This window comes from Chromobacterium sp. ATCC 53434, assembly GCF_002848345.1.
Taxonomy (GTDB): domain Bacteria; phylum Pseudomonadota; class Gammaproteobacteria; order Burkholderiales; family Chromobacteriaceae; genus Chromobacterium.
In genome coordinates, this window is sequence record NZ_CP025429.1 from 4,351,203 (window position 1) to 4,407,080 (window position 55,878).

The 55,878-nt window shown below is 67.1% G+C and carries 54 protein-coding genes (1 of these 54 cut by a window edge); 31 read left to right on the top strand and 23 right to left on the bottom strand.

What is annotated here, in order from left to right; translation table 11 throughout:
- Window positions 1-259: 259 nt before the first annotated feature.
- From CXB49_RS19365 to CXB49_RS19395, 7 genes are all read left to right on the top strand, one after another.
- Window positions 260-1,999 (top strand): ABC transporter permease subunit, encoded by a 1,740-nt coding sequence (locus CXB49_RS19365; protein WP_101709881.1) that lies wholly within the window; start codon window positions 260-262, stop codon window positions 1,997-1,999.
- An 11-nt stretch (window positions 2,000-2,010) separates the two neighbouring features.
- Window positions 2,011-3,324, top strand: a complete 1,314-nt coding sequence (locus CXB49_RS19370; protein ID WP_101709882.1) for an AAA-associated domain-containing protein — start codon at window positions 2,011-2,013, stop codon at window positions 3,322-3,324.
- 78 nt (window positions 3,325-3,402) lie between these two features.
- Entirely contained in the window at window positions 3,403-3,831 is a 429-nt protein-coding gene (locus tag CXB49_RS19375; protein WP_101709883.1) for a DUF721 domain-containing protein, read from the top strand.
- 79 nt (window positions 3,832-3,910) lie between these two features.
- Entirely contained in the window at window positions 3,911-4,795 is an 885-nt protein-coding gene (locus CXB49_RS19380) for a phytanoyl-CoA dioxygenase family protein (RefSeq protein WP_101709884.1), read from the top strand.
- Between the two features lie 68 nt (window positions 4,796-4,863).
- On the top strand, window positions 4,864-6,498 hold the full coding sequence (locus tag CXB49_RS19385) for an acid phosphatase (RefSeq protein ID WP_101710777.1): 1,635 nt from the start codon (window positions 4,864-4,866) through the stop codon (window positions 6,496-6,498).
- A 65-nt stretch (window positions 6,499-6,563) separates the two neighbouring features.
- Window positions 6,564-6,974, top strand: a complete 411-nt coding sequence (locus CXB49_RS19390; RefSeq protein ID WP_101709885.1) for a lysozyme inhibitor LprI family protein — start codon at window positions 6,564-6,566, stop codon at window positions 6,972-6,974.
- Between the two features lie 137 nt (window positions 6,975-7,111).
- Window positions 7,112-8,371: a glutamate-5-semialdehyde dehydrogenase gene (locus tag CXB49_RS19395; RefSeq protein WP_101709886.1), complete on the top strand. Its 1,260-nt coding sequence runs from the start codon at window positions 7,112-7,114 to the stop codon at window positions 8,369-8,371.
- Window positions 8,372-8,456: 85 nt separating this feature from the next.
- On the opposite strand, the gene CXB49_RS19400 is transcribed toward CXB49_RS19395, so the two are convergent.
- Window positions 8,457-9,395: a retropepsin-like aspartic protease gene (locus CXB49_RS19400; protein WP_101709887.1), complete on the bottom strand. Its 939-nt coding sequence runs from the start codon at window positions 9,393-9,395 to the stop codon at window positions 8,457-8,459.
- 203 nt (window positions 9,396-9,598) lie between these two features.
- Between CXB49_RS19400 and CXB49_RS19405 the strand changes: the two genes are divergently transcribed.
- The 6 genes from CXB49_RS19405 (at window position 9,599) to CXB49_RS19430 (ending at window position 16,053) form a co-directional block, all read left to right on the top strand.
- Window positions 9,599-10,075, top strand: coding sequence for a WbuC family cupin fold metalloprotein (locus CXB49_RS19405; protein WP_101709888.1), 477 nt, complete (start codon window positions 9,599-9,601; stop codon window positions 10,073-10,075).
- A 91-nt stretch (window positions 10,076-10,166) separates the two neighbouring features.
- Window positions 10,167-10,523, top strand: coding sequence for a hypothetical protein (locus CXB49_RS19410; RefSeq protein ID WP_101709889.1), 357 nt, complete (start codon window positions 10,167-10,169; stop codon window positions 10,521-10,523).
- A gap of 265 nt (window positions 10,524-10,788) precedes the next feature.
- Window positions 10,789-12,189, top strand: coding sequence for a DUF2252 domain-containing protein (locus CXB49_RS19415; protein WP_101709890.1), 1,401 nt, complete (start codon window positions 10,789-10,791; stop codon window positions 12,187-12,189).
- A 149-nt stretch (window positions 12,190-12,338) separates the two neighbouring features.
- Window positions 12,339-13,949 (top strand): methyl-accepting chemotaxis protein, encoded by a 1,611-nt coding sequence (locus CXB49_RS19420; RefSeq protein ID WP_101709891.1) that lies wholly within the window; start codon window positions 12,339-12,341, stop codon window positions 13,947-13,949.
- Between the two features lie 122 nt (window positions 13,950-14,071).
- Window positions 14,072-15,418: a glutamine synthetase family protein gene (locus CXB49_RS19425; protein ID WP_101709892.1), complete on the top strand. Its 1,347-nt coding sequence runs from the start codon at window positions 14,072-14,074 to the stop codon at window positions 15,416-15,418.
- A 158-nt stretch (window positions 15,419-15,576) separates the two neighbouring features.
- Window positions 15,577-16,053, top strand: coding sequence for a universal stress protein (locus tag CXB49_RS19430; protein WP_158300955.1), 477 nt, complete (start codon window positions 15,577-15,579; stop codon window positions 16,051-16,053).
- Window positions 16,054-16,074: 21 nt separating this feature from the next.
- Here CXB49_RS19430 and CXB49_RS19435 read toward each other — a convergent pair whose 3' ends face one another.
- Window positions 16,075-16,821: a TlyA family RNA methyltransferase gene (locus CXB49_RS19435; RefSeq protein WP_101709894.1), complete on the bottom strand. Its 747-nt coding sequence runs from the start codon at window positions 16,819-16,821 to the stop codon at window positions 16,075-16,077.
- 373 nt (window positions 16,822-17,194) lie between these two features.
- On the opposite strand from CXB49_RS19435, the gene CXB49_RS19440 reads away from it, so the two are divergent.
- The 7 genes from CXB49_RS19440 (at window position 17,195) to CXB49_RS19470 (ending at window position 24,505) form a co-directional block, all read left to right on the top strand.
- The gene (locus CXB49_RS19440) at window positions 17,195-18,727 is read left to right on the top strand and encodes a BCCT family transporter (RefSeq protein WP_101709895.1); all 1,533 of its coding nucleotides are present in this window, start codon (window positions 17,195-17,197) and stop codon (window positions 18,725-18,727) included.
- A gap of 62 nt (window positions 18,728-18,789) precedes the next feature.
- Window positions 18,790-19,419: a YceH family protein gene (locus tag CXB49_RS19445; RefSeq protein ID WP_101710778.1), complete on the top strand. Its 630-nt coding sequence runs from the start codon at window positions 18,790-18,792 to the stop codon at window positions 19,417-19,419.
- 73 nt (window positions 19,420-19,492) lie between these two features.
- Window positions 19,493-20,023, top strand: a complete 531-nt coding sequence (locus CXB49_RS19450; RefSeq protein ID WP_101709896.1) for a YfaZ family outer membrane protein — start codon at window positions 19,493-19,495, stop codon at window positions 20,021-20,023.
- A gap of 221 nt (window positions 20,024-20,244) precedes the next feature.
- A complete protein-coding gene (locus CXB49_RS19455; RefSeq protein ID WP_158300956.1) occupies window positions 20,245-21,411 on the top strand; it encodes a hypothetical protein in 1,167 nt (388 codons plus the stop codon).
- The gene (locus CXB49_RS19460) at window positions 21,408-22,469 is read left to right on the top strand and encodes a hypothetical protein (protein ID WP_199406721.1); all 1,062 of its coding nucleotides are present in this window, start codon (window positions 21,408-21,410) and stop codon (window positions 22,467-22,469) included. The genes CXB49_RS19455 and CXB49_RS19460 overlap by 4 nt, the downstream gene beginning before the upstream one ends.
- A 43-nt stretch (window positions 22,470-22,512) precedes the next feature.
- Entirely contained in the window at window positions 22,513-23,154 is a 642-nt protein-coding gene (locus CXB49_RS19465) for a hypothetical protein (RefSeq protein ID WP_158300957.1), read from the top strand.
- 25 nt (window positions 23,155-23,179) lie between these two features.
- Window positions 23,180-24,505, top strand: a complete 1,326-nt coding sequence (locus tag CXB49_RS19470) for a CsgG/HfaB family protein (RefSeq protein ID WP_158300958.1) — start codon at window positions 23,180-23,182, stop codon at window positions 24,503-24,505.
- A 328-nt stretch (window positions 24,506-24,833) separates the two neighbouring features.
- Here CXB49_RS19470 and CXB49_RS19475 read toward each other — a convergent pair whose 3' ends face one another.
- The 6 genes from CXB49_RS19475 to CXB49_RS19500 all read right to left on the bottom strand — a co-directional run bounded on the left by CXB49_RS19475 (window position 24,834) and on the right by CXB49_RS19500 (window position 32,606).
- A complete protein-coding gene (locus CXB49_RS19475; protein ID WP_233492864.1) occupies window positions 24,834-26,858 on the bottom strand; it encodes a M13 family metallopeptidase in 2,025 nt (674 codons plus the stop codon).
- 443 nt (window positions 26,859-27,301) lie between these two features.
- Complete coding sequence (locus CXB49_RS19480) at window positions 27,302-29,335, bottom strand: prolyl oligopeptidase family protein (RefSeq protein WP_101709901.1); 2,034 nt, start codon at window positions 29,333-29,335, stop codon at window positions 27,302-27,304.
- Window positions 29,336-29,403: 68 nt separating this feature from the next.
- The gene (locus CXB49_RS19485; protein ID WP_101709902.1) at window positions 29,404-30,171 is read right to left on the bottom strand and encodes an alpha/beta hydrolase; all 768 of its coding nucleotides are present in this window, start codon (window positions 30,169-30,171) and stop codon (window positions 29,404-29,406) included.
- An 11-nt stretch (window positions 30,172-30,182) separates the two neighbouring features.
- Window positions 30,183-30,905: an ABC transporter substrate-binding protein gene (locus CXB49_RS19490; protein WP_158300959.1), complete on the bottom strand. Its 723-nt coding sequence runs from the start codon at window positions 30,903-30,905 to the stop codon at window positions 30,183-30,185.
- A gap of 53 nt (window positions 30,906-30,958) precedes the next feature.
- Window positions 30,959-31,987, bottom strand: a complete 1,029-nt coding sequence (ltaE, locus tag CXB49_RS19495) for a low-specificity L-threonine aldolase (protein ID WP_101709904.1) — start codon at window positions 31,985-31,987, stop codon at window positions 30,959-30,961.
- A gap of 13 nt (window positions 31,988-32,000) precedes the next feature.
- Window positions 32,001-32,606 (bottom strand): TetR/AcrR family transcriptional regulator, encoded by a 606-nt coding sequence (locus CXB49_RS19500; RefSeq protein ID WP_199406722.1) that lies wholly within the window; start codon window positions 32,604-32,606, stop codon window positions 32,001-32,003.
- Between the two features lie 103 nt (window positions 32,607-32,709).
- Here CXB49_RS19500 and CXB49_RS19505 point away from each other — a divergent pair, with 103 nt between their 5' ends.
- Window positions 32,710-33,045: a darcynin family protein gene (locus CXB49_RS19505; RefSeq protein ID WP_101709906.1), complete on the top strand. Its 336-nt coding sequence runs from the start codon at window positions 32,710-32,712 to the stop codon at window positions 33,043-33,045.
- A gap of 132 nt (window positions 33,046-33,177) precedes the next feature.
- On the opposite strand, the gene CXB49_RS19510 is transcribed toward CXB49_RS19505, so the two are convergent.
- Complete coding sequence (locus tag CXB49_RS19510; protein WP_101709907.1) at window positions 33,178-33,402, bottom strand: hypothetical protein; 225 nt, start codon at window positions 33,400-33,402, stop codon at window positions 33,178-33,180.
- A 276-nt stretch (window positions 33,403-33,678) separates the two neighbouring features.
- Between CXB49_RS19510 and CXB49_RS19515 the strand changes: the two genes are divergently transcribed.
- Window positions 33,679-34,455 (top strand): ThiF family adenylyltransferase, encoded by a 777-nt coding sequence (locus tag CXB49_RS19515; RefSeq protein WP_101709908.1) that lies wholly within the window; start codon window positions 33,679-33,681, stop codon window positions 34,453-34,455.
- A gap of 7 nt (window positions 34,456-34,462) precedes the next feature.
- Here the strand turns inward: CXB49_RS19515 and CXB49_RS19520 are convergent, their stop codons facing one another.
- Together CXB49_RS19520 and CXB49_RS19525 are read right to left on the bottom strand one after the other, a co-directional pair.
- Window positions 34,463-34,855 carry a VOC family protein gene (locus CXB49_RS19520; protein WP_101709909.1) on the bottom strand — a complete coding sequence of 131 codons (393 nt, stop codon included), beginning with the start codon at window positions 34,853-34,855 and terminating at the stop codon, window positions 34,463-34,465.
- A gap of 97 nt (window positions 34,856-34,952) precedes the next feature.
- Window positions 34,953-35,714 (bottom strand): CDP-diacylglycerol diphosphatase, encoded by a 762-nt coding sequence (locus CXB49_RS19525; protein ID WP_101710780.1) that lies wholly within the window; start codon window positions 35,712-35,714, stop codon window positions 34,953-34,955.
- Window positions 35,715-36,064: 350 nt separating this feature from the next.
- On the opposite strand from CXB49_RS19525, the gene CXB49_RS19530 reads away from it, so the two are divergent.
- From CXB49_RS19530 to CXB49_RS19550, 5 genes are read left to right on the top strand one after another with little or no spacing between them, the layout of a single operon-like run.
- Complete coding sequence (locus CXB49_RS19530) at window positions 36,065-37,294, top strand: MdfA family multidrug efflux MFS transporter (RefSeq protein WP_101709910.1); 1,230 nt, start codon at window positions 36,065-36,067, stop codon at window positions 37,292-37,294.
- Window positions 37,295-37,323: 29 nt separating this feature from the next.
- Entirely contained in the window at window positions 37,324-38,454 is a 1,131-nt protein-coding gene (locus tag CXB49_RS19535; RefSeq protein ID WP_101709911.1) for an acyl-protein synthase, read from the top strand.
- On the top strand, window positions 38,455-40,860 hold the full coding sequence (locus tag CXB49_RS19540; RefSeq protein WP_101709912.1) for an acyl-CoA reductase: 2,406 nt from the start codon (window positions 38,455-38,457) through the stop codon (window positions 40,858-40,860).
- Window positions 40,861-40,901: 41 nt separating this feature from the next.
- Entirely contained in the window at window positions 40,902-42,164 is a 1,263-nt protein-coding gene (locus tag CXB49_RS19545) for a phenylacetate--CoA ligase family protein (RefSeq protein ID WP_101710781.1), read from the top strand.
- A complete protein-coding gene (locus CXB49_RS19550) occupies window positions 42,161-43,066 on the top strand; it encodes a GNAT family N-acetyltransferase (RefSeq protein WP_101709913.1) in 906 nt (301 codons plus the stop codon). Before CXB49_RS19545 ends, CXB49_RS19550 begins: the two co-directional genes overlap by 4 nt.
- On the opposite strand, the gene CXB49_RS19555 is transcribed toward CXB49_RS19550, so the two are convergent.
- From CXB49_RS19555 to CXB49_RS19600, 10 genes are all read right to left on the bottom strand, one after another.
- Window positions 43,063-43,413: a YbjQ family protein gene (locus tag CXB49_RS19555; protein WP_101709914.1), complete on the bottom strand. Its 351-nt coding sequence runs from the start codon at window positions 43,411-43,413 to the stop codon at window positions 43,063-43,065. The two genes, CXB49_RS19550 and CXB49_RS19555, sit on opposite strands and share 4 nt — an antisense overlap.
- Before the next feature lie 74 nt (window positions 43,414-43,487).
- Window positions 43,488-44,216, bottom strand: coding sequence for a 2-phosphosulfolactate phosphatase (locus CXB49_RS19560; protein WP_158300960.1), 729 nt, complete (start codon window positions 44,214-44,216; stop codon window positions 43,488-43,490).
- A gap of 201 nt (window positions 44,217-44,417) precedes the next feature.
- Entirely contained in the window at window positions 44,418-44,840 is a 423-nt protein-coding gene (locus CXB49_RS19565) for a DUF3224 domain-containing protein (RefSeq protein WP_101709916.1), read from the bottom strand.
- A gap of 87 nt (window positions 44,841-44,927) precedes the next feature.
- Window positions 44,928-45,917 carry a murein tripeptide/oligopeptide ABC transporter ATP binding protein OppF gene (gene oppF / locus CXB49_RS19570; protein ID WP_101709917.1) on the bottom strand — a complete coding sequence of 330 codons (990 nt, stop codon included), beginning with the start codon at window positions 45,915-45,917 and terminating at the stop codon, window positions 44,928-44,930.
- Entirely contained in the window at window positions 45,910-46,911 is a 1,002-nt protein-coding gene (locus CXB49_RS19575; RefSeq protein ID WP_101709918.1) for an oligopeptide/dipeptide ABC transporter ATP-binding protein, read from the bottom strand. The genes oppF and CXB49_RS19575 overlap by 8 nt, the downstream gene beginning before the upstream one ends.
- A gap of 26 nt (window positions 46,912-46,937) precedes the next feature.
- Window positions 46,938-47,852, bottom strand: coding sequence for an ABC transporter permease subunit (locus CXB49_RS19580; protein WP_101709919.1), 915 nt, complete (start codon window positions 47,850-47,852; stop codon window positions 46,938-46,940).
- Between the two features lie 13 nt (window positions 47,853-47,865).
- Window positions 47,866-48,786, bottom strand: coding sequence for an oligopeptide ABC transporter permease OppB (gene oppB / locus CXB49_RS19585; RefSeq protein WP_101709920.1), 921 nt, complete (start codon window positions 48,784-48,786; stop codon window positions 47,866-47,868).
- A 121-nt stretch (window positions 48,787-48,907) separates the two neighbouring features.
- Window positions 48,908-50,521, bottom strand: a complete 1,614-nt coding sequence (locus tag CXB49_RS19590; RefSeq protein WP_101709921.1) for a peptide ABC transporter substrate-binding protein — start codon at window positions 50,519-50,521, stop codon at window positions 48,908-48,910.
- 426 nt (window positions 50,522-50,947) lie between these two features.
- The gene (gene pyrC, locus CXB49_RS19595) at window positions 50,948-51,982 is read right to left on the bottom strand and encodes a dihydroorotase (protein ID WP_101709922.1); all 1,035 of its coding nucleotides are present in this window, start codon (window positions 51,980-51,982) and stop codon (window positions 50,948-50,950) included.
- A gap of 63 nt (window positions 51,983-52,045) precedes the next feature.
- On the bottom strand, window positions 52,046-52,276 hold the full coding sequence (locus CXB49_RS19600; RefSeq protein ID WP_043571791.1) for a sulfurtransferase TusA family protein: 231 nt from the start codon (window positions 52,274-52,276) through the stop codon (window positions 52,046-52,048).
- A 124-nt stretch (window positions 52,277-52,400) separates the two neighbouring features.
- Here CXB49_RS19600 and CXB49_RS19605 point away from each other — a divergent pair, with 124 nt between their 5' ends.
- The 4 genes from CXB49_RS19605 (at window position 52,401) to CXB49_RS19620 (ending at window position 55,334) form a co-directional block, all read left to right on the top strand.
- Entirely contained in the window at window positions 52,401-53,165 is a 765-nt protein-coding gene (locus CXB49_RS19605; protein WP_101709923.1) for an NRDE family protein, read from the top strand.
- Window positions 53,166-53,176: 11 nt separating this feature from the next.
- Window positions 53,177-53,689, top strand: a complete 513-nt coding sequence (locus tag CXB49_RS23750) for a CNP1-like family protein (protein ID WP_158300961.1) — start codon at window positions 53,177-53,179, stop codon at window positions 53,687-53,689.
- A gap of 69 nt (window positions 53,690-53,758) precedes the next feature.
- On the top strand, window positions 53,759-54,358 hold the full coding sequence (locus CXB49_RS19615; protein WP_101709925.1) for a hypothetical protein: 600 nt from the start codon (window positions 53,759-53,761) through the stop codon (window positions 54,356-54,358).
- Between the two features lie 100 nt (window positions 54,359-54,458).
- A complete protein-coding gene (locus tag CXB49_RS19620; RefSeq protein ID WP_101709926.1) occupies window positions 54,459-55,334 on the top strand; it encodes a permease in 876 nt (291 codons plus the stop codon).
- Here CXB49_RS19620 and moaC read toward each other — a convergent pair whose 3' ends face one another.
- Complete coding sequence (moaC, locus tag CXB49_RS19625; RefSeq protein WP_101709927.1) at window positions 55,335-55,811, bottom strand: cyclic pyranopterin monophosphate synthase MoaC; 477 nt, start codon at window positions 55,809-55,811, stop codon at window positions 55,335-55,337.
- 37 nt (window positions 55,812-55,848) lie between these two features.
- A protein-coding gene (locus tag CXB49_RS19630; protein ID WP_101709928.1) for a hypothetical protein crosses the window boundary here: on the bottom strand, window positions 55,849-55,878 show its end. The gene runs 153 nt beyond the window's last position; only the last 30 of its 183 coding nucleotides appear in the window; its start codon lies off the right edge, out of view; it ends in the stop codon at window positions 55,849-55,851.

Below are 55,878 nucleotides of genomic sequence, written 5' to 3' on the forward strand. Positions count from 1 at the left end.
GCCAGCCTGCTTCGCATCAGTACATTTCGTCACAAAATAGCCGCGCGGCTGTCGTGTTTTTAACATTCGTTTTACGGCATCTCTGGTAGCATGCATGCCCTGAACCGGACCGGTCGCCGGCAACGGCAAACGGCGCCCGGACGCCCCGGAAAAATGCCGGCCCCGCCCGCGAACGCTCCGGTCCGCGGCCAGACGCGGCCATAATACAAGCGGGACGCCCGACACCCGCAGCCCACACCCGTCACACCGGAGAGGCCTGATGAACACCGCCGTCCGCCACTTCATGCCCGCCACCGCCCGGCGGCTGATTCCCAATCGCTGGGACCTGATCGCGTTTCCGCTGATCCTCGGCTTCCTGCTGCTGGCCACCACCGGCATACGCGCCACCTGGGCGCCGATCTCCGCGCTGCAGACCGTGCCCATCTCGCTGGACCCCGGCAACCTGCCCGATTACGCGCTGCGCACCACGCTGAGGATGCTGGCGGCGATGGCGGCCTCGCTGGTCTTCACGCTGATCTACGGCACGCTGGCCGCCAAAAGCCGCCGCGCCGGCCTGCTGTTGGTGCCGATACTGGACATCCTGCAGTCGGTGCCGGTGCTCGGCTATATCTCGTTCACCGTCACCTTCTTCCTGGCGCTGTTCCCGGGCCGGGTGCTGGGCGCCGAATTCGCCGCCATCTTCGCCATCTTCACCAGCCAGGCCTGGAACATGACCTTCAGCTTCTACCAGTCGCTGCGCACCGTCCCGCGCGATTTGCAGGAAGTGTCGGTCAACCTCAGGCTATCGGCCTGGCAGAAGTTCTGGAAGCTGGAAGTGCCGTACGCGATGCCCGGCATGATCTGGAACATGATGATGAGCATGTCCGGCGGCTGGTTCTTCGTCGTCGCGTCCGAGGCGATCACCGTCGGCGACAAGACGGTGATGCTGCCCGGCGTCGGCTCCTACCTGGCGCTGGCGATCCAGCATCAGGACCTGACCGCCGTCGGCTGGGTGATCCTGACCATGTCCGTCGTGATCCTGATCTACGACCAGTTCCTGTTCCGCCCGCTGGTGGCCTGGGCCGACAAGTTCCGGCTGGAGGACACCGCCAGCCAGAACGCGCCCGAATCGTGGGTGCTGAAGTTGATCCAGCGCACCCGCTTCATCCAGCAGCTGCTGAAACCGTTCGGCAAGCTGCTGAAGACCGCCGCCCGGCTGAAGCTGAATTTCAGCCTGCCCAAGGGCCTGCACTCGGAGGCCCACACGCCGGTATCGCGCGGCATCGACGTGCTGTGGTGGAGCCTGGTGGCGCTGCTGGCCTTCTTGTTCGCCAGCAAGCTGGTGCATTTCGTCGCCACCGAGGTCGGCGCCTGGGAGGTGCTGAAGGTCTTCGGCCTGGCCCTGGTCACGCTGGTGCGCGTCAGCCTGCTGATCGCCGTCGCGTCGGTGATCTGGGTGCCGCTGGGCGTGCTGATCGGCCTGCGCCCGGCGCTGGCCGAGAAAGTCCAGCCGCTGGCGCAATTCCTGGCCGCCTTCCCGGCCAATCTGCTGTTCCCGGTGTTCGTGGTCTTCATCGTCCACTTCAAGTTGAACCCGGACATCTGGCTGTCGCCGCTGATCGTGCTCGGCACCCAGTGGTACATCCTGTTCAATGTGGTGGCCGGCGCCACCGCCTTCCCCAACGACTTCCGCGAGGCGGCCGCCAACTTCCGCATCCGCGGCTGGCAGTGGTGGCGCCAGGTGATGCTGCCCGGCATCTTCCCCTACTACGTCACCGGCGCGATCACCGCGTCCGGCGGCGCCTGGAACGCCAGCATCGTGTCCGAGTACGTGTCCTGGGGCAACGACAAGCTGGCCGCCCACGGCCTGGGCGCCTACATCGCCCAGACCACCGCCGCCGGCGACTACCCGAAGATCCTGCTCGGCATCAGCGTGATGTCGCTGTTCGTCGTGCTGTTCAACCGCCTGCTGTGGCGTCCGATGTACGCCATCGCCGAAAACAAACTGCGTCTCAACTAAGGGGCCCAAGCATGACTACCGAAAACAACGCCCTGGGACAGGAAATCTTCGCGCTGAAAAACGTCTGCCGCGGCTTTGCCAAGGGCAGCGACGAAATCCAGGTGCTGGACGACGTCAACCTGACGCTGCGCGAGGGCGAGATCGTCGGCCTGCTGGGCCGTTCTGGCTCCGGCAAATCGACGCTGTTGCGCATCATCGCCGGCCTGATCCCGCAGAGCAGCGGCGAGGTAGACTACCGCGGCCAGCCGCTGACCGGCCCGGCCGAAGGCGTGGCCATGGTGTTCCAGACCTTCGCGCTGTTCCCGTGGCTGACCGTGCTGCAAAACGTCGAGGCCGGCCTGGAGGCGCTGGGCGTCGAGGCCAGGGAGCGCCGCCGCCGCGCGCTGGCCGCGATCGACCTGATCGGCCTGGACGGCTTCGAAAATGCCTATCCGCGCGAGTTGTCCGGCGGCATGCGCCAGCGCGTCGGCTTCGCCCGCGGCCTGGTGGTCAACCCGACGCTGCTGTTGATGGACGAGCCGTTCTCGGCGCTGGACGTGCTGACCGCCGAAACGCTGCGCACCGACATGCTGGACCTGTGGAGCGAAGGCCAGCTGCCGATCAAGTCGGTGCTGATCGTCACCCACAATATCGAGGAGGCGGTCTTCATGTGCGACCGCATCCTGGTGCTGTCGTCCAACCCCGGCCGCGTGGTGGCCGAGATCAAGGTGCCGTTCCCGCACCGCCGCAACCGGCTGGACCCGGCCTTCCGCAAGATGGTCGACGACATCTACGCGCTGATGACCGCGCGCCGCAGCGCCCACACGCTGCACAAGCTGCCGCTGGAGATAGGCAGCCATCTGACCGAGGTGTCGACCAACCTGATGGCCGGCCTGATCGAGGAAGTGGCCCAGGAGCCCTATTTCGGCAAGGCCGACATGCCGGAGATTGCCGAAAAGCTGCTGCTGGAAGTGGACGACCTGTTCCCGGTGGCCGAGGTGCTGGAGCATCTGGGCTTCGTCGACTTGAAGGACGGCGACATGCTGCTGACCGCCGCCGGCAAGCTGTTCGCCGACTACGGCACCCAGGAGCGCAAAGTGATGTTCGCCGAGCACCTGCTGCGCAACGTGCCTATGGCCGCCCACATCCGCAAAGTGCTGCAGGAACGCCCGGGACAGCGCGCGCCGCGGCTGCGCTTCGCCCAGGAGCTCGAGGACTCGCTATCCGACCAGGCCGCCGAGGAGACGCTGGACACCGTGATCAGCTGGGGCCGCTACGCCGAGATCTTCTCGTACAACGACCACACCGAGACCTTCAGCCTCGAGGACGTCGAAGGCGCCTTGTAAGCGACATCGGCCGCCGTCCTCCCCGGCCGGCGGCCAGTGCTACAATACGACATCGACCGCCCTCCCCCATTCCGCCCCATGTCCGGACGCCCGCTAAACGACATCACCCGCCAGGACCAGACGCTGTCCCGCCTCGCCGCCGCCGCGCGCGAGCTGATGGCGCTGGACCGCGCCTTCAAGCAGCTGATTCCGCCCGCGATGGGCGAGGCCTGCCGCGCGGTGCGCATCCGCGACGACGAGCTGGTGATACACGCCGACAACGGCATCGTCGCCGCCCGGCTGCGGATGACCGCGCCCGGCCTGCTGCCGCAACTCGCGCAGCGGGGCTATCCGGCGTCCAAGGTCAAGGTCAAGGTGGCGCTGCAACTGGTGAAGACCAAGAAACCGAAGACGATGGCGATCAGCGAGACCGCGCTGGACGGCATGGAGGCCGCCGCCGACAGCATCGGCCATCCGGAGGTCAGACGCGCGCTGGCGCGGCTGATCGCGCACCAGCGGCGCGGCTGACTGTACTGACGGTCAGTTTCCTTTTTCTGATTTTTCGACATCAATTAGTCTCCCGCGGAATCAATCGACAGGAGACATCATGCCCGCGCTGCAACACTACCGCCCCGACAGCCCCGCCACCGACATCATCGCCGCGCTCAAGAACGACGGCGGCGTCGTCATCGAAGGCCTGCTGGACGCCGAGGCGCTGGCGCGCTTTCGCGCCGAGCTCTATCCGCTGCTGGACGCCGCCCCCGACTGCCAGGGCGACTTCTACGGCTACGCCACCCGCCGCCTGTCCGGCCTGATCGCCCGCGTGCCGACCTGTCGCCAGCTGGCCATCGATCCGCTGATCCTGCAAGTGATGGACGCCTTCCTGCTGAAAGGCTGCCGCGAATACCAGCTGAACCTGACCCAGGCGATACGCATCGGCCCCGGCGAGCCCAGGCAGTTCCTGCACAGCGACGGCCTGATGTTCCCGGTCCATGTGCCCGGCTCGGAAAGCATGATCAACTGCATGTACGCGCTGGACGACTTCACCGGCGACAACGGCGCCACCAATGTCGCGCCCGGCAGCCATCTGTGGGCCGAGGGGCGCCAACCGGACGACGGCGAAGTCGTGCCGGCGGCGATGCCCGCCGGCTCGGTGCTGATCTACCTCGGCTCGGTGATCCATGCCGGCGGCGAGAACCGGACCGATCATCCCCGTACCGGCGTGGTACTCAGCTATTGCCTGGGCTGGCTGCGCCAGGCCGAGAACCACTATCTGGCGGTGCCGCGCGAACTGGCGCGCGCGCTGCCGGAGCGGCTGCAACGGCTGCTGGGCTACTTCGTCCACGCGCCCAATCTGGGCAGCGTCGACGGCCAGGACCCGATCGCCTTGCTGCGCGAGCCCGCGCCCGGCCCGGCGCTGTTCACCGAGTTCCTGCCGGAGGAGATACGCGGCCCGCTGGCCGAGGCGCGCGCGGCAATGCAAAAGGCCTGACCGCCTTCAGATATTCACCCAAGCGGAGTAAAGTGGCGGTTTTGCCTCGAATCCTCAGGATGACCGCCATGTCCGAACACGATACGCCCGAAACCGCTCCCGAAACCGCGCCGCGGGACCCGTCGCGCCGCCGACTGTTCGAAGGCCTGGCCGCCATCGGCGCCGCCAGCGTGCTGCCGGCCGACGCCGCGCCGGCCGTCCACGGCCCGCTGGACGCCAGACTGCGCCATCATGTGAAGAATGTGGTGGTGATCTATCTGGAAAACCGCAGCTTCAACAATCTGTACGGCAATTTCCCCGGCGTCAGCCACCCGCTGTCGCAGGCGCCGGCGGCGGCCTGTACCCAGCGGGACCGCGACGGCTCGCCGCTGAAGCAGCTGCCGAAGATCTGGGGCGGGCTGGTGCAGCGCGGCCAGACGGTGGCCGGCAAGTACTACCTGATAGACGAAAACAAGCTGCAGAACCTGCCCAATGGCCCGTTCCCGCTGAAGGACGCCGAAGGCCAGCCGCTGCCGGAAGCGGTGATCACCCGCGACCTGTGGCATCTGTTCTACCAGAACCAGATGCAGATCAACGGCGGCAACAACGACCAGTTCGTCGCCTGGGCCGACTCCGGCGCGCTGGTGATGGGCTATTACGCCGAAACGGCGCAGAACCTGAACCAGTGGCAGATCGCCCGCCAGTACACGCTGTGCGACAACTTCTTCATGGCGGCCTTCGGCGGTTCCTACCTGAATCACCAGTTCCTGATCTCGGCCCGCACGCCGGAATACTTCAACGCCAAGGACACCGCGGCGGCGAAGAAGATCGCCGTGCTGGACGACGGTCCGCAAGGCTGGCGGCTGACGGTGAAGGCGCCGAGCTCGGCGATGGACGGCCCGCCGCAATTCGTCAACAACGGCGCGATCACCCCTGACGGCTATGCCGTCAACACCATGGCGCCGCCGTTCCAGCCCAGCTACATCAAGCCGGCCGAAGGCGGCGACAAGCGCTACGCCGATCCGGCCGACGCCGGCACGCTGCCGCCGCAGAGCTACGACACCATAGGCGACCTGCTGTCGCGCAAGGGCGTCAGCTGGGCGTGGTACGGCGGCGGCTGGCAGGCGGCGCTGGACGGCAAGGGCGGCGCCGACGCGCCCAACTTCCAGTACCACCACCAGCCGTTCAACTACTTCAAGAACTTCGCGCCCGGCACCGCGGCGCGCGCCGAGCACCTGCGCGACGGCGGCCTCGGCGACAGCCCGATCAGCAACCGCTTCCTCGCCGACGCGGTGGCCGGCAAACTGCCGGCGGTGACGTTCTACAAGCCGCAGGGCAATCTCAACATGCATGCCGGCTACTCCGACGTCGAAAGCGGCGACCGCCACGTCGCCAATGTGCTGCAACACCTGATGAGCGGCCCGCAGTGGAAGAATATGGTGGTCGTCATCACCCACGACGAAAACGGCGGCTGGTGGGACCACGTGGCGCCGCCGAAAGGCGACCGCTGGGGGCCGGGCAGCCGCATTCCGGCCATCGTCGTGTCGCCGTTCGCCAAGAAGGGCCATGTCGACCACAGCTTCTACGACACCACCTCCATCATCCGCTTCATCAGCCGGCTGCACGGCCTGCCGGAACTGGAAGGCGTCAAGCTGCGCAACCGGGCCTTCCGCGAACGCGGCGCCCAGCCGCCGGGCGACCTGACCGGCGCGCTGCAGTTCTAAACCGGAGGCCGGTCCGTATCGCGGGCCGGCCGTTTTTCCTCCGCCGTCCCCGCTATCGCATAAAAATGAACAGACTCGCCTTGCGCCTGCCCGCCCTGCTGCTGCTTTTCCTCCCCGCCGCCCATGTCCTCGCCTGCGCCGAGGAGGCGTCTTACAGCCATCACTACGACCAGTGCATGGACCAGGCCGGCGGCGTCACCATCGGCATGCTGGACTGCATCGCCGCCGAACACGCGCGCCAGGACAAGCAGCTGAACGACAATTACCGCAAGCTGATGGCCGCATTGCCGGCCAAACGCCAGCAGCGGCTGCAAACCGCCCAACGCTTGTGGCTGAAGTACCGCGCCGCCAATTGCAACGCCTATGTCGACCCCGACGGCGGCACCGCCGAGTCGCTGGTGGCCGCCGATTGCGAATTGGCGTCGACCTCCGCCCGCGTCTCCGAACTGGCCAGACTGCAGCCCGGCCCGCGCTGAACGCCGAAACGGCGTGCCCGCGCCGACAATTGCCTGACAATATCCATTACGGATTCCGACTGTCTCTGTTCGCTGTCCACGCTTTGGTTTAAGCTGCAACCAATCGATAAAAACGACAGCTACCGGGACCTTCCGTCATGGACATCAAACAATACATGCTGCAAGTGGGCCAGGCCGCGCGTCAGGCGTCGCGGCTGCTGGCCCGCGCCGACACCCGGCAGAAGAACGCCGCGCTTGTGGCCATCGCCGACGCCATCGTCCGCGAACAGGAGCCGTTGCTGGCCGCCAACCGCCGCGACCTGGACGCCGCGCGTCAGGCCGGCCTCGACGCCGCGATGCTGGACCGGCTGAGCTTGAGCGCGAGCAGCGTGCTGGCGATGGCCGATGGCCTGCGCCAGATCGCCGCACTGCCGGATCCGGTCGGCGAGATCGACGAGATGAGCTACCGCCCGTCCGGCATTCAGCTGGGCAAGATGCGGGTGCCGCTCGGCGTGGTCGGCATCATCTACGAGGCCCGCCCCAACGTTACCGCCGACGCCGCCGGCCTGTGCCTGAAATCCGGCAACGCCACGATACTGCGCGGCGGCTCCGAAGCCTTCCACAGCAACCAGGCCATCGCCGCCTGCGTGCACGAGGGACTGGCGGCGGCCGGCCTGCCGCCGGAGGCGGTGCAGGTGCTGGCCACCACCGACCGCGCCGCGGTCGGCGAACTGATCTCGATGCCGGAATACGTCGACGTGATCGTGCCGCGCGGCGGCAAGGGCCTGATCGCCCGCATCAGCGCCGACGCGCGGGTGCCGGTGATCAAGCATCTGGACGGCAACTGCCACGTCTACATCGACGACAGCGCCGACGCGGACAAGGCTTTCGACATCGCACTGAACGCCAAGACCCATCGCTATGGCACCTGCAACACAATGGAGACGCTGCTGGTGCACGCGGCGCGCGCCGAAACGGCGCTGCCGCGGCTGGCCGCCGCCTACTGGGCGAAGGAAGTCGAGCTGCGCGGCTGCGAACGCACCCGCGCCATCCTCGGTGACCGGGTCAAGGCCGCCACCGACGACGACTGGGCCACCGAATACCTGGCGCCGGTGCTGGCGGTCAAGGTGGTGCGGGACCTCGACGAAGCGATCGAGCACATCAACCGCTGGGGCAGCCACCACACCGACGCCATCGTCGCCGAGGACTACGGCCGCGCGCGCCGCTTCCTGCGCGAGGTCGACTCGGCCAGCGTGATGGTCAACGCCTCCACCCGCTTCGCCGACGGCTTCGAATACGGCCTGGGCGCCGAGATCGGCATCTCCACCGACAAGATCCACGCCCGCGGCCCGGTCGGCCTGATCGGCCTGACCAGCCAGAAGTGGATCGTGCTGGGGGATGGGCAGATCCGGCAGTAACGGCTCCGCCGCGCCTCTGCTGCCGCTCGGAGAGCGGCAGCCGCAGCATCCGGCGGCACATGGCATCCTGTGCGCAGTCTTGCCGTCACAGCAATGGTTTAAGTTGCAGCGTCGATTGCCCCATGTCCAGGATGGCCGCCCCCCGGTTCAAAACATTGGCCCCGAGCAAACCATCGACCTCTTCGGCGCCCTTGGCCTTGAACACAGCGTTGATGTCGGCCAGGTTGAACGTAACCGCCTTCTCCCCTCGGAGCATGAACCGCGGCCCCAACTGCAGACTGTCCAGCAGATAGACATTGCTGTCGACACTGCCCCCGATGCCGTGCACCTTGTCGCCGTCGGGCTGTTTGACCAGATGGAATTTGGCCGCGTGCGCATCGTCGGTGGCCAGGCCCCCCGCGGCGGCCGAATCGAGAATGAAGCGGCCGCGCACGCCGTTGATCGTCCCCTCCACCATCAATTGCGCGCCCGCCACGCTCTTCAGGGCCAAGGTGTCATACCCAGCGGCGGCTATCGGCGCTTTGCCGAATCTCAGTTGCTGCTGCGCATAATCAAGCACCGCATGCTGCGCCGAAAGAACATTGATGCCGATCACGCCATCGACAGCCGCAATCCCTTCTTCCGCCAGGCCGCCGTTGATCGCTGAAAAATCGGTTAGATATGCCTCCAGGTCTGCGGCAGTCCGCTGCCCGCCCAACTCAAGACGATTGCCGGCGACCCGTTTCACCGCGGTTTCACCTGCCGAGCCATGGCTGGTGCTGGTCTTGCCGCCCTTGTCGAGGCCAAAGCGCGCGGCCTGCGTGCGATCGACGCATGTGATGGCGGCTCCGGTGTCGAGCAAGAAACGTCCTTCAATACCATTGAGCCGGGCTTTTACCGCAACGAAACCATTGGCCTGCAACATCACGGGCACGGTGGTTTCTATCTGCGGCTCAGCCACGGCAAGCGGCGCGGGCTGCGCCGATGCGGCGCCGCCAAGCGTGGCCAGTGCCAGCGTAACCGGCAACAATGTCTTTGCTTTCATGTATGTCCTCTTCCGTCAAAATGGGTCTGATGGTTTCCCCAGCGGCCGCGATTGCCGGTCGCCGTCAAACGCGACCCTATAGTCCAGCTACAGATGATCTGAAGCAAACATTGATGCCAAGGTCATCATTTTCAAGTGACTCGAAAACAAGACGTTCAAAGCGTTTCGCGCCATAATCGCGCTTTGCCTGACACGCTTGCCCGATGAAAACCATAAACAATCAAGACCTGGCCGCGCTGTCGGCCAAGGCCTCCTGTGCGCCGCGCCTGCGCGCCCACCACAATATCCATGCCGAACTGGGCGATTCCATTCAGCGCCTGGCCATCGCGATGGAGCCGGACACCTATGTCCGCCCGCACCGCCACCCGGGCAGCCCGGAGCTGCTGATCGTGCTGTCCGGCGCGCTGGACTGGATAGCATTCGACGCCGACGGCGAGACCGTCGTCGGCCGCCACCGGCTCGGCGACGGCGGCGCCCGCGTGTTCGAGATGCCGGAGAACACCTGGCACTCGGTGGTGTCGCTGGAGCCGGGCACGGTGGTGTTCGAGGTCAAGCGCGGCCCCTACCTGCCGCTGCCCGAGGCCGATGTGGCCGCCTGGGCGCCGGCCGAGGGCGAAGCCGGCGTCGCCGACATGCTGGCCTGGCTGCGCCGCTGCCAACCCGGCGACCGCCGCGCGTAACATCGCTTAACATCTTGCCGCCGCCGGAGCCGGAACCGCCGGCGGCGGTCCGCGCACCAACAGGGCATTGTGTTACGAAGCGATGCCCCCGATGTCCGCACTCCGTCCCCTGCTGTCCCTCTTCCTCTTCCTGCCGCTGCTGGCCTGCACCACGCCGCTGCGCGCCGCCCCGTCCGTCAGCCTGAGCAGCCCGCGCCCGCCCCAGCAGGTGGCCGACTGCCTGCAACAGGGCCTGCAGAAAATGCACATCCCCGACGACTTCGTCGACCGCCACGACGAAAGCGACGGCAGCCGCAGCCTGACGCTGCGCAATCCGGTCAGCGACGTCTCCGGCACCCGGGTCGACATCCAGCCGCAGGGAGAAGGCAGCCGCGTCGAAATCCGGCCGAACGGCATGCCCTTGAGTCCGGCCTGGAACAAGCAGATTCGGCTATGCCTGCGCCGATGACTGTGGATAACTTTGCAAATCGGCCACAAACTGTGGATGATTGGGATAGTTCGGGATAACCCTGTACATAAGTTGCGCCGAAACGCCTTTCCCGCTTCACGATTGTGGATAATGGAATTCATCCACAGCCGCCTGTGCATAATGTGGACAATTTCTGAACAAGCTGTGAATAAGCTCGCTGTCGGCGCCCGCTGACAGCCGTCGTCCCCCCGCCGCGCGCCGTCAGCGGTTACACTGATGGCATACGCCCGAAACGGACCCGCCGATGAGCACCGCCTCCCATCCCAAGTACGATCAGCACTACGACAACGGCAAGGCCCGCCGCCGCGACTGTCCCCGCACCAGCCAGGCCGAGGTCCACCTGGCGGCGGAGCGCGACGTCGTGGCGCTGGTGGAATCGTCGTCCCAGGGCCGGGTGCCGGCCCTGACGCCGCTGCGCTACGCGCGCATGCACGCATCGCCGTTCGCCTTTTTCCGCGGCATGGCGATGCTACAGGCCGCCGACCTCGCCGCCGGGCCGGACAGCGGCCTGCGCCTGCAGATCTGCGGCGACGCCCATCTGATGAACTTCGGCTTCTTCGCGTCGCCGGAACGGCAGCTGGTATTCGACATCAACGATTTCGACGAAACCCATCCCGGCCCGTGGGAATGGGACCTGAAGCGGCTGGCGGTCAGCCTGGTGCTGGCCTCGCGCAGTCGCGGCTTTCGCGCCGACGAGGCGCGCGACACCGTGCTGCGCCTGTCGGAAACCTACCGCCGCCGCCTGCTCGGCTTCTCGCAGATGAGCCAGCTGGAACTGTGGTACTACCGCGTCGACTTCGAACAGCTGCTGTCGCAGGCGACCGACGAAGGCATGCGCCAGCAGTTGCAGAAAGTGGCCGACAAGGCGCGCAACCAGACCCAGGAGCGCTTGCTGCCCAAGATGGCGGAGCTGGACGACGGCGGCCTCAGGCTGCGCGACAATCCGCCGGTGATCTTCCACCTCGACGACCAGAACAGCCCGCTGGCCGCCTGCGACGACTGGCTGGGCGACGACGGCCTGGCGAAGACCCAGGCGATGCTGACCCGCTATATCGACACGCTGAAGGAAGACCGCCGCGAGTTGCTGCAACGCTTCCGGCTGGTGGACGCCGCGTTCAAGGTGGTCGGCGTCGGCAGCGTCGGCACCCGCTGCCTGGCGCTGCTGCTGCAGGACGACTACGATCAGCCGCTGTTCCTGCAGCTGAAGGAGGCGAGGCCGTCGGTGCTGGAGCCGTTCACCGGGCGGTGCGTGCACGGCAACCAGGGCAAGCGGGTGGTATTCGGCCAGCGGCTGATGCAGGCCACCAGCGACCTGTTCCTCGGCTGGACCGACAGCGAGGACGGCCGCCACTTCTACATGCGCCAGCTGCGCGACATGAAGGCGGCGCCGGCGCTGGAAACCTTCGCCACCGCCGAGGAGCTCGCCAGCTACGGCCAGGCCTGCGCGTGGACGCTGGCGCGCGCCCACGCCAAATCGGGCGGCTGCGCCGCCGAGATCGCCGGTTATCTGGGCGACTCGGACAAATTCGACCAGGTGCTGGCCGACTACGCCCAGGCCTACGCCGATCAGGTCGAGGCCGACTACCGGCTGTTCGACGCCGCCGTCCGCGGCGGTCGTCTGCCCTGCGTGCCGACGCCGCGCTAGCGGATGCGGGAAAGTTCCAATATCGGTATTGCCGTGCTGAACTAGACTGTAACAACAGAAACGCATAATCAGTCGGCGCCCGCGGCCTCACCGCGTCCACGGGCGCCTCCGCCTTCCGGCGGCTTGTTCCCACGCACAGAGTGTCGAAAATGCAGCTGAATACCCGCCTGATCATCATCATCGCCGCCAGCCTGCTGGCTCTGTTAAGTCTCTCCGCCGTCGCGCTGTTCTCCACCCGCGCCACCCTGCACCAGGAAAAGCGCGAACAAATCGTCCACCTGCTGAAAATGGCCGAGAACAGCCTCACCCACTTCCAGCAACTGGAGGCCAAGGGCATGCCGCGCGCCGAGGCCCAGAAACAGGCCATCGCCGCGCTGTCGGCGCTGAAGGTCGACGACATCTACTTCTTCGGCCGCAACCGCGACAATCTGGTGCTGTTCCACCCGAGCAAGGACCGGGTCGGCAAGGTCGATCTGGGCAGCAAGCTGCCGGACGGCCGCACCACGGTGCAGGCCTACGAGGAGGCGATGCAGCGGGACCACTACGGCGTGCTGGTGATCCAGACCAAGCGCAAGGGCGGCGGCGACGAGGAGTTTCCGAAGCTGAACGGCGTGTTCCGCTTCGGCCCGTGGGACTGGAGCATAGGCACCGGCATCTTCATCGACGACATCGACCAATTGTTCTGGAGCGAGGCCCGCACGCTGATGCTGATGGCCGTGGCCTGCGTCGTCGTGCTGGGCGCGCTGGTCGGCTGGATGTCGCGCTCGATACTGCAGTCGCTGGGCGGCGAGCCGCGCTATGCCGCCGACGTGGTCAAGGCGATCGCCGACGGCGACCTCAGCGTCGAGATCGCCGTCAAGGGCGGACCGGACAGCCTGCTCGGCGCGATGCGCGACATGCAGGGCCGGCTGCGCCAGATGATAGACGAGATCGGCCGCGCCACCTCCAGCATCAACCATTCCTGCCACCAGCTGTCCAGCGACATGGACAAGGTGCACGAGGTGTCCGGCGTCGCCAGCTCGTCGACGACCTCGGCGGCCGCCGCCATCGAGCAGCTGTCGGTCAGCATAGATCACGTCAGCGCCAGCACCCGCGACACCGAGGCCGGCGCGCGCGACACCGCCGAGCTGGCGCGCCACGGCCAGACGCTGGCCGGCGACGCCGCCGACGGCATACGCCAGATCGCCGACCAGATCCACGGCGCCAGCGACATGGTCGGCCAGCTGGCCGAGCGCAGCCGCAGCATCAGCAGCATCGCCGAAACGATACGCGACATCGCCAACCAGACCAATCTCTTGGCGCTGAACGCGGCGATCGAGGCCGCGCGCGCCGGCGAGATGGGCCGCGGCTTCGCCGTCGTCGCCGACGAGGTGCGCAAGCTGGCCGAACGCACCGCCAGCGCCACCGACGAGATCAGCAGCATCGTGCAGGCGGTGATCAGCGAAACCGGCAACGTCTCCGGCCGCATGGACGAGATCCGCCCGGCGGTGCAGGCCGGCGTCGAGCAGGTGAAGCAGGCCGCCGACACGCTGGAATCGATCAGCCGCCAGGCCAGCACCGCCCTCGAACACGTGCACAATGTGGTGGTGGCGATGGGCGAGCAGAGCCAGGCCGGCACCAATATCGCCGGCAATGTCGAGCAGGTGGCCGGCGTCGTCGAGGAAACCCAGAACTCGGTCAGCCACGCGGTAGAGGCGGTGCGCGCCATCGATCAGCAGGCCACCAATCTGCACCAGACGGTCAGCCGATTCAGGCTGTAGACACCGCCGCACTTGCCGCCGCCGTTGCGGCTGGCATAATGGCTGTGAGCGCACGCTCCATGACAGCAAGAAAAAAAACTGAGGACAGACAGGAACCCCAGCACGCTTCAGTGGAGAATCGTATGTCTGATGCCCGCATGCCGGCAGGCCTCATCGAATGGCTGCAACACAGCAAGGCGCGGGACGTCGAGCTCGCCTTTGCCGACGTCCATGGTTTTCCCCGCGGCAAGACCCTGCCCGCGCAAGCTTTTATCGACGGCCAGCAGCTGCGCATCGCGCGCGCGGTGCCGTTGCAGAGCTGTATCGGCGAATTCCCCGATTACAGCTTCTACGGCGAACATGATCCGGACGTCGCGCTGGCGCCCGATTACGACACCTTGCGGCTGCTGCCGTGGGCGCGGACCCCGCGCGCGCTGGCGATCTGCGACTGCGTCGACCACGACGGCGGCCTGTCGCCGCTGGCGCCGCGCTCGGTGCTGAAGCAGGTGTTGTCGCGCTACGCCGCCCGCGGCTGGGCGCCCGTCGTCGCGCCGGAACTGGAGTTCTACCTGTTCGCCGCCCACGGCGACCCGGCGCTGCCGTTCCAGCCGCCGTCGCTGCCGTCCGGCCGCCGCGAGACCGGCTTCGACGCCTTCGGCTTCGCCGCGCTCGGCGAGCTGGAAGCCTTCTTCGACGAGCTGTACCAGGCTTGCGAGACGCTGGCCATCTCCACCGACACCTGCGTGCACGAGATGGGCCCGAGCCAGTTCGAGATCAATCTGAAGCACGGCGACGCGCTGAAGCTGGCCGACGACACCTTTTTGTTCAAGACCGCGCTGAAGGAAATCGCCCATCGCCACGGCCTCAGCGCCGTGTGCATGGCCAAGCCGCTGTCGGGCCAGCCCGGCAGCTCGATGCACATCCACCAGAGCGTCGTCGACCGCGACGGCCGCAATGTGTTCAGCGGCGACGACGGCGAGGCCAGTCCGGCGTTCTTCGGCTTCATCGCCGGCCTGCAGCGTTTCCTGCCCGAACTGATGCCGATGTTCTGCCCGAACCCCAATTCCTACCGCCGCTTCGTCAAGGGCATGGCGGCGCCGGTCAACCTCAGCTGGGGCCTGGACAATCGTTCGGTCGGCCTCAGGGTGCCGGTGTCCGGTCCGGAGGCGCGACGGGTCGAGAACCGCCTGCCCGGCTGCGACGCCAACCCCTATCTGGCCCTGGCCGCCAGTCTCGGCGCCGGCCTCGCCGGCATCGAGCAGAACCTGGCTCCGGACGAGGCGGTGCACGGCAATGTGTTCAAGCAGCAGGCCGCCAGCCTGCCGTCCACGCTGGATGCCGCCTGCGCGGCGATGGCCGCCGGCTGCGCCGAATCGCTATTCGGCGCCGACTTCAGCCGCGCCTATCTGGCGGTGAAGGAAGTGGAGTTGAACGACTACCACCGCCAGGTCACCGCCTGGGAACGGCAGTACCTCGGCTTCCTGGTCTGATCGAACGACCGACGCCGGTCCGGCCTCCCGCCGGGCCGGCGCGCGGCGCCCGCCTCATTGTCCTGGATCAATACCCGCGCAGACCGGCGAGACGGCGCGGCCGCCGCCGGGTTATGCTGCAAGCATCCCACCGAGCAATGTTTCGCGAAGGAGCAGCCATGTATCGTCACATCATCGCAGCGGTAGACGGCGGCAACAATTCCGACAAGGCCCTGCACGAGGCCATCCGCCTGGCCAAGCACAGCGGCGCGCGGCTGACGCTGGCGCATGTCGCCGGCCTGCGCGACCTGGTCGTCGACAGCCTCGGCGTCTATTCCGGCGACCCCGGCTACGATCTGGCGCTGCAACAAGGCCAGGAGGCGCTGGAACGGGCGCAGAACATCGCGCATGTCGCCGGCCTGACCGATGTCGCCAGCCATATGGAGAAAAGCTGGGAAGGCGGCCACGATCTGGCCGACCTGCTGCTGGGCTACGCCCGCGAACAGCAGGCCGATCTGATGGTGGTCGGCACCCATGGCCGCAGCGGCCTCGCCCACCTGTTCCTAGGCAGCTTCGCCGAGGACATCCTGCGCCGCAGCCACTGCCCGGTGCTGGTGGTACGCAGCCTGGACGACGACGACATCAGCGTCGGCTAGTCTTTTCCGCCGCGGCGGCGCTCAGCGCCGCGCGGCGTGCACGAAGAATTCGCGGTTGCCGTCGCCGCCCTTGATCGGGCTGTCGAACCAGGCCAGCGGCCGCATGTTCTGCTCGGCCAGCACCCGGTCTATCTTGTCCCGCACCAGCGGATACAGGCTCTCGTCGCGGACGATGCCGCCCTTGGACAAGCCTTCGCGCCCGACCTCGAACTGCGGCTTGACCAGGCTGAGCAGCCGGCCGCCCGGCTTCAGCAGCGGCAGCGCCGACGGCAGCACCAGGCTCAGCGAGATGAAGGACACGTCGCAGACCATCAGGTCGAAACCGTCGCCGCCGTTGGCGGCCAACAGCGCCGCGTGGTCCAGCGCGCGGGCGTTGACGCCCTCGAAATAACGCACCCGCGCGTCCGAGCGCAGCCGGGCGTGCAGCTGCTCGTGGCCGACGTCGACGCCGACCACCCGGCGCGCGCCGGCCTGCAGCAGGCAATCGGTGAAGCCGCCGGTGGACTGGCCGACGTCCAGCGCGTCCCAGCCGGCCACGTCCAGGCCCGCCGCCGCCAGCGCGCCCTGCATCTTCAGGCCGCCGCGCGACACATAACGGTCGGCCTCGTCGGCGACGACGGCGAATTCGGCATCCGGCGGAAACTTCTGGCTGGCCTTGGCCACCGGCAGCCCCTGGCAGCTGACGCGGCCGGCGGCGATCAGGTTCTGCGCGGCGGTGCGCGAAGCGGCAAGCCCTTGTTCCACCAGCAAAATATCGACTCGAATCACATCCGCTCCCACCCGGCACCAGCCGGTAAACGCGACAGGTTGGCGAAGGCGGCGCGCGCTGTCAAGCGACCGCCGCGCGCGCCGCCGGCGCCGCCCAAATCGGCCGCAAAGATTTACAAGAAAACGCTAATAATGTTAACCTAAAAATCAACAGCCTGATTTTATTCAGAAATTCAATCGAAACGACACCGAATTCCACGCCGCCCGACACTGCCGGGCGGCGTCGCTTATGAATTCGAGATGACGCCGTTTCGTCCCGCGCCCGCACACCGGGCCATCCGCGGCGCTCGCCCCGAGCCGCCAGTCTTGCCATTTCCAGCGGCGGCCCGCCTCGCGCGAGGTCCGCGCCGTCGCCATCGCCATAGGAGTTCCGATGGTTTTACGCCTGTCCCTATTGTTGACCGTATTGTTCGCCTTGTGGGGCGTCGCCGCCCCCGAACACATGAACGGCGTCGCCTCCGCCTGGCTGAGCTACACGATTTCCCGTTTCGGCTGGTTCTACCTGCTGTCGGTGTTCGGCTTCCTGGTGTTCGCGATCTACCTGGCCTTCGGCCGTTTCGGCCACATCCGCCTGGGCAAGGAGGACGAGGAGCCGGAATTCTCGCGGCTGAGCTGGTTCGCGATGCTGTTCTCCGCCGGCATGGGCATAGGCCTGGTGTTCTGGGGCGTGGCCGAGCCGATCTCGCACTTCGCCACGCCGGCCAGCCAAGCCACCGCGCCGGAATCGGCCGAGGCCGCGCGGCTGGCGATGCGCCACGTGTTCTTCCACTGGGGCCTGCATCCGTGGGCGGCGTACAGCCTGACCGCGCTGGCGCTGGCCTATTTCAAGTTCAACCGCGGCCAGAAAGGGCTGATCAGCGTCGCCTTCCGTCCGCTGCTCGGCGACCGCGTCGACGGTCCCGTCGGCATCGCCATCGACGTGCTGGCGGTGCTGGCCACCGTGTTCGGCGTCGCCACCACGCTGGGCTTCGGCGCGCTGCAGATCGAAAGCGGCCTGCAGATGCTGTTCGGCGTCGCGCCGTCCGACTGGCTGACAGTGGCCATCGTCGTCATCGCCACCGCGCTGTTCCTGCTGTCGTCGCTGACCGGCCTGTCCCGCGGCATCAAGTGGCTGTCCAACCTCAACGTCGCGCTGGCGCTGCTGCTGTTCCTGGCGGTGGTGCTGCTCGGCCCGACCGGCTTCGTCTTCGACACCTTCACCACGACGCTGGGCGACTATCTGGGCAATCTGACCAGCACCAGTCTCAGGATGAGCCCGTTCAGCCAGGGCACCTGGATGGCCAACTGGACACTGTTCTACTGGGCCTGGTGGGTGACCTGGGCACCGTTCGTCGGCATGTTCATCGCCCGCGTCTCGCGCGGCCGAACGATACGCGAATTCATGGTCGGCGTGCTCCTGGTGCCGGCGCTGGCCAGCTTCGCCTGGTTCTCCGCCTTCGGCGGCACCGCGCTGGACCTGCAACTGTTCGGCGGCGTCGACCTGGTCGGCGCGGTCAAGACCGACGTCTCCACCGCGCTGTACGTGATGTTCCAGCATCTGCCGGGCGGCCATCTGCTGTCGCTGCTGGCGATGCTGCTGGTGATCATCTTCTTCGTCACCTCGGCCGACTCGGCCACCTTCGTGCTGGGCATGTTCACCAGCGGCGGCAGCCTGAATCCCAGCCACCGCGTCAAGCTGATCTGGGGCGTGCTGCTGGCCGTCGTCGCGCTGGTGCTGCTGCAGAGCGGCGGCCTGAAGGCGCTGCAGGCGGTGCTGATCGTCAGCGCGCTGCCCTTCATGCTGATCATGATAGGCATGGCGGTGTCGCTGTATCGGGCGCTGGACCAGGAAGAGCGCGACGGCCGCCGCCGCGAGATCCGCCGGCTGCGCCAGCTGGAGGCGCTGGAGCGGCAACAGCAGGGCTAGGGACGCGACGCGCCGGCGATTTGGTGCGATGATGGCGGGATGGTCCCGCCATGGAGGAAAAGATGGAGACGCACCAACTCGACCCGCAGCAAGTGCGCGTGCTCGGCGCGCTGGTCGAAAAACAGGCGCTGACGCCGGACGCCTACCCGATGACGCTGAACGGCCTTGCCGGCGCCTGCAACCAGCTGACCAGCCGCGAACCGGTATTGCAGTTGTCGGACGCGGAAATCAGCGCCGCTCTGGACGCGCTGATCGCCGCCAAACTGGTCTCCGAGCGGCTGCCGGCCGGCAGCCGGGTGGCCAAGTACGAACATCGCCTGAACTACGCCTGGAACATCGACGGCGCGCGGCTGGCCGCGCTCTGCCTGCTGATGTTGCGCGGCCCGCAGACCGCCGCCGAAATCCGCACCCGCTCCGGCCGCATCTACGCCTTCTCCGGCGTCGACGAGGTGGAGACCGCGCTGAACGCGCTGGCCGACAAGTATCCGCCGCCGGTGATGAAGCTGGAACGGCAGCCCGGCGAGCGCGAGGCGCGCTGGTGCCATCTATTGTCCGGCGAGCCGCAGATCGTCCCGGCTCAGGCCTGCGAAGTGATAGACGTGGGTCTGACCGGCCGCGTGGCGGCGCTGGAGGCCGAGGTGGCGGCGCTGAAGGCCATGGTGCTGGCGCTGGAGCAGCGGATCAACGGCTGAGCAAACCCGGCTGAACTTGTTTTTTAGCAATCGGTCACTATCTGTTGACGTTCAAACAAACAGGAATGACCGCATGAAGCATCTCGCAATCGCCCTGGCGCTGGCCGGGCTGGCCGGCGGCGCCCATGCCGCCGACTACATGTTCGGCGCCGGCAACGGCACCCAGCAATTCAACCGCACGCCGGATGGTTTCGGCATCGGCCTCAACCTCGACTACCTGCGCCAGGACCACAAGGGCAGCGCCAGCGGCGCCGGTCTGGAGTTCGCGCTGCCGCTGGGCCCGCTGACGGTGGCCGGCGGCGGCAAGCTGATGGCCTTGTCTCCGGACAGCGGCTCCGCCACCGCCGCGCTGATCGGCGGCCGCGCCAGCTTCGATCTCGCGCCCAAGGTCAAGCTGTTCGGCCAGGCCTATTACGCGCCGGACAGCTTCGCCAGCGGCAGCGTCAAACGCGTCAGCGACTACGCCGCCGGCTTGCGCTGGAACGTCGTCGGCCCGCTCAGCGTCGAAGCCGGCTACCGCTATTTCGATATCCGCCGCAACGACGACAGCCGCAGCCGGCGGCTGGCCGACGGCGCCTACCTCGGCGCCGGCCTCAGCTTCTGATTCCCGTCCGCGCTGTCCCCACGGCTCCCAACGGAGCCGTTCTCTCCCCCATGTTTCCGCCGAATCCACGCCTTTTTGAGCGTGATCAACCCCGTTTTCCTCGGTAAGCTGTTTACAATATTCAAAAAAGATTATTCCTAACGTATACTATGCCGCCCCACATATGGCATACGTCTAAAAATCCATACGGAAATAGTATGGATTACGAAAGGAATTCTTTCTTGAAACCCACGCTACGCTCCTTATGGCTGGCTACGGTCCTGTTGCTGGCCGCCGCCGCCGCCGACGCAGCCACCGTGACCTTCGCCGGCCTGTCCTATTCCGGCGACAGCAAGTCCATCCCCGCCCGCTTTCCCTACAGCCTGAAGCTGGAAAAAGCGCTGGCCGCGCGCGGCAACCCATTGAACAAGCAGCTGGCCGCCAAGCTGGCCACCGACAAGCCGCTGCACTTCGACCTGAACCAGCAGGGTCTGACTTCGTTGAAGGGACAGGACCAGGCCATCGTCGCCACGCTGCTGATCACCGGCGAGACCGTTTCCGTCGAACGCTTCGGCGGCGTGACCAAGCTGATGACCCAGATCCGCGCCCAGGCGATGTTCTTCGATTTCAAGAACATGACCGTGCTGCGCGCCTATCCGCTCAGCTTCGCCTATCTGGACCTGATAGACCACAACCCCGGCGAGCGGGAAATGCAGGATCGCATCGCCGGTCTGTACTACGGCGAGCAGGGCAAACCCGGCATTCTGCAACGCTTCACCGACATCATGCATGAAGCCACCGTGCCCGATCAGGTGCCGCGTTTCCTGCAGGTCGCCAAGGTCCGCATCGGCGACGACGCCCGCAAGCAACTGCCGCCCGAGCTGACCCGCACGCCGGGCGCCGCGGAAACCTGGGCCGCCGACCTGTTCGCGGAAAATCTGTCCAGCAAGACCGGCGTGCCGCTGCTGCCCTACACCAAGGGCTACGCCATCGGCAACACGCTGTCGATGCGCGTCTCCGAAGGCGACGTGTTCATGCTCAAGCTGCCGGAGGCCGACTACGCCATCAGCCTGGACATCCCCAAGCTCCGCCGCATCACCAGCGGCGAGGTGGCCGCGGGCACCAGCTACATCTACGGCGCCTACGCCCACGTCAACATCCAGGAGCCGGTCTCCGGCAAGCACTATCTGGACGCCGACTTCAAGAACGGCGAGGTCAAGCTGGTGCCGGCGTCGCAAGACACCATAGATGATTTCCCGGCCTATCACGAGGCCATCAAGGGCCTGTTCGCCAAGCTGGCCGACAATCTGGCCGGCAACCGCAACGACTGGCTGAAATCGTCCACCTCCGCGTCCGACATCGACAAACAAATCGAATCCACCCAGCAATTACTGAAAGCCTGCAAATGATCCGTAGTCTCCTGATCGCATTCCTGATGCTGTTCGGCGCCCAGGCGTTGGCGGCGACCGCCACCGCCAAGGGCCAGGCGACCGTCAAGTACGAGTCCTCGCTGTTCGGCAAGAAGGTCACGCCGGAAGTCCGCGCCCAGGCGGTGCTTCAGGCTCAGTTGAAGGCCATCGACAAATACTATGCCGAAGCCGGCGACTCGCAATCGCAGAACCTCGACGCCATCCGCGAAAAAGTGAAGGCGGATCCGGACCGCTACATCCTGGAAACCGCGATCCTGAACGAGGACGACCGTCCGGACATGGGCCAGTTCACCGTCACCATCCGCGCCACCCTCAACGTTTCCCAGCTGAACAACGCGGTCAAGGCGTCGTCCGCCGCCGGCCAGGCGGCCAACGGCGGCCAGAAGTCCAAGCTGACCTTCATCTTCGTGTCCCGTCAGACCGATAGCTCGCAGCGCTTCGACGACCGCGAGTACCAGGCGGTGGAGCTGAAGGCTCAAGGCAAGGCCAGCCGTTCCGGCGGCCAGTACCGCGAATCGGTGGAAACCGGCGGCAGCACCACCCGCAAGGCCACCAAGAAAACCTACGCGATCTTCCCCAGCAACTACTTGAAGAGCGTATTCAACGGCGTGTTCGCCGGCGCCGGCTTCAAGGTGGTGGACGCCGCCTATCTGGAGCCGTACACCAAGGGCCTGCTGAAGATCAAGAACGTGGAAGCCGACTTCAAATCCGGCAACGATCTGCAGCCGCAGACCGAACGCAATGTGGCGGCCGGCCTGCAGAACGCCAAAGTGCCTTACATCGCCTACGGCACGCTGGACGTGCGTCTGGCCGACACCGACCCCGCCACCGGCATGTTCCGCGTATCGGTAGCCGCCACCGGCAAGCTGCTGGACGCCAGCGACGCCATCCCGGAAACCAAGGCCGAAGTCGGTCCGATCCAGGCCGCCGGCCTCGGCCCGACCGAAGAAGAGGCGCAAGTCAACGCGCTGAAGAAGGCCGCCGAGGATGTCGCCCGCGAGCTGCTGAGCCAGATGACCAACGCCGGCATCAAATAAACCCGAACAAACTCACCCAACAACAATGCATCCGGAGATGAAAATGCGTAAAACCCTGATCGTGGCCGCCCTCGCCGGCCTCAGCCTGAGCGCCGTTACCGCCCAAGCGGGCATGTTCGACGCCGTGACCAGCCTGGCCGGCGCTTCCGGCAACAGCAACAGCGGCGCCGACCTGGTCGGCCAGCAGCAACAGTTGGTCGAATCCTATACCGGCGCCAACAAGCAGGTGCTGATGGCCCAATCGCTGATGGCGACCGCGCTGGGCGCCAAGGACGCCGCCGCCCTGGCGAAGGCCGAAGCCGAAGCCCTGACCTCGGGCGCCACCCGAGACAGCCTGAGCAAGGCCGACTCCGCGCAGAGCACGGTGTCCAAAGCCATCAGCGAACAACAGAAAAAGGCCGGCACGGTGCTGGACGCCGAGGCGAAGAAAGCCTATGCCGATGGCCTGGGCTCGCTGGCCAAGGGCGTGCTGAAGTACTCCAAGATGGCCAACCAATTCAGCGGCTTCAAGAACGCGCTGGCAACCGCCTCCCCGCTGGATCTGCCCAAGCTGTCCTCCGGCGCCTACATCGTCACCAGCCTGCCGGGCAACACCAAGAACCTGTACGAGGCGCTGCAGCAAGCCGTCAGCTTCGCCAAGAGCCACGATATCCCGGTTCCCAAGGATGCGACCCAGGCGCTCTAAGCCCGGGCCCGGCCAAGGAAACGACATGAAATTGCGATACGCGATGGGCGCCGCCGCCTTGGCCCTGAGCCTGGCGGCCTGCTCCCACAAGGAAGAATCGGCGGCCGCCGCCAAGGCGGAGGCCAGCGCGCCTATCCAGGCCCAGCCCGACGCCGGCAAGCTGACGTCGGTGGACAGCTCGGCCACCGGCATCGGCGCCAGCCCGGCCGAAGCGGTGGAGGAAGCGCTGAAGCTGGCGATCAAGCAGGTCAACGGCGCGTCCTTCGATATGTCCTCGGAACAGCTGAAGGCCACGCTGTCGGTCGCCGCCGGCAAGGACGCCGATCAGCTCAGCGCGCACGCGTTCACCGAATACGTCGCCCAGCAATCCGGCGGCGTGGTGACCGGCTTCAAGCTGGTCAAGATGGAAGAGCCCGGCCTGCTGAACAAGCGCTACAAGGCGAGCATCGAGGCCAAGATCGCCAAATTCGTCCAGCCGGCATCCGCCGGCAAGCTGAAGATCGTGGTCGGACCGGTATACATCGACCGCGAATCCTTCAAGCTGGCGGGCATCGCCATGCCGGCCGAGCAGGTGGCCCGCGAGATCCACCAGCAGACGCTGGATGCGCTGACCAACACCGGCCGCTTCTCGGTGCTGGACCGCGAATTGGGCGACGACGTGCAGCAGGAGCTGGACATGATCAGCTCCGGCCAGACGCCTTCCGCCGAGCGCTCCAAGATCAGCCAGGCGCTCAGCGCCGACCTGATCTGGACCGGCCACCTGACCGCCTTCGACTACGACAAGAAGCGCGCCCAGTGGAACCTGTCTCAGCGCGTGATCAACGTGGCCAACCGCCAGGTGCAACTGTCGAACATGCTCGCCGGCGACGCCGGCAAGCTGCCCGACGGCTCCGCCGACGCCGCCCGCCGCGGCATGGAAGGCCAGATCGTCGATCGCATCGTCAGCGCCATCCTGGTCCGCACCTTCCCGATCTCCGTGGCCTCGCGCACCGGCAATAACGTGATTCTCAGCCAGGGCGGACAGTCGGTCCGCGAGGGCGCGCGTTACAAGCTGGTATCGCTGGGACAGGAGGTGAAGGATCCGCAGACCGGGCAGTCGCTGGGCCGCGCCGAATTCGACTGCTGCGAAGTGGTGGTCGACAAGGTGATGCCGACGATGTCCCAAGGCCATCTGGAAAACGTGAAGATGCCGCTGGAGCAGGTGCCGCCGGGCGGCCTGCAACTACGCGAACTGGCGCCCGCCGCGCTGGCGAAGGCCGAGGCGTCCGCCCCGGCCGCCGGCAAGAAGGCGCAGGCCAAGAAGCACAAATCGTCCGCCGACATGTTCAGCGCGGACAAGGACAAGTGGTAGGCGACGCCGTCCCGCTCCGTTGTGCAAAGCCGGGCTCCCTAAGAGCCTGTTTACGATCTTTTTCCGAGCAGCGCAGGCCAGCCAGCAGGCCAGATGCAAGGCGGAGGGCGTAGGCCTTGGTGATTCCAAGGCCTAGCCTGACAACGCGGCAGATGGCCTGCTGGCTGGCCTGCCCTTCGGGACGGTTTTCTGCCGGCGCATGGCTTTGTCAAACGTCCCTTGCAGTGAACGACACTGCGGCGGGCCGTTTTCCGCGCCCTGCATCCGGCAGAAAACCGCCGATGCCGCAAAAAGATCGTAAACAGGCTCTTAGGGAGCCCGGCTTTTTTTACCACCACAGATGGAAGCGCTGCTCCGACGGCAGATACATCTTGTCGCCCGGCTTGACGCCGAATGCCTGGTAGAACGGATCCAGATTGCTGGCGGTGCCGATCGGGCGCCACAGATCCGGCGTATGCGGGTCGGAAACCAGTTGCTTCAGCACCGACGCGTCGCGGGCCTTGCCGCGCCAGGACTGGGCGAAGGCGATGAAGAAGCGCTGATCGCCGCTGAGCCCGTCGCGCACCGGCGCCGGCTGTCCGCCCAGCGCCAGATGGTAGGCCTTGTAGGCGATCTCCAGCCCGGCATTGTCGGCGATGTTCTCGCCCAGCGTCAGCTCCCCGTTGACATGGTGGCCCTTGACCGGCTCGAAACGGCTGTACTGCTTGACCAGCCTGGCGGTCACGTCCTTAAAGTGCTGCTCGTCGGCCGGCGTCCACCAGTTGCGCATATTGCCGTCGCCGTCGAACTGATGGCCCTGGTCGTCGAAGCCGTGGCTGATTTCGTGGCCTATCGTCGCGCCTATGCTGCCATAGTTGACCGCCGGATCGAACTTGGGATCGAAATACGGCGCCTGCAGGATGGCGGCCGGGAACACGATCTCGTTGTTGGCCGGGTTGTAGTAGGCGTTGATGGTCTGCGGCGTCATGCCCCACTCGCCGCGGTCCACCGGCTGGCCCAGCCGCCCGCTGAAGCGGCGGTAGTTGAATTCGGCGATGCGCCGCACATTGCCGGCCAGGTCGTCCGGGCCGATCGCCAGGCTAGAGTAGTCGCGCCACTTGTCCGGATAGCCTATCTTCGGCATGTATTTGGACAGTTTGACGTGGGCCTCCTTCTTGGTCTCGGCGCTCATCCAGTCCAGGCCGTCTATGCTCTGGTCGTAGGCCGCCAGCAGGTTGCGCACCAGCTCGTCGGCCTGGCGCTTGGCCTCCGGCGTGAAGTATTTGGCGACGTACAGCTTGCCGACCGCCTCGCCCATGCCCTCGTCCACCAGCGTCACCGCCTTCTTCCAGCGCGGCCGGTCGACCGAGCGGCCGTCCAGCGCCTTGCCGTAGAACGCGAAGTGCGCCGCCGTCCACGAACGGTCCAGATACGGCGAGTAGGCGTCCAGCAGCCGCAGCGTCAGATAGTCGCGCAACACCGCCGGCGGCGTCTGCCGCAACAGGCCGGGCAGCTTGGCCAGATAGCTGGGTTGATCCAGGTTCAGGTCGGTCGCGGCGGCCAGACCGGCGCCCTTCAGCAGGCCGGGCCAGTCGTAGCCGGGCAGGCGCTTGCCCAGATCGGCCACCGCCACCTTGTTGTAGGTCTTCTGGATGTCGCGGTTCTCGACATTGCTCCACTGCGCCTGGGCCAAGCGGGTCTCCAGCGCCAACACCGCGCCGGCGCGGGCCTCGGCCCGCTTTTCGCCGGCCAGCGTCAGCAAGCGGGCCAGATAGCCGCGGTAGGCCTTGCGCGCGGCGGCGAAGTCGGCCGATTTGCCCAGGTAGTAGTCGCGGTCCATCGCCAGGCCGGCCTGGCCGACGCCGGCCAGATAGGCGGCGGAATTCTTGCTGTCCTGCGCCACATAGCAGCGGAACGGCGTGTCTTCCGGCTGGTCCTGCAGCGTCGCCATATAGGCGATCGCCTGGTCGGCGTCCTTCAGGGCGGCGATCGCCGCCAGCTTGCCCCGCAGCGGCGCCAGGCCGCGCTTGGCGATGACCGCCTCGTCGAGGAAGCTGTGGTACAGGTCGGCGATCTTGCGCGCGTCCGGCGAAACGGCCGGGTCGGCGTGCTCGATGATGTCGCGCACTCGTTGCTGGTTGCGGTCGTACAGCAGCTCGGTCACGCCTATCGACGAGCGTTCGGCCGGAATCGGCGTGCGCTTCATCCACGCGCCGTTGGCGTACAGCGAGATGTTGTCCTGAATGCGCACCGCGTGATCGATGCCGCCGAAGTCGATTCCGTAGCTGCCGTAGTCCAGGTCGCCGCCGTCGGCCCAGGCGGTCATCGGCAGGCACAGCAGCCACGCCAATGGCAGCAATTTTCTTCCTTGCATGGTTTTCCTCTTTATATTTTTCAAACACGAGGCGGAGCCGCGCCGACGCGGCCCCGCCGCCGCCCATGGTACGCCGCGCCCCCCGCCGCCAGCAACGGCGCGATGCGATCGGCATCATCGCCGCCGGACGCGAAAAAGGGGCGCCTCGCGCCCCTTGCCGTCGTCGCAGCCGGTTCTAGGGTCTGTTGACGTTTGGTGAGTGGATCGCGTTTGCGCCGATTTGGGACGGAAGCAAGGCGCACAGTCCGACGCATAGTCATTCTATGCAAGGGCTGGGCAACGCGGCTTCCGTCCCAAAGCGGCCAAACCCGCAGGGCCGGGCGCTTTTCGCGACGACTCTTCGTTGTTCCGCGCTGGCAGAGAATGACTATGCGGCGCGCGAAACGCCTCGATTCGCCGCAAAACGCATCCCGGCGCGACCGCTCACCAAACGTCAACAGCCCCTAGTCCATCAGCCGCTGGTACAGATACACCAGCACCCGCGCCAATTCGGCCGCCGTGTCCTCCTGGCCGGCGTTGCCGGCGTGGCCGCCGCCGTCGGTTTCGTAGAACAGCGCGTCGTGGCCCAGCTCCAGCAGCCGCGCCGCCATCTTGCGGGCGTGGCCCGGATGCACGCGGTCGTCGCTGGCACTGGTGGTGAACAGCGCCAGCGGGTAGCGCGCGTCGGCGCGGACATGGTGGTACGGCGAATAGGCGGCCAGCGCGGCGCGCTCGGCCGGATCGTCCGGGTCGCCGTATTCGTCTATCCAGCTGGCGCCGGCCAACAGCTCGGTGTAGCGCAGCATGTCGAGCAGCGGCACCTCGCACACCACGGCCCGGAACAACTCCGGCCGCTGCGCCATCGCCGCGCCGACCAAGAGGCCGCCATTGCTGCCGCCCTCTATCGCCAGCTTGGCCGGCGACGTCAGCTTGCGGGCCATCAGGTCCTCGGCCACCGCGATGAAGTCGTCGAAGCTGACCTGCCGCTTCGCGCCCTGCGCCGCCTGGTGCCAGTCCGGACCGAACTCGCCGCCGCCGCGTATGCAGGCCAGCACGAAGGCGCCGCCTTGCCCCAGCCAGTGCGGGCCGAAATTCTCTATGTAGTAAGGCAGCATCGGCACCTCGAAGCCGCCGTAGCCGTACAGCAGCGTCGGCGTCGAGCCGTCGAACGGCGCGTCGCGCCGCCGCACGACGAAATACGGAATCCGCTCGCCGTCGGCCGCCGTCGCCTGCCACTGCTCGGCGACGTAGGGCGCCGGATCGAAGGCCTCGGGCTGGCGGCGCAGGCATTCGGCCTCGCCGCCGTCCAGGTCCAGCCGGTACAGGCCGCTGGGCGTCAGAAAGTCGCTGTAGCTGTAGTACAGCACATCGCTCTGCCACGGCTGGTCGGCGATCTCGATCACGCCGTCCTCCGGCAGCGCCAGCGGCTGCGGCGTCCACACGCCGTCCCGCTTGGCGAAGCACAGCATGCGGCTCCTGACCTGGTCCAGCAGCTGGACCAGCAGCCGGCTGCGGCTGCTCTCCACCGCCGCCACCGCCAGTCTGGGCGCCGGCGCCTGCAGCAGCTGCGGCGCCGGACCGTCGCCGACGAGGCCGGCCAAGCCGACCGCCAGCAGGCTGCCGCTGCGGTAGCTTGCGCCCCGCCAGTCCCAGTCCTCTGCCAGCTTGACGATCAGGTCGCCGGCTAGATAAGCCTCGATCTCGGCCTTGGCCGGCAAGGGCAGCGGCCGCGACGCCAGCTCGGCGTCCAGCAGATGGTAGGTCTTGCGGTAGAAGCCGTCGGACGCCTCGATCAGGTCGACGACGCCGCCGTCGCTGTCGAGAAAGCGCCAGGCGGCGGTCATCATCGCGTCTTCCGGCGCGGCGAACAGCAGCGTCCAGCGGTGCTGGCCGCCATCGCCGCGCTCCACCAGCCACACCTCGCGCGGATAGCCGGCGCGGGTCAGCGGCGCGCCCTTCCAGCCGGGGCAGACGAAGGCGCTGTCCGGATCGCGCCAGGCGATGTGGTTCTTGCCCTCGGGGAAGCTGAAGCCGTCTTCGACCCAGCGCCGCGCCTCGACGTCGTACTCACGCGCCACCGCCGCGTCGCCGCCGCCGTCGCTCAAGTGCACCAGCGCCCGCTCGGGCTTGACGGTGCAATGCGACACGCCGTCCAGATACCAGTCGCGCTCGTCGGCGTCGGCCAGCGCGTCGATGTCCAGCACCGTCTGCCAGTCCTGGGTGCCGGCGCGATAAGCGTCCAGCGTGGTCCTGCGGTAGATGCCGCGCGAATGCGTCTCGTCCTGGTGGAAGTTGTACAGCCAGCCGGCGTGCTCGGCGAAATACGGAATCTGCCGCGTGTCGCGCAGGTGTTCGAGGATTTCGCGCCTAAGCGCCGGGAAGCGCGGATCGGCATCCAGCACGCTCTCGGTGCGGGCGTTCTGCTCGGCCACCCAGGCGGCGGCGCGGTCGGAATCCAGGCTTTCCAGCCAGGCGTGGGTATCGTGGGACGGGTTCATGGCGATCGCGAGGAAAATCTGTGAATGGCGGCGAGGGTAGCACCGGCGCGCGCCGCTGCCAAATCGCCTCAGCGTCGGCCGTGCGCCAGCATCCATCTCCCGGCCAGATCCAGCACCCGGTTCTCGATGCCGTTGTAGCCGTGCCAGGCCCAGGGCTCGCACGGATCGCCGTCGTTCTTGCCGCCGTCCAGCAGCATCAGCTCCCTGGGCGCGTCGGCGCGCAGCCTGTCCACCACCGGCCCCAGATTGTAGGCATGGCTGGCGCGGCATTCATCGCGGCGATGCTGGATCATCAGCACCGGCATCGTCAGCCGCTCCAACGGCAGGCGGGCCAGATTGCCGCGGCCGGCGTCTATGCTGGAGGTCAGCAGCAGGCCGTCGGCCGCGTCCGGCCGGCGCAAGGCGACCGCCGCCGCCGACGTCGTGCCCCGGCTGGTGCCCGCCAGCCAGACCGGCAGCGCCGCCCCCCGGCGCAGGTAGTCGGACACGGCGGCGATATCGGTCGCGTGTTCGGGACTTTCGCGAAAATCGCCCAGCAGCCCGCGCGACATGTCCGACGGCGCGTCGACGACGGCGACGCGGAAGCCGAGCTCGGCCCAGCGCCGGCGGGTGCGCACCAGGAAATTGCCGTTGCCGGCGCCCAGTTCGCCGTCGGCCGACAGCTTCAACAGCCCCTCGCCGCCGGTGAACAGGATCAGGTTGGCGCGCGCCGGCGCCGTCGGCTCCAGCAGCAGGAAGCGCTGGCTGACGCCGGGGCGGGTCGGGATCTCGATCACTTGCTCCGACCGGGCCGGCAGCGAGGCCAGACAGCACAACAGCAGCAGCCAAACGCGCATCGCGGCTCTCCTCAGGGGACTTCGACGGCCGCCGCCGCCGCTTTGACGCGGGCGATGACATCTGGCGGCGTGTCCTTGTTGAAGGCGGCGTACAGGCCGCTGTCCAGCATGTCCAGCCGGATGCCGCGCGCCACCAGCGTCCGCTCCAGCCCCAGCGCCTTCAGCTTGCCGGCGATGCCGGGTTCGGTCGACGGCAGCAGGTCGCAACGGCCGGCGGCCAGCTTCTTGACGTTCAGCGTGGAGTCAGGCGACAGCTCCAGCCTCGTGAAGCCTTCGCCCTGCAGATACTCGTGCCGGTAGTCGTTCAGCACCACGCAGACGCGGTAGCGGCGCGCCTCGTCCAGCGTATGCGGCTGGATGTCGCTCCGCGCCGCCAAACGGTAGAAATAGACGTCGGCATCGAGGATCTTGAACGTGAAGTCCAGATACTTCTGCCGCTCGCGGGTTCTGGCTATCGGAAACACCATCGCGTACGGCCGGGTCTTGGCCTCCTGATAGGCGCGCGCCCACGGCGCCGCCTGCATCACGCCGAACGGCAGGCCCAGCCGGCGCATCACCCGCGTCACCTTCTCCACCGTGGTGCCGCCCATCACCTGGCCGTCCGGGCCGACCATCACATACGGCGGGTCATCGTCGGTATAGATGCGCACCTGCGCCAGGCCGTCGGCCCGTCCCGGCGATGGGAGCAGGAAAGCGGCCGCCAGCAGCGCGCCGAACGTCAAGCGATGCCGCATCGGGCCTGCTCCCATCGGTCCTTACTTACTGTTTATAGTCTCCCGCCGCGCCGTCAATCGCACAGCACGCGCTGCATCGCCTCCAGCAGCCGGTCGATGTCGGCCCGGCCGACCTGCCAGTGGGTGACCAGCCGCATCACGCCCTGCTGCGGCGGATTGGCGCGGAAACCCGCCCGCTCCAGCGCCGACATCAACTCGCTGGCGTCGATGTCGGCGTTGAAGCGGAACCACACCAGATTGATGTGGACATCGGCCGGGTCGATGTCGACGCACGGCAGCCTGGCCAGACCTTCGGCCAGATAGCGGGCGTTGGCGTGGTCCTCGTCCAGCCGCGCCGCCATCTCGGTCAGCGCCAGCAGGCCGGGCGCGGCGATGACGCCGGCCTGGCGCATGCCGCCGCCCAGCAGCTTGCGCTTGCGGCGCGCATCGGCGATGAAGGCGGCGGAGCCGGCCAGGATGGAGCCTATCGGCGCGGCCAGGCCCTTGGACAGGCAGGCCATCACGCTGTCGGCGTGGGCAGTGATCTCGCGCACGTCGCAGCCCAGGCGGGCGGCGGCGTTGAACACGCGGGCGCCGTCCAGATGCACCGGCACGCCGTGTTCGCGCGCCAGCGCCGCGGTGTCGGCCATCGCCGCCAGCGGCAACACCCGGCCGTTGCCATGGGCGTTCTCCAGACAGATCAGCCCGGTGCGCGGCTCGTGGATGTCGTCGCTGACGCGGATGCGCCGCTCGATCGCGTCCACCGCCATCAGGCCGTTGTCGCCTTCTATCGTCCGCAGGTGGGCGCCGGCGATCACCGCGGCGGCGCCGGCCTCGTGCCAGACGATGTGGCTGTTGTCCTCGACGATGACCTCGTCGCCGCGCCGACAGTGGGTGAACAGCGCCAACTGGTTGCCGAAGGTGCCGCTGGGCACCAGCAGCGCCGCCTGCTTGCCCAGCTTCTCGGCGGCCAGCGCCTCCAGCCTGAGCACGGTCGGATCGTCGCCATAGACGTCGTCGCCGACTTCGGCGTCGGCCATCGCGCGGCGCATCGCCGGCGTCGGTTGGGTCACGGTGTCGCTGCGAAAATCTATCCATTGCATCTGTGCTTCTCCTCTAGGTGGCATTGCCCGCCGGCAGGCCAAGATAGCCCGCCAGCGCGTCGGTGATCACATCGTCCAGCGCCTCGGCCCGCGGATCGGCGTCCAGCAACAGGCCGTGCACCAGGCTGTCGGCCATCGCCAGCAGCAGTCCGGCCCGCCCGGCGTCTGCGCCGATGCCGGCCAGCCAGCCGGCGACCAATTCGCGCAGCGCGGCGTCGTCGGGATTGCTGGCCGGCGGCTCGTCGTAGGCCGGCCATTCGCGCTCCAGCACCCGGTGCAGGCCCAATTCGCGCCGGTGCAGGTCCAGCGCCGCCTTCACCAGCGCCGCCAATTGCGCGCGCGGCGGCCGGCCGGCGCTATGCGCCAGCGCGGCGGCGAGCGCCTCCAGCGTCTGTTCGCCGTGACGGCGATGCAGCGCGGCCAGCAGCGCCTGCTTGTTCGGAAAATACTGGTACAAGGAGCCGACGCCGACGCCGGCCAGCTCGGCGACGCGGTTGGTGTTGAAGGCGGCATAGCCGTCGCGGGCCAAAATGCGAGCCGCCGCCTCCAGAATGGCGGCGACGGCATGGCGGGAACGGGCCTGGCTCGGTTGTTTGCGCGGCTGCGGAATGGCGGTCATCGGTCTAGCTAAACACGAGTTTTCCGGCATCGCAAGCGCGCTTACATTAGTGGCTGAGCGGAGCCGGCCCGCCGATGTCCTCACCCGATACTGGAGCCTCACCATGTCCAAGACCCTGACCTTCTTCGCGCTGATGCGCGTCCACCCCAACTGGCTGCGCTTGAGCCGGCCGCAACGCCGCCGCTTCGAGGACGAGGTCCTGAAGCCGATCTACGCCCGCTATCCGGAAGTGCGGATGCGCTGGTTCGACGCCGAGGCCTTCACCACCCGCTGCAGCGACGTGGCGATGTTCGAGACCGAGTCGCTGCAGGCCTTCTACTATCTGATAGACGCGCTGCGCGACAGCCCCCTGATGACCGAGCCCTATTTCGAATTCGTCGACATCATCCCGGCGGTGGAGGAAGGCTTCCGCGACTACGACGCCCAGCTGGCGGGCTAGATGCGCCGCCCCGGAATGCCGACGGCGGCCGCGAGGGCCGCCGTCTGGCGATGGCTTCAGGCTAAGGCCTGACAAGGCCGGCGGCGATGCCGGCCGACGGGGTGCTGCGAATGGTGGCGAAACAGCGTTGGCTTAGTGGATTCGATACGATTGGCGGATGGCATCGGCCTGGCGTTCGGCCCGCTGGATGTCGGGCGCCGCCAGCGAGATGTCGGCGCCGCAACTGCAGCGCAGCGACTGGTCTGGCAATATGGTCCTCAGATGCTGGCGGGTTTCCTTCCCGCACTCCTCGCAGGCGATCACCACGGTGGCGTTGTAGTGCTTGTCCAAATCGATATCTAATCTTTGCTGCTTCATCGGAATCTCCCTAACGCTGAGAGTCGACCGGCAGAGGATCTGCGCGCGGCAATTCATGCCAGTCCCGGACACGCGCCCAGTCGGACGCGTATAGGACAAGATAAGGCAATCGAAAAAAGGTTCCAATCAATCAAGCAGTTGGATTGTAAAAAATCCTTCACCTCCGGCAGAAACGCCACACCGCCTCCGCCCGCCGTCGGACAAAAACCCGCCGGGACTGGCACGGCGCCGTCCGCTTGGTTATCCTTGGCCGTTTTTGCGCAACAGGTTATTCCGATGGACCATTCCGCCGACCTCGACCGCCGCTTCGCCGGCATTGCCCGCCTGTACGGCGACGACGCGCTGGCGCGCTTCGGCCGCGCCCATGTCTGCGTGGTCGGCGTCGGCGGCGTCGGCTCCTGGGTGGTGGAGGCGCTGGCGCGCAGCGCCATCGGCCGCCTGACGCTGATCGATCTGGACAACGTCGCCGAATCCAACACCAACCGGCAGTTGCCGGCGCTGGACCCGCTGTACGGCATGGCCAAGGTGACGGCGCTGGCCGAGCGGGTCAAGGCCATCAATCCGGCCTGCCAGGTAACCGAGATCGAGGATTTCGTCACCGAGGAGAATATGGACGAGATGCTGGGCCGCGGCTACGACTACATCGTCGACTGCATAGACAGTCTGAAGGTGAAGACGACGATGGCGGCCTGGTGCGCCAGAAAGCGCCAGCGCTTCATCGTCTCCGGCGGCGCCGGCGGCCAGATGGATCCGAGCAAGATCAAGCTGGCCGACCTGGCCGAGGTCACGCAGGACCCGCTGCTGTCCAAGCTGCGCTACAACCTGCGCCGCCATCACGGTTTCGCCCGCGACGGCAAGAAGATGGGCGTGCCCTGCGTCTACTCGACCGAGCAGCTGGTCTACCCGCAGGTGGAGGCCTGCGACGCCGGCGAGGCCCGCGGACCTCAGGGCTTGTCCTGCGCCGGCTTCGGCGCCGGCATGGTGGTGACGGCCAGCTTCGGCCTGTTCGCCGCCTCGCGCGTGCTGACCGATCTGGCCAAGGCCAGGAAGTAAGCCGGTCTCAGCGGTTGCGCTGTATCAGGTCCCACTGGTTGCCGCACAGGTCGCGGAACACCGCCACCGTGCCGTAATCCTGCTCCAGCGGCGGGCGGGTGAATTCGACGCCGGCCGCGCGGTAGCGCTCGTAGTCGCGCCAGAAATCGTCGGTCTCCAGAAACAGCCACACCCGGCCGGCCGCCTGATTGCCTATCGCCGCCCGCTGGATCTCGTCGCTGGCCCTGGCCAGCAGCACGCCGGCCGCCGAACCCCGCGGCGTCACCACCACCCAGCGTTTGTCCTGTTCCGCCTGATAGCTGTCCTCGGTCAACTCGAAGCCCAGCTTGCCGACAAAGAAAGCTATCGCCGCGTCGTAGTCGGCCACCACCAGCGACACCAGCGCCAGACTCTGCTTCATCTCTCTTCCCCCTTGCCCTGCGCCGCCGGCGGAACGCCCGCCAGACCATGCCGCGCCGCGGCCAGGCGCGATGATACCGCGTGCGCCCCGAGCCCGCTCATTGCCGCAATATCTTGCAGTCGTGGTCCTGCAACTCTTCCGCCGACGCCCGGTTGGCGCGCAGCAGATCGACGCGGGTGGCCAGCAAGGCGAAGCCATCGCCGTCGGAAAAACTTGCCGGCAACAAGGCCAGGCCATAAGCGCCCATCTCGTCGCGCGCGCCCGGCATCTCGTCGGCCAGCAGCCGGAACGGATCGCCGACCGGATTGCCGTCGGCATCGGCGTCGACGCGGCGCGCCCAGTAGGCGTGGCCCTTCAATTCCACCGGCAACAGCCGCCAGCGCCGCGGCAGGCCGTCGTCCAGATCGTCGATCTGCTGCCTCACCGTGCGGTCGATACAGGAAATGTGGATGTGAAGCTGGTTCTGGCTGCGGCCGTATTGCGAGTTGATCGCCAGCGACACCGCCCGCCGCGGCAGCGGCTGGCCGCGCCGGGCCTCCATGAAGCCGCGCGCCGCCCAGGCCTCGCGCCAGTAGGCCGGCGCGTCGCCGTTCAATAGCTGCGGGCTTTCGATGCCGCCGACGCGGCGGGTCGGGATCAGCAGATATTGCAGTTCGCCATCGCGGTCCTTCAACACGGCCACGCCCTGCGGCAGCTTTACCTCGGCGCAGGGCGCCGGCGCGCCCTGCGTCTGCTGACCGGGCACGCATTGCTCGCCGACGATGCGCCACAGGGCGTCGCCGTCGGCCAGCGCATAGTAGGACACGCCGGCGGCGACGAGGCCGCACAGGCTGATGCTGAGCAAAAGTCGTTTCTTCATCGTCACCGGATTCCAGGATGGGCCTCGGCCGTCCGCGCGGCCGACGTCGGCATGATAACCCGCGCCGCCGCCGCGACCAATCGCCAAACGCCAATTGAAAATTGTCGAACAGCAAGACAATTAAATTGCCAAACTTGTTGATTTTTATCCAAAATCAATCCAATTCAAGTACAGATAAGCGACCTGACATTCTTCATATCAGCCAAAAAGAGCCATAAAAACCAAATCCAGTCCCAAAGGACAGGGTCTGGGTCCGGGAAATTGACCTATGGTGGCGCCGATCCCGAACCCGCCGCACCGGCCTCGCCGCCGGATGCCGCAGCAACCCCATCAGGAAAACCGCGTCACCCATGTCCGCTGAACCGTTTCGCCCGCTGCTCGCCATCTCCCGCCGACAGGCACTGCTGTTCTGTCTGCTGCTTACCGCCTTCGAACTATTGACCTATCTCGCCAGCGACATGGTGATGCCGGCCATGCTGCGCGTCACCGCCGACCTCGCCGCCGACAGCCGCCACGTGCCGACGGCGCTGAACGCCTTTCTGCTCGGCGGCATCGCCTTCCAGTGGCTGATCGGCCCGCTGTCCGACCGTTTCGGCCGCCGTCCGCTGCTGTTGACCGGCACGCTGGTCTTCGCGCTCGCCTGCCTGGCGGCCGCCGGCAGCCAGCACATCGCCTGGTTCAATCTGCTGCGCTTCGTCCAGGGCATCGCGCTGGGCTTCATCGTCGTGGTCAGCTATCCGGCGCTGCAGGAAACCTTCGCCGAGCGCGACGCGGTGCGATTGATGGCGCTGCTGGCCAATATCGCGCTGCTGTCGCCGCTGGCCGGCCCGCTGCTGGGCAGCCTGCTGCTGGAGGTGCTGTCCTGGCGGGAGCTGTTCGCCGCGCTTGCCGCGGCCACCGTCCTGGTGACGCTGGGCCTGTGGCGCTGGATGCCGGAAACCATGGGCGCGCCGACGCCGCTGCATCTGCGCGTCGCGCTGGCCAACTACCTGGCGCTGCTGCGCCACCGCGACTTCGTCTGCGGCAGCCTGGCGCTGGGCCTGTTGACGCTGCCGCTGATCGCCTGGATAGGCCTGTCGCCGCTGCTGTTGATCCGCCATCTCGGCTACAGCGGCCTGGAATACGGCCTGTGGCAGCTGCCGGTGTTCGCCGCGATGATCGCCGGCAACCTGACGCTGAACCGGCTGGCCGGCCGGATGGAACTGTCCCGCCTGCTGCGGCTGGCGCTGTGGCCAATGGCCGGCGGCCTGCTGCTGGCCGGCCTGGCCGCCCCGCTGTCCCCGTCGCTGCCGGCGCTGGTCGCCTGCCTTGCCGTCTACGCCTTCGGCCTGGGTCTGGGCAACGCCACGCTGTACCGGCTGACGCTGTACTGCAGCGACAACGCCAAGGGCAGCGTCGCCGCGATGCTGGGCATGCTGTCCACCGCGATGCTGGGCGGCGGCAGCGCCGTCCTCGCGCTGCTGGACGCCGGCGACAGCCCGGCCCGCTTCGCCGCCGGCGTCAGCCTGGCCTCCTTGCTCGCCGTGCCGCCGCTGTGGCTGCTGCTGCGCCGGCCTCTGCCCGCCCCCGTCGCCGCCTGAAGCCCGATTTCTTCATCACTGGAACCGTCATGAACACACTTCCCCATGTCGAGGCGCTCTGCGCGCTGGAACAGCCGTACCGCGCCGACGCCGAATGCGACCGCCTGTTCGACGCCGCGATGCGCGAGCTGGTCGACTACCACTGCGAGCACAGCCCCGGCTACCGCCAATGGCTGCAACAGAACGGCTTCACGCCGGAGAGGCTGGCCGGCCTGTCCGACTGGTCAGAGCTGCCGCCGATCTTCTCCAACTATTTCAAGCGCAGGCTACTGTTGAGCAAGACCGGCGAAGACGCGCTGGAACTGACTTCGTCCGGCACCACCGGCCAGAAGAGCCGGATGCGCTACGACGCGCGCAGCATAGGCGCCGCCCAGCGCATGGTGGACCGCATCTTCGACCACTACGGCTGGAACACGCCCGAGCAGCCGTGCAACTACCTGCTGCTCAGCTACGAGCCGGCCGGCGCCATCACGCTGGGCACCGCCTACACCGACCAGTTTCTGGCCAAGTACGCGCCGATCAACCGCGCCGTCTACGCCCTGCGCCACAACGGCAAGAGCTGCGAGTTCGACCCCTTCGGCACGATACGCGCGCTGCGGGAGTTCGCCGAGGAAGGCCTGCCGGTGCGCATCTTCGGCTTCCCCGCCTTCCTGTGGTTCACGCTGGAGAGGATGCGCGACATGGGCCTGCCGCCGCTCGCGCTGCATCCGGAATCGCTGGTCCTGCTCGGCGGCGGCTGGAAGACCCACGCCGACAAAGAGATACCCAAGCTCGAACTGTACCGCCGGCTCGGCGAACAGCTGGACCTGCCGGACGCGCGCTGCCGCGACGGCTACGGCTCGGTCGAGCATCCGGTGCCTTACAACGAATGCACGCATCACCGCTTCCATGTGCCCAGCTGGGCCCGCGCCTGGGCGCGCGACACCGCGACGCTGGCGCGGCTGCCCTACGGCGAGGCCGGCTTCCTGCACCTGGTGTCGCCGTACATCACCTCCAGCCCGGCGCACAGCATGCTGCAAAGCGACCTCGCCATCGTGCACCCGGCCGAAAGCTGCGGCTGCGGCCTGGCCACCGACTGGTTCGAACTCTTGGGCCGCGCCGGCACCAGCAAGAGCCGCAGTTGCGCGCTGGCCGCATCCGAACTGATCAAGGAGTCCTGAATGTATCTGATTGATGGAGAACTGCGCGCCGACCTCGAGCTCGACGCGGCGCTGGCCGTCTTGCGCGGCCGATTGGCCGACACGCTGGCCGAAACGCTGGACATCGAAACCGTATTGTCCTGCGCCGAACGCTTCGCCGACGCGCTGGCCGCCTCCCCGCGCCACCCGCTGCTGGACGACGCCGCGCGCGCCGAACTGGCCGCCTTCTGCCGCCGCGGAACGCTGCGGACCAAGCTGGAGCGCGAACTCGGCGAGCGTCCGTTCTCGCTGCGCCGGCCCGACTACCGCGAAGCGCGCTTCGAAGCCTGGCAGCCATTGGGCCTGGTGCTGCACGTGACGCCGTCCAATGCAACGCTGCTGCCGTTCATGGCGGCGCTGGAAGGCCTGCTGGCCGGCAATATCAACTGGTTGCGGCCCAGCGGCAGCGATCAGGACTTCAGCGCCAGGCTGCTGGCGGAATTCCTGCACCACGACGCCGGCGGCCGGCTGGCGGCCCGCCTGGCGGTGCTGCCGGTGGCCAGCGGCGAGCTCGGCCGGCTGCTGGCCGACGCCGACGGCGTGTCGGCCTGGGGCGGCGACGCCGCGCTGGCGGCGATCCGCGCCCAACTGCCGCCCGGTTGCCGCTGGATAGACTGGGGCCACCGCGTCAGCTTCGCCTATCTCGATCCCGCCGCCGCCTCGGACCAGGCGCTGGACGCGCTGGCCGACGACGTCTGCCGCCTCGACCAGCAGGCCTGTTCCAGCCCGCAGGCGCTGCTGGTGGACAGCGACGATCCGGCCGTGGTCCAGGACATGGCGCGCCGGCTGGCCGCCGCGCTGGCCCGCCGCGCGCCGCAGTGGCCGGCGCTGACGCCGAATCTGCAGGAAGCCGCCGAGATCAGCACCCGGATGGCCTTCCACCGGCTGGACCAGGCTTTCGCCGACGAACAGGGCCAGGTGCTGTCCGGCCAGGGCTGGCGACTGGCCTGGAATATGGAACAGGCGCTGGCGCCGTCGCCGCTGTTCCGCACCGTCGAATTGCGCCCGGCGCCGCGCGCCGCGCTGGCCGGCATTCTGCGGCCGTGGCGCACCCGGCTGCAAAGCTGCGGCCTGATCGCGCCGGCCGCGCGACTGCCGGAACTGAGCCGCGCCCTCTTGGCCGCCGGCGTCAGCCGCGTCGCCCCGGCCGGCCGGATGCACGACGGCTACCACGGCGAGCCGCACGACGGCGTCTACGCGCTGCAGCGGCTGTCGCGCCGGGTGTCGGTCAGCCTGGACGCCGCCGCGCTCCCCGGCCACGCCCACCTGGACGCGCCGCCGGCCGAACCGAAAGGCCTGGCCGCGCTGCCGCTGATGGACAAGGCCGCCTTCCAGAGCCAGCCGGCCAACGACAAGGCCCAGCTGTTCTTCCGCAGCGGCGGCAGCAGCGGCGCGCCGAAGCTGGCCGGCGTCAGCTACCGCGACTACCGCCACCACATGCGCGCCGCCGCCGACGGCATGCTGGCCGCCGGCCTGAATCCGGCCACCGATCGCGCGATGAATCTGCTGTACGGCGGCAAGCTGTACGGCGGCATGCTCAGCTTCTTCAGCATCATGGAAGGCATGGGCGTCACGCAGTATCCGATGGGCGGACCGTCCGACGACGACTTCAGCGAGATCGCCCACTTCATCGTCGATCAGAAGATCAACACGCTGATCGGCATGCCGGGCACGCTACACCGATTGTTCGAATGCGAGAACCGGGTGCTGCGCCGCTACGGCGGCGTGCGCAAGGTGTTCTGCGGCGGCGAGCACATCAGCGACGGCCAGCGCGCCTACATCGGCAGCTTCGGCGTCGAGCTGATCCGCTCGGCGATGTACGGCTCGGTCGATGCCGGCCCGCTGGGCCACGCCTGCCCGCACGGCGGCGACGGCGAGTTCCACCTGCTGGCCGAAGCCCAGTGGCTGGAAATACTGGAAACCGACAGCGACGCGCCCGCCGCGCCCGGCGCCGTCGGCCGCCTGGTGTTCACCTCGCGCGAACGCGAGGCGCAGCGGATCGAGCGCTACGATCTGGGCGACCTCGGCCAGTGGCTGCCCGGCCTCTGCCGCTGCGGCCTCTCCTCGCCGCGCTTCCGGCTGGCCGGCCGCCACGGCGCGCTGCTGCGGGTCGGCACCATCTTCGTCAATCCGACCGCGCTGACCGAGAAGATAGGCCTGCCCTTGCAATGGTTGATCGACCGCGCCGACGACGGCGGCGACCGCATCCAGCTGCTGGCCGACGGCGATCCGGCGGCGATACGCGTGCGGCTGCTGCAGGAGCCGATGCTGAGCGAAGTGGTCGGCGGCGGCCTGCTGCGGCTGGAAATCACCGCCACGCCGGCGGCCGAATTCCGCCGCCACCCGCACAGCGGCAAGACGCCGCTGGTGATGGACTTTAGACATTGAAATCCGGCCGGCGCGCGGCGCCGGCATATACACACATAATGATGAATCCGAAACTGATATCGCTGGTCGAGCACGCCAGACGCCATTCTCCACTGTACCGCGAACACTATCGCGAGCTGCCCGCCCAGGGCTGGCGGCTGTCCGACCTGCCGCCGGTCGACCCCTCGGCCTACTGGCGGGACTCGCGGGACCTGTCCCGCTGGCCGGCGCTGACCGCCCCCCCGCTAGGCGGCCACGTGTTCAAGACCGGCGGCTCCACCGGCGACGGCAAGCTGTCGGTGTTCAGCGGCGACGAATGGCAGGCCTTTGTCCAGACCTTCGCCGCCGGCCTCGCGCGCCAGCTGCGCCCCGGCGATCGCGTCGCCAATCTGTTCTTCGCCGGCGACCTGTACACCAGCCTGCTGTTCACCCACGACGCGCTGTCGCGCTCGCCGGTGCCGGTCCTGGAATTCCCGTTCACCTGCAATGTCGACGACGATGTCCTGGTCGACGCGATTCATGCCCACCGGATCAATGTGCTGGCCGGCGTGCCGGCCCAGTTGCTGCGCTTCGCCCACTATCTGGATGAAAACGCGCTGACCTTGTCCGGAGTGCAGACCGTGCTCTACGCCGGCGAAAGCCTGTTCGGCGAGCAGATCGCCCTGCTGAAGCAGGTGTTCCCGCTGGCGCGGCTAGGCTCGATCGGCTGCGCCAGCGTAGACGCCGGCCTGATCGGCTACGCCGACCCGGACTGCGCCCACGGCGAGCACCGGATGTTCGACGGCGACAGCATCATCGAGATCGTCGACGAGGACAGCGGCGAAGCGATAGACGAAGCCGGCCGCCGCGGCCTGCTGCTGGTGACCAATCTGCAGCGCCGGCTGATGCCGGTGATACGCTACCCCAGCGGCGACCTCGCCTGCTGGCGCGAGCCGCCCGGCCCGAACCGCAAGTTCGCGCTATTGGGCCGGGCCGGCAACGGCCATCGCGTCCGCGTCGGCACCCTGTCGCTGTTTCCGGACGAGCTGGGCGCCGCGCTGGACGGCCAGGTCGAGCTGCTGGCCTGGCAGCTGCAGATCTCGCGCCGACAGGGCCAGGATTGCCTGCGGCTGCTCTTGGCGGCGCGCGCGCCGCTGGACCTGCCCTCGCTGCGGCAGGCGCTGCTGCGGCAGCAAGCGGCGATCGCCGCGCTTTGCGCCGCCGGCGAGCTGCGGCTGGAGCTGGAGCAGGTCGCGCCCACCGCGATGCGCACGCATCCCCGTTCCGGCAAGCTGATGCGGGTGGCCGATCTGCGCGACTACCAGCCGGCGGAGGCGACCGCATGAGCGCCCGTCATCCGCAAGCCACCTGGGCGCGCGACTACCAGCCGTCCGACGCCGCCGACATCAGCGCGCTGTTCCGCAGCATCTACGGCGACCGCTATTTCTACGCCGACGTCTATCTGCCCAGCCAGATCCAGCAGCGCAACGCCAGCGGACAATGGCGCTCGGCGGTCGCGGTCCGCGGCGACCGGCTGCTGGGCCACGCGGCGCTGTGGCTGGACCCGGCCAGACCCGGCCAGGCCGAACTGGCGATGAATGTGGTGCATCCGGACGCGCGCGGCCAGGGCCTCGCCAGCCTGCTGGGCCGCCATCTGCGCGACGCGGCCGCCGAGCTCGGCATCGAGCTGCTGACGATCAAGCAAGTATGCTCGCATCCGCGGAGCCAGTACGTCGCGCGCTCGCTGGGCTTTCACAATACCGCGCTGCTGCTGGACTACATCGATACGCCGTTTGCCGGCCCGGAGCCGGAAAGCATCGTGTTCGGCTGTCTGCCGCTGAAGCCGCGGCCCTTGCCGAAACTGGCATGGCCGGCGGGATGGGAAACCTGGCTGGCGCCGCTGCGGCAGGCATTCGACGAGACGGACGCGCCGGCGCCGGCCGGCCTGCCCAGACTGAGCCTGAGCCGCCACGGCCAGCGGCTGGAGATCGTCCCGGGACAGCCATGCGAGGCGCGGCTGCGGGAGCTGGCGGCGCTGCCCGCCGGCCAGCTGATCTATCTGAAGTGCCCGGCGAACGCGGAAACGCTGGCGCAGCTGGCGCAACTGGAACGCGGCGGCTTCCGCTTCAGCGGCCTGCTGCCGGACGCCGCCGGCTGGCAGCTGCTGTTCCTGCGCGGACACGGCGACGGCGATCTGGACTTCTGCGATCCGCAGTCCGAACAGCTGCGCCGGCTGGGCGCGGGCTAGCCGGCCGACGATCCGTCCAGCGGCTCCACCCTGACCGCGGTGCCGTAGCACAGCACTTCGGTCAGGCCGGCCATCACGTCGGTGGCATCGTAGCGCATGCCGATCACCGCGTTGGCGCCCTGCGCCATCGCGTGCTCGCACATCAGCGCGTAGGTTTCCGAGCGCGCCTGCTCGCACAGGCTGGTATAGATGGTGATATTGCCGCCGAACAGCGACTGCAGGCCACCGAGGAAGTTGCCGACCAGCGAGCGCGAGCGCACGGTGATGCCGCGCACCACGCCGAAATTGGCGACGATGCGATAGCCGGGGAGTTCGAAGGCGGTGGTGATCATGCGGGCAGGCAGCATGGCGTTCTCCTTGAAAGCTTAGGGCGAAAATCCGCCCCCATGGTAGCGCGGCATCGCCGCGCCGGCATCCCCGATCAGGCCTCAGCCAGCGCTTCCAGCGCCCGATAGGCGCCATCCCGCAACAGCGGCACGCAGTCGCTGACGTTCAGCTGCGCCGCCAGCGCCACGTCTTCCTCGAAACCGCGCTCGCGCAATTCCGCGGCCGACGCGCCCAGTCCCAGCTGGTTCTCCAGATCGTGCCGGGCCAGCACGAAGGCGGCCTCCGCCGCCAGCGCCTCCGGCGTCTTGCTGCCGGACAGGCCGTAGATGATGGCGCCGGCGCCGATGAAGTCCTCGTAGGCGAAACGCAGGCGGCCGTCCTTGTCCACTTCGCCGGCGGCGACCACCAGCACCGACCCGCCCTCGCACGCCAGATGCGACGCCACCGCGGCGGCGTTGCGCAGGCAGCCGGCGATGGTGCCGGCGGCGCAGCTGGCCAGACTGGTCCGCGCGCCATTCGGCGACGGCAACACCAGCCGGCTGCCGTCGGCCAGTTGCTGCAGCGAGGCCGGCGATAGCGACGGCTGCACCCGGTTGCGCCGCGCAGCCAGCAAGGCGCGCCTCGCCTCGGCGAAGGCCTGGGCGTCGTCGTCGCGGGCGTGGTAGGGCCAGACCTCGGCGCCCCTGGCGCAGGCGATGTCGACGCTGGTGCTGAACGACAGCACATCGACCACCACACAATGATCGGCCTGCCCGCTCAACAACCGCGCCGCGTCCAGCCCCCATTGCAGGCGCACCGAAAATTCCTGTTGCGCGTAATGCATTTCCCGTCCCCGAAAAACGGAAGCCGCCGGCATGATGCCGGCGGCGCCTCCGCTGAGTCCCGTCCGGCTTCGGCCGGACGAAAGTTATTATTCAAAAGGTCAAAATCTTAACCATTGGACGGGGAAAACTCAAAAGAATCAGGCAGCAAGAGGCCATCCGCAGCGGCTGCGCTGCGGAATTGCCAACACTGCCGCGACAATTCAGCCCAGGCGCAGCGTCAACAGGTATTCGCCGCCCTGCTCGCCGGCCCGGGCGACGATGCGGCCATCGCCGGACAGACCGGCGAAATCGCCGCCGCCGCTGTCCGCCACCACCGTCAGACGGCCGCTGACCCCGGCGCTCGGCGAATAGACGCCGTCATGCTTCAAGACGAAGCTGCCGCGTCGGTCGCCCCAGCTCGCCGTCACCCGCTCGTAGCCGATGAAGACGGCGTCGCCGCCCGGCTTGACCGGATACAGCAGTTGGTATTCCAGCTGCCCCTCGCCTTCCAGCGGCCCGCTGAGGACGTTGACCACGCTGGCGCGTTTCAGCTCGCCGACGCCGTCGGCCGCGTTCAGGCCGGTTTCCTGCCATTGGCCGACCTGGAAACGGCAGGCCAGCGCCACTGCGCTAGAGGAACTCATGACAACCTCCTGACAAACAGTTGCACACTACGAAAAAACGCCGCCGATCTATCGAGCGGCGGCGTCGTCTGCACGGAAAGCGCGACCTCAGGCCAACAGGCAGGACGACTGCGTCTCGCCGCTCAGGCGGCGCAGCTTCGGCACTTCCTGCGCGCAGCGCGCCTCCGCCTGCGGGCAGCGGGTGCGGAACACGCAGCCTGACGGCGGGCTGATCGGACTGGGCAGGTCGCCCTGCAGGATCTGGATCGCCTTGTTCCTCTCCAGCTTTGGATCGGGAACCGGAATCGCCGACAGCAGCGCGCGGGTATACGGGTGCGACGGCACATCGTACAGCGCGCGCTTCTCGGCCAGCTCCATCTCGCGGCCCAGATACATCACCAGGATGCGGTCGGAGATATGCTTGACCACCGCCAGATCGTGGGCGATGAAGATCAGCGCCAGGCCCATCTCGCGCTGCAGCTCCTTCAGCAGATTGATGATCTGCGCCTGGATAGACACGTCCAGCGCCGATACCGGTTCGTCGCAGATCACCAGCTTCGGCTCCAGGATCAGCGCGCGGGCGATACCGATGCGCTGGCACTGGCCACCGGAGAACTCGTGCGGGTAGCGGTTGATCATCTGCTCGCGCAGGCCCACCTTGCGCATCATCGCCTTGACGCGCTTCATCACCTCGTCGGCCGACAGCTCCGGCTTGTGCACGCGCAGCGGCTCGCCGATGATCTGGGCGATGGTCATCCGCGGATTCAGCGACGCCAACGGGTCCTGGAAGATCATCTGGATATCCTTGCGGACGGCCAGCCAATCCTTGTCCGTGCCCTTGCGCAGGTCCTTGCCCATCCACACGATCTCGCCGTCGGTGGCCGGGATCAGGTTCAGTATTGCGCGGGACAGCGTGGACTTGCCGCAGCCGGACTCGCCGACCACGCCCAGCGTCTCGCCGGCGTACAGATCGAAGCTGACGCCGTCCACCGCCTTCAGCGTCTTCTTCGGGCTCCACGGCCAGGCGTCGCCGGCCTTGACCTGGAAGTGCACCTTGACGTTGCGCACCGACAGGATCGCTTGCTTTTGATCAGACATGGGTCACCTCCTCGGCGGCTTGGACCAGCTCCTCCGCCGGCTTGTGACAGGCGCGCAGCAGTTGTGGGTTGAGCGGACTGGCCGCCAGCGGCGGCAGCTCGCCGACGCAGCGGGCGTTGGCGTGCGCGCAGCGCTCGCTGAACGGACAGCCCTTCGGCATATTGGCCATATTCGGCGGATTGCCCGGGATGCTGATCAGTTCGGAACCGTCGTGGTCCAGCCGCGGCAACGCGCCCAACAGGCCTATCGTGTACGGATGGCTCGGGTGGTAGAAGATGTCGTCGGCGCGGCCGTACTCCATCGCGCGGCCGCCGTACATCACCAGCACGTTCTCGCACAGGCCGGCCACCACGCCCAGATCGTGGGTGATCATGATGATGGCGGTGCCGAAATCGCGCTGCAGGTCCTTCAGCAAGGTCAGGATCTGCGCCTGCACCGTCACGTCCAGCGCGGTGGTCGGCTCGTCGGCGATCAGCAGCTCCGGCTCGCACAGCAGCGCCATCGCGATCATCACCCGCTGGCGCATGCCGCCGGAAAACTCGTGCGGATACATATTGACCCGGCGCGCCGCCTCGGGAATGCGCACCGCGTCCAACAGCTCGATCGCGCGCTTCTTCGCCTCGCGGCGGCTGATGCCCTTGTGCAGCTCCAGCACCTCGCTCATCTGCCGCTCCACCGTCAGATACGGGTTCAGCGAGGTCATCGGGTCCTGGAAGATCATCGACACGCGGTCGCCGCGGATGCGGTTCAGCTCGCGCGTCGGCAGCGTCAGCAGGTCCTTGCCGTGGAACAGCGCCTGGCCGCTGGTCTTGCCGTTGCGGGCCAACAGGCCCATCAGCGCCAGCATGGTCTGGCTCTTGCCGGAGCCGGACTCGCCGACGATGCCCAGGGTCTGGCCCTTGTTCAGCTCGAAGCTCACGCCGTTGACGGCGTTGACGACGCCGTCGTTGGTCTGGAACTGAACCCCGAGGTTGTTGACTTTCAAAATGCTCATGGCTTGCCTCATCTATCCTGCGGGGGTCAGCGGTCTTTCGGGTCCAGCGCGTCGCGCAGGCCGTCGCCGATGTAGTTGGCGCAGTAAAGCGTCAGCGACAGCAGGCCGGCCGGGAACAGCAGGATCCACGGCGTGGTCTCCATCACGCCGGCGCCATCCTGGATCAACACGCCCCAGCTGGTCATCGGCTCCTGCACCCCAAGGCCGAGGAAGGACAGCACCGACTCGGTCAGGATCACGCCCGGCACCGTCACCGTGGTGTAGATCACCACGATGCCCAACAGATTGGGCACGATGTGGCGGAAGATGATGGTGGGGGTCGACACGCCGATCGCGTGCGCGGCCTCGACATACTCCTTGGACTTGATCGACAGCGTCTGGCCGCGCACCACGCGCGCCATGTCCATCCACGAGAACACGGTGATGGTCAGCACCACCAGGTAGAACTCGCGGCCCAGCAGCGTCACCATCAGGATGGCGATCAGCAGATAGGGCACCGCGTACATCATGTCGACGATGCGCATCATCAGCGCGTCGACCTTGCCGCCGAGGAAGCCGGCGGTCGCGCCCCAGACGACGCCCAGCATCACCGAGGCCACGGTGGCCAGCGCGCCGACCATCAGCGAGATGCGGCCGCCGGTCAGGCAGCGCACCAGCAGATCGCGGCCCAGCGCGTCGGTGCCGAACCAGTGCATGCCGGCCCAGGACGGCGCCTGGCTCATCGCGTTCCAGTCGGTGTCCTCATAGCTGTACGGCAGCACCATCGGGCCGACGATACAGGACAGCGTGATCAGCACCAGCACCACCAGGCTGACCACCGCCGCCTTGTTGCGGAAAAAGCGGATGCGGGCGTCGCGCCACGGACTGCGGCCCTCGACCGCAGCCTCGGCCAGACCGTTCTCGATTGCCACCACGGCGGCGGCTTGTTTGCTCTTCATCATAATTCCCGCCCCCTCAGTAGCGGATCTTCGGATCGAGCAAGGCGTAGGCCAGGTCGACGAGGAGGTTGAACACCACGGTAATCACCGTCACCAGCACCACCAGGCCCAGCACCAGCGTGTAGTCGCGGTTGGCGGCGCCGTTGACGATCAGCTTGCCCAGGCCCGGCAGCGAGAAGATGGACTCGGTCACCACCGCCGAGGTGATGGACGAGATCGCCAGCGGCCCCAGCAGCGTCACCACCGGCATCAGCGCCGGCTTCAGCGCGTGGCGCAGCACGATGGTGCGCAGCGGCAGGCCCTTGGCGCGGGCGGTGCGGATGAAGTTGCTGTTCAGCACCTCGATCAGGCTGCCGCGCATCACGCGGCCTATCGTCGAGATATTGATGAACACCAGCAGCATGATGGGCAGCACCATGAACTTGGGATCGAAATGATTCCAGCCGCCGGCCGGCAGCCATTTCAGCGTCACGGCGAAGATCAGCACCAGCACCGGCCCGAGAATGAAGGACGGGAAGGCGCCGCCGATATTGCCGAGGAACATCACCAGATAATCGACCATGCTGTTCTGGCGCAGCGCGGCCATCACGCCGAGCGCGATGCCGATCACCAGCGAGATCAGGATGGCGCTGCCGCCTATGGTGGCGGAAACCGGCAGCGCGCTGGCCACCAGGTCGTTGACGCTCCAGTCGGCGTAGCGGAAGGACGCGCCCAGATCGCCGTGCAGCAGGCTATTCAGGTAATACAGATACTGCTTCCACAGCGGCAGGTCCAGATGGTACTTGGCCTGCAGATTGGCCAGCACCGCTTCGGAAATCTTGCGCTCGCCGTCGAACGGACCACCGGGGGTCATGTGCAGCAGCAGATAGCAGACGGTAATGACGGCCAGCAGCGTAGGAATCGCCGCCAGAATGCGTCGGAAAGTGTAGGACCACATGGTGTAACTCCGTATGGGCGGACGCGGCGCGCGCCGCGGCCCGGCCCCTACATCACAAGCCGGATGGCCGCGTCGGCGGACATCCGGCCTCGTTTGTCGCCGGCGGGGCCGGCGTCCCGCCTCAGTGCTGGATGATGTACAGATCCTTGCTGCGGTAGCGGTCCAGCGGGTTCTGGCCGACGCCGCCGACATAGGACTTGATCAGACGCGGCGCCGTATACTGCAACAGCGGCAGCATCGGGTAGTCGTCCATGATCATCTTCACGGCCTGGGTGAACAGCTGCTTGCGCTTGGCAGGATCCAGCGACTGGTTGCCCTGCTTGATCAGCTCTTCGGCCTTCGGATTGCAGTTCTGGTTGTCGTTCTGGGTGTTGCCGCACTCGACCAGCGCCAGGAAGGTGGTGGCGTCGTTATAGTCGGCGTTCCAGCCATTGCGGGCGATCTGGTAGTCGCCGTCGTGGCGCTTCTTCAGCAGCACCTTGAACTCCAGGCTTTCCAGCTCGGTGTTCAGGCCCAGCTTGGACTTCCACTCGGACGCGGCGAAGATCGCCATCTTCTTGTGGTAGTCGTTGGTGTTGTAGGTGAACTTGATCTTGGCGCCCGGCTTCACGCCGGCCTGGGCCAGCAGCTTCTTGGCCTCGTCGACGCGCTTGGCCATCGGCCACTTCGCCCAGTCGTAGCTGGACGGATCGGCGCCGGACACGCCGTGCACCATCACGCTGTAGGCCGGATTCTGGCCATCGGCGGTGACTTTCTTCGCCAGGATGTCGCGGTCGATGACCATCGACAGCGCCTTGCGCACGCGCACGTCCTTCAGCAGCGCATCCTTGTTGTTGAACGAGTAGTAGCGCAGCGCGGCCAGTTCGCCGTTGTGGATTTCCTTCGGATACTGGGTCTTGTACTTGTCGAAGGTGCCCGGCGGCAGGTTCAGCACCCAGTCGTTCTGGCCGGACTCGTACAGCTTGACGTCGGCGTTGCTGTCCTCGATCGGCAGATAGGTGGTCTGGCTCAGCACCACGCTCTTGGCGTCCCAGTAGTTCGCGTTCTTGGCGACGACGACCTTGCTGTTGACTTGCCAGTCCTTCAGTTGATAGGCGCCGTTGCTGACCATCTTGCCCGGCTTGACCCAGTCCTTGCCGTACTTGTCGATCACGGCCTTCGGCGCCGGAGCGAATTGGGTGTTGGCCACCAGCGCCGGCAGGAACAGCACCGGGTACGGCGTCTTCACTTCCAGCGTGTATTTGTCGACGGCCTTGATGCCCAGCTCGGACGGCTTCTTCTTGCCGGTGGCGATTTCCTTGCCGTTCAGGATGAAGATGCCGTAGGTCTCGGAATACGGGGAGGCGGTCTTCGGATCGAGGAAACGCTGCCAGCCGTAGACGAAGTCGTCGGCGACCACCGGGCGGCCGTCGGACCACTTGGCGTTCTTGCGCAGATGGAAGACCCAGGTGGTGGCGTCGGCCTGCTTCCACGACTCGGCCACGCCCGGCAGGATCTTGCCGTTGTTGTCGGCGCTGGTCAGGCCTTCGAACAGGTCGGCGGTGATGGTATTGGCCGGCACCGATTCGGCTACCGCCGGGTCCAGCGTTTCCGGCTCGGAGCCGGTGTTGCGGATCAGGGTCTGCTTGGCGGCCAGCTTGACGCCTGCGGGTACCTGGGCGGCCAGCACGGAACCGGAAGCCAGCGCCAGCGCGACGGCGGCGGCGACCGCGCGCAGCGATTGCTTATTCGTCATCTTCTACTCTCCTTGTTCTGTCTCGCCACTCGGCGTGCCGGCAGCGGATTTTTTTCACTCGATTGTATCCAGAGTGGATGCGCAGATTATGCGCAGAGGGTTTTGAATACATCAAGCCCCCAGACAGACAATATGCCATTCATTTTAATCAAAAAGAAAAATTTGTCCGACAATGGACTATTCAGCTAAATCAATGGCCTTGGCTGTTATCCGTTTTTATCCTTTTGACATTCCGTCATGTGAAATGCTGGTGGCTGCTCCAAGTAAAATTCATGCCAAACGGCGGCCTCGCCCACCATTTCATATTTAAAATCAGACTAACCTTATATTAAAAATACGGCCGTTGTTATCGCATCCGATGCGAAACCGCCCCGCCAATGAAAAAAGCCGCCCGTGGGCGGCTTTGGCGCAATGATTTGGGCCGTATCAGTCCCGCAGCCGCCAGGCCACGTTCTCGCCGGCGCGCAGCGGCACCAGCGCGTCGCCCGGATACGGCAGCTCGGCCGGCACCGTCCAGCCCTCCTTGACCAGCTCGATCCGGTCGCCGTTGGCCGGCAGGCCGTAGAAGGCCGGGCCATTCAGGCTGGCGAAAGCCTCCAGCCGGTCCAGCGCGCCGGCGGCCTCGAAAGCCTCGGCATACAATTCGATCGCCGCGTTGGCGGTATACATGCCGGCGCAGCCGCAGGCCGTCTCCTTGGCGCCCTTCGCATGCGGCGCGCTGTCGGTGCCGAGGAAGAACTTGGTCGAGCCGGACGTCGCCGCCTTCAGCAGCGCCTGGCGATGCAGCTCGCGCTTCAGCACCGGCAGGCAGTAGTGGTGCGGGCGTATGCCGCCGACGAACAAGGCGTTGCGGTTCATCAGCAAGTGATGCGCGGTGATGGTCGCCGCGACGTTGGCCGGCGCGGCGGCGACGAACTCGGCCGCCTCGCGGGTGGTGATGTGCTCGAACACCACCCTCAGCGTCGGCAGCTTCTGCAGCAGCGGCTTCATCACCCGCTCGATGAACACCGCCTCGCGGTCGAACACGTCGATGTCGGCGTCGGTCACCTCGCCGTGCACCAACAGCGGCAGGCCGGTTTCGGCCATCGCCTCCAGCGCCGGCATCGCGCGGGCGACATCGGTGACGCCGTGGTCGGAATTGGTGGTGGCGCCGGCCGGGTACAGCTTGACGCCGTGGACGAAGCCGCTGGCCTTGGCCAGGCGGATCTCGTCCGGGCTGGTCTTGTCGGTCAGATACAGCGTCATCAGCGGCTCGAAGCGGCTGCCGGCCGGACGGGCGGCCAGGATGCGCTCGCGATAGGCGGCGGCGGCCGCGACGGTGGTCACCGGCGGCTTCAGATTGGGCATCACGATGGCGCGGCCCATCTGGCGACAGGTGTCGGGCAGCACCGCCGCCAGCGCGGCGTCGTCGCGCAGGTGCAAATGCCAGTCGTCGGGACGGATCAGGGTGAGTGTCTGCATGGTCGGGGCTTGGCGTGGCTATGAATAAAAGAATGGCGACGGGGACGCCGTCGCCAGGAATGCCTATTTGCGCTTGAGCACCATCCGGAACTTGCCTTCGCCGGTGGTGGTCGATTCCAGCAGGCCGTTGCCGGTCTGCCGGCAAAAAGCCTCGAAGTCCTTAGGCGCGCCGGGGTCGGTGGCGATCACCTCCAGCACGGCGCCGCTGGCCATGTCGGCCAGCGCCTTTTTCGCGCGCAATATCGGCAGCGGGCAGTTCAGGCCGGAAAGATCAATCTGCTTGTCGGGTGTCATGGGCCGGTATCCTCAGCCATATCGCGTTACAATGGAGAAATCCGGGCCTGCGCCGATCAGCGGACAGGCCGTAGCCGTATAGTTTACGCCAGTCGTCAAGCCTTACCCAAATCGGTCACGCATCATGTGCATCATCGCTTTCGCCTACAAAACGCCGGGCCTGGGCCAATTGGTACTGCTGGCCAACCGCGACGAATACTACGCCCGCTCCGCCGAGCCGCTGGACTGGTGGCCGGAATACCCGCACACGCTGGGCGGCCGCGACCTGCAGTCCGGTGGCAGCTGGCTGATGGTGGACGGCCGCAACCGCATCGCCGCCGTCACCAACTTCCGCGACGGTTTTCCCGCCAAGGCCGAGCGCTCGCGCGGCGAATTGGTCCAGCGCTTCGTCAGCGGCGACGAGGACCCGTTCGCCTTCGCCGACTGGCTGCGCGCCGAGTGCCACCGCTACGGGCCGTTCAACCTGCTGTTCGGCACCACCGCCGACCTGTTCTTCTTCCACAGCCCCGGCAAGCAAATCGCCCGCGTGACGCCCGGCATCCACACGCTGTCCAACGCCACGCTGGACACGCCGTGGTTCAAGAGCCAGCGCCTGGCGGAACGCCTGGGCGAACTCCGCCGGATGCCGACCGAGGAACAGGCCTACGCGGCGCTGTCCGATCCGACGCCGGCAGGCCCGGGCCATCTGCCCAATACCCGCATCGGCCTCGCGCTGGAAAAGACGCTGTCGCCGATCTTCATCCAGGGCCGCGACTACGGCACCCGCGCATCGATGCTGCTGACGGTGTCCAGCCGCGGCGACATCAGCTTTTCCGAACTGAGCTGGGGCCTGGCCGGACGCGAGACCGGCCGTCGACATTACAATCTGCGCGCCGGACAGGCGCGCTGAGGAGCATACCGTTGAATATCCGTTTCACCATCGCGCCGGCCGCGCTGGCCTTGTGCCTGAGCCTGACGGCGCAGGCCGAGGGCCGCGTCATCAAGAACTACAACTACGCGATCGACGACGACAAGCCCTGGCAGGAAGAGGACTACGCCTTGCCGCCGTACCCGCAGACGGCGGACTGGGTGGAAGTGAAGCCCGACTGGCTGCAGCAGAACCGTTATTTCGTCGACGCCGGCTCGCTGAGCATCGGCAAGGACGGCGTGGTGCGCTACATCAGCAAGGTGCTCAGCAGCGGCGGCGTCGAGAACCTCAGCGCCGAAGGCATACTGTGCAAGGACAACAAGTACCGCGCCTACGGCTTCGGCGACAGCGTCAATCACCGCTGGATCGAGCCGATGCGGCCGCTGTGGCAGGACATCGTCTTCGGCGACAAGCTGCGGCGCGAATTGCGCGAGCGCCTGTGCCCGGACCACCTGGCGCCGCGCGACATCGGCACCGCCCAGCGGGCGCTGCGCAGCGGCGGCTGAGCCTGCCGCGAAGCTGCCCGGCGGATGTTCTAGAATGAAGACATCTGTCTTGCATTCGCGCGGGCGCCGATGGATCAGCAAACTCAGCAGGAAAACCGGGAAAGGGAGTGGGTCAGGCGGCTGTTCGAGCAGAAAGGCATGGAGCCGCTCGACATGCAGTCGCTGAAGTGCCCGGCGCCCGACGTCGGCGTCAAGCTGCCCGACGGTCGCCTGCTGGCCATCGAGGTGACCGAGGTGCTGGCCGGCGAGCACACCCGCCGCCACAGCCGCAAGCGCGAGGCCCACTCGACGCTGCAGATCGCCGGCGGCATCGGCTCGCTGTTCTCGCTGCCGGCCAACGCCCTCGACGTCGCCTGCCGCATCGAAGCCAAGGTCGGCAAGGACTACCAGGTCCCGTCCGGCCATCAGCTGCACCTGCTGCTGGCGGCCGGCACGCTAGAGCACGGCGCGGCGGCCTGGACCCTGCCGCTGGCCATCTCCATCCAGGAACTGAACCGCCTGACCGACGGCATGCTGGCGCGCTCGCGCTACCAGCACGCCTATCTGCATCTGCAGCGCGGCCGCGACCTGTACGAGTGGAACCGCCACGACAGCTGGCACGAGATCCACTCGCTCGCCGTCCACGCCGACGGCTACCTCCCGCTGCAGCCGCAGGAGGCGGGCAAATAGCCCGGCGGCGGCGCCTCATGCCAATGTTGTGATATAGTCGCAGACCCCGCGCGCCGGCACGCCGCCGCGCGCCGATCGCAACCTCGAGCTGATGCCTGGCATGTCGATTTCCCTGTTCGCCCCCTTGCTCTACCTGCTGCTGGGCCTAGGCCTGGGCCGCGCGCCGTTCGACATCAAAAGCCGCGCGTCGGCGCTGCTGACCAAATTCGTCATTCCGCTGGTCATCATCTACAACATCGCCGCCCACCGGCCCGGCGTGTTCGCCGTCATGGCCGGCACGATGGCGATGATGGCCGCCCTGCTGCTGCTGAGCCGGCTCTCGACCCGGGATCCGGTGCGCAATCTGTGCTTCAGCTATCTGAACATCGGCTGGCTGGGCATGCCGGTAGCCAGCACGCTGTTCGGCGACGGCGCGGCGACGGTGTTCATCGCCGCCTATGTCGGCAGCTCGCTGCTGGGCAATTCGGTCGGCGTCGGCCTGATGGCCGGCGGCGGCAGCCTGAAGGCGCGGGCATGGGAGACGCTGAAGGCGCCGCCGGTGTGGGCGCTGCTGGCAGGCGTGGCGCTGATGCCGTTCGGCCCGCAGTTGCAGGCCTACGCCCGACCGGGCTACGAGGTGCTGAAATTCCTGATGAGCCTGCTCGGCATGTCGATACTCGGCATCTGGCTGTCCGCCACCCGGCTCGGCGTCGCCGATTTCGGCCGGGCGCTGCGGCTGTCGGCGCTGCGCGCCGCCGCGATCTGCGTCCTGCTCGCGCTGTTCGTCGCGATCTGCCGCCAGCTGGACATCCGGCTGGTGCTCGACAATCAGCCGGCGCTGTATCTGATGTGCCTGCTGCCGCCGGCGGCGAACATCATCGTGCTGGAAACCCACTATATGAAAAACGGCCGCTCGGCCGGGCCCATCGCCTGCGGCACTTGCATCAGCATCGTCGCCATCGGCGTCTACGCGACGGCGACGCTGCTGCTGCGCTGATCAGCCGGCGCGCCAGCTGCCGCTGTTGCCGCCGTCCTTCTCCAGCAGGCGCACGCCGTCGATGACCATGCCGCGGTCCACCGCCTTGCACATATCGTAAATGGTCAGCAGGCCGACGTTGACCGCGGTCAGCGCCTCCATCTCGACGCCGGTCTGGCCGGCGCACTCGGCGGTCACTTCCATCCTCACCGCGGACTCGTCGTCCCTCAGTTCGAAGTCCACCGCCAGCCGCGTCAGCGAGATCGGATGGCACAGCGGGATCAGGTCCCAAGTCTTCTTCGCCGCCATGATGGCGGCGACGCGGGCGATGCCCAGCACATCGCCCTTCTTGTGGCCGCCGCCCTTCACCAGCGCGAAGGTGGCCGGCTGCATGCGGATCAAGCCTTCGGCGACCGCGCGACGGGCGGTCACGGCCTTGCCGCCGACATCCACCATATGGGCCTGGCCGGCTGCGTCGAAATGGGTCAGTCGGGTCATGGGCAATCAATCCTTCAATGCAAAACGCCCGCGGCGCTCAGCGCAGCAGGCGGAAAATCAGCCAGAA

Excerpts from the sequence above, each read along its gene's own strand:
- CXB49_RS19365 (WP_101709881.1), top strand. The coding sequence starts at position 260 with ATGAACACCGCCGTCCGCCACTTCATGCCCGCCACCGCCCGGCGGCTG.
- CXB49_RS19370 (WP_101709882.1), top strand. The coding sequence starts at position 2,011 with ATGACTACCGAAAACAACGCCCTGGGACAGGAAATCTTCGCGCTGAAA.
- CXB49_RS19375 (WP_101709883.1), top strand. The coding sequence starts at position 3,403 with ATGTCCGGACGCCCGCTAAACGACATCACCCGCCAGGACCAGACGCTG.
- CXB49_RS19380 (WP_101709884.1), top strand. The coding sequence starts at position 3,911 with ATGCCCGCGCTGCAACACTACCGCCCCGACAGCCCCGCCACCGACATC.
- CXB49_RS19385 (WP_101710777.1), top strand. The coding sequence starts at position 4,864 with ATGTCCGAACACGATACGCCCGAAACCGCTCCCGAAACCGCGCCGCGG.
- CXB49_RS19390 (WP_101709885.1), top strand. The coding sequence starts at position 6,564 with ATGAACAGACTCGCCTTGCGCCTGCCCGCCCTGCTGCTGCTTTTCCTC.
- CXB49_RS19395 (WP_101709886.1), top strand. The coding sequence starts at position 7,112 with ATGGACATCAAACAATACATGCTGCAAGTGGGCCAGGCCGCGCGTCAG.
- CXB49_RS19400 (WP_101709887.1), bottom strand. The coding sequence starts at position 9,395 with ATGAAAGCAAAGACATTGTTGCCGGTTACGCTGGCACTGGCCACGCTT.
- CXB49_RS19405 (WP_101709888.1), top strand. The coding sequence starts at position 9,599 with ATGAAAACCATAAACAATCAAGACCTGGCCGCGCTGTCGGCCAAGGCC.
- CXB49_RS19410 (WP_101709889.1), top strand. The coding sequence starts at position 10,167 with ATGTCCGCACTCCGTCCCCTGCTGTCCCTCTTCCTCTTCCTGCCGCTG.
- CXB49_RS19415 (WP_101709890.1), top strand. The coding sequence starts at position 10,789 with ATGAGCACCGCCTCCCATCCCAAGTACGATCAGCACTACGACAACGGC.
- CXB49_RS19420 (WP_101709891.1), top strand. The coding sequence starts at position 12,339 with ATGCAGCTGAATACCCGCCTGATCATCATCATCGCCGCCAGCCTGCTG.
- CXB49_RS19425 (WP_101709892.1), top strand. The coding sequence starts at position 14,072 with ATGTCTGATGCCCGCATGCCGGCAGGCCTCATCGAATGGCTGCAACAC.
- CXB49_RS19430 (WP_158300955.1), top strand. The coding sequence starts at position 15,577 with ATGTATCGTCACATCATCGCAGCGGTAGACGGCGGCAACAATTCCGAC.
- CXB49_RS19440 (WP_101709895.1), top strand. The coding sequence starts at position 17,195 with ATGGTTTTACGCCTGTCCCTATTGTTGACCGTATTGTTCGCCTTGTGG.
- CXB49_RS19445 (WP_101710778.1), top strand. The coding sequence starts at position 18,790 with ATGGAGACGCACCAACTCGACCCGCAGCAAGTGCGCGTGCTCGGCGCG.
- CXB49_RS19450 (WP_101709896.1), top strand. The coding sequence starts at position 19,493 with ATGAAGCATCTCGCAATCGCCCTGGCGCTGGCCGGGCTGGCCGGCGGC.
- CXB49_RS19460 (WP_199406721.1), top strand. The coding sequence starts at position 21,408 with ATGATCCGTAGTCTCCTGATCGCATTCCTGATGCTGTTCGGCGCCCAG.
- CXB49_RS19465 (WP_158300957.1), top strand. The coding sequence starts at position 22,513 with ATGCGTAAAACCCTGATCGTGGCCGCCCTCGCCGGCCTCAGCCTGAGC.
- CXB49_RS19470 (WP_158300958.1), top strand. The coding sequence starts at position 23,180 with ATGAAATTGCGATACGCGATGGGCGCCGCCGCCTTGGCCCTGAGCCTG.
- CXB49_RS19475 (WP_233492864.1), bottom strand. The coding sequence starts at position 26,858 with ATGCAAGGAAGAAAATTGCTGCCATTGGCGTGGCTGCTGTGCCTGCCG.
- CXB49_RS19480 (WP_101709901.1), bottom strand. The coding sequence starts at position 29,335 with ATGAACCCGTCCCACGATACCCACGCCTGGCTGGAAAGCCTGGATTCC.
- CXB49_RS19485 (WP_101709902.1), bottom strand. The coding sequence starts at position 30,171 with ATGCGCGTTTGGCTGCTGCTGTTGTGCTGTCTGGCCTCGCTGCCGGCC.
- CXB49_RS19490 (WP_158300959.1), bottom strand. The coding sequence starts at position 30,905 with ATGCGGCATCGCTTGACGTTCGGCGCGCTGCTGGCGGCCGCTTTCCTG.
- ltaE (WP_101709904.1), bottom strand. The coding sequence starts at position 31,987 with ATGCAATGGATAGATTTTCGCAGCGACACCGTGACCCAACCGACGCCG.
- CXB49_RS19500 (WP_199406722.1), bottom strand. The coding sequence starts at position 32,606 with ATGACCGCCATTCCGCAGCCGCGCAAACAACCGAGCCAGGCCCGTTCC.
- CXB49_RS19505 (WP_101709906.1), top strand. The coding sequence starts at position 32,710 with ATGTCCAAGACCCTGACCTTCTTCGCGCTGATGCGCGTCCACCCCAAC.
- CXB49_RS19510 (WP_101709907.1), bottom strand. The coding sequence starts at position 33,402 with ATGAAGCAGCAAAGATTAGATATCGATTTGGACAAGCACTACAACGCC.
- CXB49_RS19515 (WP_101709908.1), top strand. The coding sequence starts at position 33,679 with ATGGACCATTCCGCCGACCTCGACCGCCGCTTCGCCGGCATTGCCCGC.
- CXB49_RS19520 (WP_101709909.1), bottom strand. The coding sequence starts at position 34,855 with ATGAAGCAGAGTCTGGCGCTGGTGTCGCTGGTGGTGGCCGACTACGAC.
- CXB49_RS19525 (WP_101710780.1), bottom strand. The coding sequence starts at position 35,714 with ATGAAGAAACGACTTTTGCTCAGCATCAGCCTGTGCGGCCTCGTCGCC.
- CXB49_RS19530 (WP_101709910.1), top strand. The coding sequence starts at position 36,065 with ATGTCCGCTGAACCGTTTCGCCCGCTGCTCGCCATCTCCCGCCGACAG.
- CXB49_RS19535 (WP_101709911.1), top strand. The coding sequence starts at position 37,324 with ATGAACACACTTCCCCATGTCGAGGCGCTCTGCGCGCTGGAACAGCCG.
- CXB49_RS19540 (WP_101709912.1), top strand. The coding sequence starts at position 38,455 with ATGTATCTGATTGATGGAGAACTGCGCGCCGACCTCGAGCTCGACGCG.
- CXB49_RS19545 (WP_101710781.1), top strand. The coding sequence starts at position 40,902 with ATGAATCCGAAACTGATATCGCTGGTCGAGCACGCCAGACGCCATTCT.
- CXB49_RS19550 (WP_101709913.1), top strand. The coding sequence starts at position 42,161 with ATGAGCGCCCGTCATCCGCAAGCCACCTGGGCGCGCGACTACCAGCCG.
- CXB49_RS19555 (WP_101709914.1), bottom strand. The coding sequence starts at position 43,413 with ATGCTGCCTGCCCGCATGATCACCACCGCCTTCGAACTCCCCGGCTAT.
- CXB49_RS19560 (WP_158300960.1), bottom strand. The coding sequence starts at position 44,216 with ATGCATTACGCGCAACAGGAATTTTCGGTGCGCCTGCAATGGGGGCTG.
- CXB49_RS19565 (WP_101709916.1), bottom strand. The coding sequence starts at position 44,840 with ATGAGTTCCTCTAGCGCAGTGGCGCTGGCCTGCCGTTTCCAGGTCGGC.
- oppF (WP_101709917.1), bottom strand. The coding sequence starts at position 45,917 with ATGTCTGATCAAAAGCAAGCGATCCTGTCGGTGCGCAACGTCAAGGTG.
- CXB49_RS19575 (WP_101709918.1), bottom strand. The coding sequence starts at position 46,911 with ATGAGCATTTTGAAAGTCAACAACCTCGGGGTTCAGTTCCAGACCAAC.
- CXB49_RS19580 (WP_101709919.1), bottom strand. The coding sequence starts at position 47,852 with ATGATGAAGAGCAAACAAGCCGCCGCCGTGGTGGCAATCGAGAACGGT.
- oppB (WP_101709920.1), bottom strand. The coding sequence starts at position 48,786 with ATGTGGTCCTACACTTTCCGACGCATTCTGGCGGCGATTCCTACGCTG.
- CXB49_RS19590 (WP_101709921.1), bottom strand. The coding sequence starts at position 50,521 with ATGACGAATAAGCAATCGCTGCGCGCGGTCGCCGCCGCCGTCGCGCTG.
- pyrC (WP_101709922.1), bottom strand. The coding sequence starts at position 51,982 with ATGCAGACACTCACCCTGATCCGTCCCGACGACTGGCATTTGCACCTG.
- CXB49_RS19600 (WP_043571791.1), bottom strand. The coding sequence starts at position 52,276 with ATGACACCCGACAAGCAGATTGATCTTTCCGGCCTGAACTGCCCGCTG.
- CXB49_RS19605 (WP_101709923.1), top strand. The coding sequence starts at position 52,401 with ATGTGCATCATCGCTTTCGCCTACAAAACGCCGGGCCTGGGCCAATTG.
- CXB49_RS19615 (WP_101709925.1), top strand. The coding sequence starts at position 53,759 with ATGGATCAGCAAACTCAGCAGGAAAACCGGGAAAGGGAGTGGGTCAGG.
- CXB49_RS19620 (WP_101709926.1), top strand. The coding sequence starts at position 54,459 with ATGTCGATTTCCCTGTTCGCCCCCTTGCTCTACCTGCTGCTGGGCCTA.
- moaC (WP_101709927.1), bottom strand. The coding sequence starts at position 55,811 with ATGACCCGACTGACCCATTTCGACGCAGCCGGCCAGGCCCATATGGTG.